The organism is Chryseobacterium cucumeris (assembly GCF_001593385.1).
GTDB lineage: Bacteria > Bacteroidota > Bacteroidia > Flavobacteriales > Weeksellaceae > Chryseobacterium > Chryseobacterium cucumeris.
In genome coordinates this window covers 1-57050 of sequence record NZ_LUVZ01000023.1, presented here as the reverse complement: position 1 = coordinate 57050, position 57050 = coordinate 1, and the positions used below count along the sequence as shown (strand labels likewise).

Genomic DNA, 57050 nt, shown 5'->3' with positions numbered 1-57050 from the left:
TCTTTGATCATAGGAATTACCACTTCTTTTCCATCCAGATTGGTAATGAAATACACCTGTGCTGTCTGATCGTTTACTGATCTGATCACTCCACAGTTGTTGTCATTCTGGTCAAAAATTTCAAATCCGATAATTTCGTGGTAGTAAAATTGTTTTCCTGAAAGTTTAGGCAGTGAAGCAAGTGGAAGGTAAACACTTTTACCCAACACCTGATCTACCATCGCTTCAGAAGAGTTTTTGAATGCAAGATTCAGAGCGTCCAGTTTGCTCCATGATGATTTTTCAATAAAAAATGGAACCAATAATCCGTTGATTTCAACGAATATTGATTCCAATTTATTGTAAAGCTCGGGTTGATCGGTATCCAATTTAAGGATCACGTTACCCGCAAGTCCATGTCTGCGTGTGATTTTTCCTAAAAAATAGCAATCTTCTTTACGCATAACAGGTTTTGTTCTTAAGCTTCAGTGTTTTCTTCAGTTTCAGCAGCAGGAGCTTCTCCTTCTGTAGCTTCAGCAACAACTTCTTCAGCAGGTGCATTAGCAGCTTCTTCAGCAGCTTTAGCATCAGCTTCAGCTTGTGCAGCAGCAGCAACTCTAGCTTCGTTTACTTTTACTTCAGCTTCTAAAGCAGCTTTCTTAGCATCAGCTTTAGCAGTAGCTAAACCTTCTACTTTACCTTGTACTTTAGCATCTTTAGCTTCTACCCAAGCATTGAATCTTTTTTCAGCTTCAGCTTCGTCAAAAGCACCTTTAGCTACACCACCTTGTAAGTGTTTTTTGTAAAGAGCACCTTTGTAAGATAGAATAGCTCTAGCAGTATCAGTAGGCTGAGCACCGTTGTTTAACCACTTTACAGCAGAATCAACGTTCAATTCGATAGTTGCCGGGTTAGTAATTGGGTTGTAAGTACCTAGTTTTTCGATGAATCTACCATCTCTTCTAGCTCTAGAATCTGCAACCACGATGTGGAAAAAAGGTTTTCCTTTTTTACCGTGTCTTTGTAATCTGATTTTTACTGACATAATGTTTGAATTTTACGGGAACTCGTCCCAGTTAAATATTTAAGAGTGCAAAGATAGTAAAAAAGTTTGAAGTAAAAAGCTCCAAATGAAAAGTTTTATAAAATTCATTTTTTCAGAAGCCGGGAACCTGCTCTCGCTACTCGCTTTTTTCTTCTGCAAAGAAAAAGAGCTCAAACAAACCGCTCCATCAGGGCTATTTATTCCAAATTTCCCATATAGAAAAGTCCAAGGCACTTCTGGTTTTCCTCAATGGTCAGAGAGTCTTTCAGCTCGTCCACGATTTTAGGAGAACTCCAGTAACACCCGATATTATTTGCTGTACAGCTAAGATACATATTCTGAACCGCCATTGAAGTCGCTGCTATTTCTTCCCATTCAGGAACCATTCCGCTGAAGTTGACAACAATAGAAACCACAACATTGGCTTTATTGATTTTAAAACCGATATCGTTGTATTTTTTTTCTAAAAAAAGTTGTTCTGGAGTAACGGTCTTATAGATAGCCTGCATTTCTGCTGCCAGCTGTGCTTTTTCTTCTCCTTTGAATATTTTGAAACGCCAAGGCTTAGTACGTTTGTGATTGGGAGCAAACGTGGCAGAATTTACAATCTCTTCCAAAACTTCCTGAGATATTTCTGTGTCTGTATAATCTTTCGGGAAAATACTTCTTCTCTCCTCTATAATTTCTTTTAAAATGGTTGCTTTACTCATACCTGCAAATTTACAACATGAAATTCAATCTTCATTTTAAAATGTTAAGGATGTATAGCCAGTTTACGATTTTTATACGCCTGATAATTGCTTATGATAAATGTTGCGGCAATGATTAAAGCAATCAGAATACCCAGCCATTTTTCATAGACTTCCCCTTTTGCCGGGTTTAGCATAAATAACACAATAAAACTTATGGAATATACTACCCCGGCAATGATCCATCTGTTTTCGGGATCAGGATATTCCTTCACGGTACTTGCTTTGTTATAATTAAAAACAGGAAGCAGTTTATGTTGATCCCAAATGACCAATATCAGTACGGCAACCATCATTAAGGAGGTGATTATCCAGGTCCCCGAAAAGGAAAGGCTGAGGGTAATAACCCAGATATTACTCATGATAGCCAGAAACATCAATGCACCCAATGTTGCAAAGCGCTGTGTCATCAGTAAAATTCCGGCTGCCACCTGTGCCAGTCCTAAAAAATTCCAATAAAATCCGGATTGATATAAAGCTTCAAAAAAGTATCCGATTGGGTTATCAGCTGAAATTCTGGTAAACCTCTCTCCCATAAGCTTTATTAAACCTGATGGAAAAAAAGCAGAGCCTACGAGATAACGAAGGTGAATAATGATCCACTGATTAATTCTGCCTGTTCTTAATTGTTCAAATTTCATAGTATAGTATTTTGCATAGCAAGGTACTAAATAAAAATAAAACTTCAAATATAAATCTGAAGTTAATCTTATTAAGATGAATAACTATATGATACTGCAGAATCTTATTTACAATACCTCTACAATCTTCTGATGGATTTTATTCAGGGTAAACTCGTCTCCGGGTCTCATTCCCATCATTTTTCTGGCCATGGGGCTTTCCGAAGAAATAGCGTAGAATCTGTCGCCCTCAAAAAAGAACTCTCCCAGCGATACAGAAATATAGAACCTGGCTTTATTGGTAATCACCAGTGAACCGAGCTGTACCCTTTCTGTAGCTGTATTCAGAACCTTGGCCATATTCCTCTTAAGATCATTCAATGCGCCGAGTTGCCGCTGCATCTGATAAATTTCCTCCTGCATTTCTTCTCTCATGCTGTCATATTTCGGAGTTTTTTTGATGTCACGGCTGGCTTCCATGGTAAATTCGATAAAGTTTTTAAGCTTCTCAATTTTCTCTGCGATGGTGGTCTTCACAAAGTCTCTGATATCACTTTTTTCAAATACAATCTTCTCCATACAATCTATTCTTTATATAAAGATAATATTTTTAGAATAATATTTCTTTGACTTTATACAAAAACGATAACAAAATAAAGAGAAATATGATTTATTCAAATAATAGGTTCTCATAGAAAAAGCCCTGCAAAATTTACAAGGCTTTCTTATTATTTTTCGGCTAATTTCTTAAGATTATCCAGACCCTGGCCAAACATTTTATCCATGTTATTATCCATCATAGGCTTCATAATCTTCATCATACTATTCAGTTCATTATCTATCATCCAGGTTACTCTGGTTCCATTCCCTTCACGAGTCAGCACAATATTAGCTTTTGCATCTCCTTCAAAAGGTTCTATAAAGTGAAGTTTTGTCGCCATTTTCTGATTAGGGATCAGTTCGGTAATAGATTGTTCACCTTCCCCTACATTTTTATCACCCTTCCAGTGATAAGAATCTCCTAATTTATCTCCTTCTCCTGAATAGGTAATCACAATATTTTTATCGGCTTTGGAGAAAGGATCCCATTGGTTATATCCTTTTAAGTTCCCCGTATAAGTCCATACTTTTTCCTGAGGTGCGTTGATGACAACAGATTTTTCATAGTGATAGTCTTTACTGAAAGCCAGCACAGCAATGACAGCATAGATAAGAATCAGTACGATGATGATACCGATAATTTTTAAGAGTGTTTTCATAGTCTATATATTTAAGGTTATTTATTTTAATGATGATTTTTAAATCTGTTCTCAAAATTAAATATTCCTACATCACTCCTTCTTTCCATATGACAAGATTAATTAAAGATAAGGTATTTTTGTCATAACTTGCCAGTAAGGCATTATTTTTGAGCATTTCAGCTGTGATTCCTGATGAATCATTACATTTACCTTATATAAAAAGATCAAAAAATGAATATTTTAACCGAAAAATTTAACACACCATATCATTCAGCACCGTTTAACCTTATTAAAAATGAAGATTATCTTCCTGCATTTAAAGAGTTAATTCAAAAATCTGAAGCAGAAATTGAGGCTATTGTCAACAATCCTGAAACTCCTACTTTCGAAAATGTCATTGAAGCATTGGCATATTCCGGAGAGCAGCTGGATGTGGTTTCCAATATTTTTTTCAACTTAAATTCTGCAGAAACCAGCGACGAAATCCAACAGATTGCACAGGAGGTTTCACCAATTTTAACGGAATATTCTTCAAAAATTTCTCAAAACGAAGCCCTTTTCAACAAAATCAAAAAAGTATATGATGAAAAGGAAAAATATAATCTGAATGAAGAGCAGGAAATGCTTTTGAATGAAACCTACAAAGGTTTTGTAAGAAGCGGAGCCTTATTGAATGAGGAAGACAAAGAAAAATTAAAGAAAATCAGCATGGATCTTTCTTTAAAATCTTTACAGTTCGGACAGAATGTACTGGCTTCTACGAATGCTTATTTTAAACATATCATTAATACAGAAGATCTTGCAGGAATTCCTGAGGCGATCATTGATCAATATGTGGAAGAAGCGAAAGAAAGGAATCTTGAAGGCTGGGTAGTCACTTTACAGTATCCAAGCTATATTCCATTCATGACCTATGCTGAAAACCGTGAACTGAGAAAAGAACTGGCTTTAGCCAATGGTAAAAAGTCTTTCGATGGTGGAGAATTTGACAATCAGAATTTGATTAAAGAACTTCTGAATTTAAAACAACAAAAAGCTGAACTTTTAGGATATAAAAACTACGCTGATTTCGTTCTTGAAGAAAGAATGGCCAAGTCTCCGGTGAAAGTTTTCGATTTTTTAAATGAACTTCTTACCAAAGCAAAACCTTATGCTGATAAGGAAATTGGAGAATTAAAATCGTTAGCAAAAGCTGACGGAATTGAGGAAATGCAAGGTTACGACCATGCATTTTATGCTGAAAAACTTCGTAAAGCGAAATTTGATCTTAATGATGAAGAATTAAAACCTTATTTTCCATTACATCAGGTTCAGGATGCTGTATTCGGGCTGGCTGGAGAACTTTTCGGACTGACATTTGAGGAAAGAAACGACATTCCGAAATATCATGAAGATGTAAAGGTATATGAAGTAAAAGAGAACGGAAATTACAAATCATTATTATATGTTGATTATTTTCCAAGAAAAGGAAAAAGAGCCGGTGCATGGATGACCAGCTACAAAAACCAGTATAAGCGAAACGGCGAAAATTCCCGTCCGCATATTTCAATTGTCTGCAACTTCAGCAAACCGACAAAAGATACCCCTAGCTTATTGACCTTCCAGGAAGTGACGACTCTTTTCCATGAGTTTGGGCACGCTCTTCACGGAATGATGGCGGATACTCAATATCCTACTCTTTCCGGAACTTCTGTGAAATGGGACTTTGTAGAACTTCCGTCACAGTTTCTGGAAAACTTCTGCTATGAGCCTGAGTTCCTAAAAACTTTTGCAAAACACTATAAAACAGGAGAAGTTCTTCCTGACGAAAAAATCGAAAAAATTGAGCAGTCCAAAAATTTCATGGAAGGTTACCAGACTTTAAGACAACTTGGTTTCGGACTTCTGGATATGAATTATCACACTAAAGTGGCAGAACTGGAACATGAAAGTGTAAAAGAGTTTGAAGATAAATATACGAAAGCAACCACTCTCTACCCTTCCAACGCTGAAACGGCAATGAGTCCAAGTTTCTCCCACATTTTCCAGGGAGGATATTCCGCAGGATATTATTCTTACAAATGGGCGGAAGTTCTTGATGCCGATGCATTCCAGTATTTCAAAGAAAACGGAATCTTCAATCCTGAGATTGCAGCCAAGTATAAAGTACTGCTTTCTTCAGGTGGAACAAAGGATCCGATGGAGCTTTACAAAAGCTTCAGAGGCAGCGAACCAAAAGTGGAAAGCTTATTGAAAAGAGCGTTTGGATAGAATACAGACTGAGATGACGACAGAAAAAATTAATATGCTGGAAGCTATTTTTAATCAATCTTTAAAAACAGCTCTTGACAATACTACTCCAGAAAAGATTGATGAAATTCTTGACAACCGAGATTCTGCAGAGTTTTCTGATGAATGGATGAAAGCGTATCAGGTGATTGAAGAAAAAGCTTTTGATGAAGAAACAGAAGACCAGATAAGTGATATCCGAAAGGAGATTTTTGTTTCCACGTTCAGAAGTACCGGTTCTTCAGATCTTCCGGCTTATATTTCGGATGATTTTGGTTTGATTTGCTCTTACTACATTCACCAGGTTGAAAATAGCTGGGTCACCAATTTGCTTTTCACCTATCTTCATCATCAGATTCCACAAGGTGAACTGATGAAAACAGAGAAAACAATAAAAGAATTGATCCCATAGATCAGAAAATACAATATAAAGAACAGCGATTGCTGTTCTTTTTGTTTTAAATTAGTCGCTCGATAATTTCAAAATCAATTCCTGATCTATGACCATTCAAGAACAAATCCAGGGCTACATCAACAGTCAGCCGGAACTGAAACGCAATGATATGCAGGAACTCCACAATATTATTGTGGAGCTCATCCCGGAATGCCAGCTGTGGTTTCTGGATGGTAAAAACAGTGAAAATAAAACCGTTTCCAATCCCAATATCGGATATGGATCATATACCATGCAGTATGCAGATGGAAAAACCAGAGATTTTTATCAGATTGGAATGAGTGCCAATACCACAGGAATTTCTATCTACATTATGAATATCGGTGATAAGGCCTATTTAGCCAAAACATATGGAGATAAAATAGGGAAAGCCAGTGTAACAGGATATTGTATTAAATTCAAAGCGTTGAAAGATATCAACATTGAAATCCTGAAAGCTGCCATACTGAATAGACTTAAAGAGTAAAAAGCTAAATTTGCACCTTATAGTAAACATCCATTCTGTAATTTTAAATAATGAGTACGATAACAACAAGATTAGAAAACGTAAAAAAACTTCAGGCTAAAAGATGGGAAAATGAAGACCATTGGGATACTTTAAATGATCTGTTGGTTAAAGAATTAGATGAAATTTTATTGATTGAGCCTGAAAACACTTCGGCTTTAATCAATATTGGGGCTATTTACTCGGATATGGGAGAAAATGAAAAGGCATTGGAGTATTTAAAAACGGCATTAGATTTGGGTTCAAAAGACAAAAATCTTTTTGTAAATCTCGCTATTGTGCTTGTTTATATGGAGAAACATCAGGAAGAGTATTTGGAATATCTAGAAGAAGCAGAGAATAAAACGGAAGATCCTCTCACTTTTAAAGCGTATTTTGATCCTCAGTCCCGGTAAAATCAAATTAATTAAAAACTTAAAATCATGTTATTAGCCATCTTACTTCCCTTCTTATCTTTCATGGTCCGTGGAAAAGTTTTCACCGGAATTATCTGCCTTATTTTACAGATCACTCTGATCGGATGGCTTCCTGCGGCAATCTGGGCTGTACTTTCTTTAAATAATGAAAGAGCAGACAAAAGAAATGACCGATTGATCAAAGCCATGCGGGAAAATAAAAGATAAAACTTACCCAAGCCTACTACAAACACCTGATTTAAAATCAATTAATAAACATTATCTATTGTTTTTCAGTTTCTGATTTATAAATTTCATCAAAAAAAATTGCGAAACCGAAAAGTTGCACATATATTTGCAACCATATAGTTTCATTTAAAAATTATCACCTATGAGAAGAGATATTTTTCAGGCTATAGCAGATCCTACACGAAGAGCTATTATTGCACTGATCGCAGTACAGGCGATGACGCCCAATGCCATAGCAGAGCATTTTGATACGACCAGACAGGCCGTTTCAAAACATCTGAAAATTCTGACAGAGTGTGAATTGGTGACTCAAAACCATCAGGGAAGAGAAATTTATTACTTTCTAGAAATTGATAAAATGAAAGAAATAGACCATTGGCTGGAACAGTTCAGAAAGATATGGGAAAGCCGTTTCGAACAGCTTGACACGTTACTGGCAACTTTGAAAAGCCAGCAGAAATAAAGTTTAATACGACAACCAAACTATAAAAATATTAATATGAAACATCTTCTTCAGTTCGATTTCCTTGCAGATAAGGAAAAGAACACCTTAACCATCAGACGTGAGTTTATGGCGAACAGACAATTGGTATGGGATTGCTACACGAAAAGTGACCTTCTTGATCGTTGGTTCGCTCCCAAACCATTTACTACCAAAACAAAATCTATGGAATTCCGTGAAGGTGGACACTGGCATTATGCAATGGTAGAACCTGACGGAAAAGAATACTGGAGCTGGGTTGGCTATCACAAGATCAATCCAATTGATTCTTATACTTCAAGTGATGCGTTTTGCAATGAAAAGGGAGAAATCAATATAGATCTTCCTCAAGCAGAATGGGTAGTATCTTTCACGGATAAAAATGAGAATACCCTTGTAGAAACTATTGTGACCTATCAATCCTTAGCAGATCTGGAAACCATTATCGAAATGGGAATGGAACAGGGAATGATGGCTACTCTTGAAAAGCTTGACGAATTATTATTAACATTAAACCCATAAAAATGAGCCACAAAATCACAGTTTCTGCCATCATCAGTGCAGATGCAGAAAAAGTATGGAATTATTACACCCATCCTGAACACATCACTCAATGGAACTTTGCTGATCCTTCATGGCAATGCCCATCTGCTTCCAATGATATGAAAGTAGGTGGAAAATATGCAGCGAGAATGGAAGCCAAAGACGGAAGTTTCGGTTTCGACTTTGAAGCCATTTACAATGAAATAAAAGATGGTGAAAACTTTACTTATACCATGCCGGACGGAAGACAGGTACATGTTGACTTTAAAGAAAACAATGGCCAAACCCATGTACATGTAGCTTTTGATCCTGAAAGCCAGAATCCTGAAGAAATGCAGAAAGGAGGCTGGCAGGCAATTCTTGATAATTTCAAAAAGTATGCGGAAGCCAATTAAAAATATTTCAATCAAAAATTGATAAAAGCTGGATGTTTTACATTCAGCTTTTATTTTTCTGGGATCAGAAATCTCTGAAATCTGATATTGTTGTAAATTTACATTTCAAACTCTGAAGGATTGATAGTAAAAAACTACAAACTTCTTTAATCCTTGTGATAAGTCAAGGGTTAGAACCTTGACAAGGATAGAGGATCATTCAGAAAAAATCAAAATGATTTTAATTAAAGAACCACATTTTTTGGAAAGCTATGAAAGAAAATAAATACGACCATCCATCATTTTTTGACCAGTATGAAAAAATGCTCCGTTCTCAGATTGGATTGGAAGGAGCTGGAGAATGGCATACTCTCAAAAATATGCTGCCGGATTTTCATGGAAAAAACATTCTGGATTTAGGATGTGGTTTCGGATGGCATTGTCGTTTCGCTATAGAAAACGGAGCCAAAACGGTTACCGGAATTGATCTTTCAGAAAGAATGCTGGCAAAAGCTGTGGAAATCAATAGTCTGCCTGGAATTCAATATGAAAGAATAGCTCTGGAAGAAGTGGATTATCCTGCTGAAAAATTTGATATCATACTCAGTTCTCTCACCTTACATTATGTAGAATCCTTCGATAGTATTGCTCAAAATATTTATAAATGGCTCACACCCGGCGGATCTTTTGTATTTTCAGTAGAACATCCTGTATTCACTGCAGAAGGTGGTCAGGACTGGATATATGATAAAAATGGTGAAAAAATCTGCTGGCCGGTAGACCGTTATTTTATAGAAGGAAAAAGGAATACAACTTTTCTGGGTGAAAATGTCATTAAATACCACCGCACTTTAACTTCTTATTTAAATACATTATTAAAACACGGCTTCACCCTCAAAGAAGTTATCGAGCCGGAGCCAGGTCAGGAAATGTTGAAAGAAATTCCGGAGATGAAAGAAGAACTCCGCAGACCTATGATGTTTCTCATCTCCGTATTGAAATAATTTTCAGAAAATCAACTTTATTGTTTTTAAAAATACAATATACTTTGCTATATTGTATAACATAGTAATTAAAATAATATATATCTTTGTATAACAAAATACAGAGATATGATTATTAAAAAACTCATAACCCCACTTATTCTACTTCCATTTTTAAGCAATACAACCGATGCTCAGACACTATCAAAAAGATATGAAAAGAAGATTGACAGCATTATCCAGACTGAATTCGGGAATAAAAATGAGCCTGGTGGCGTTTTCCTCATTAGTCAGAACGGAAAAAATCTGTATAGGAAAGCATTTGGGAAAGCCAATCTTGAACTTAACGTCAATATGACCCCTGAGAATGTTTTCCAAATTGGTTCAATGACCAAACAGTTTACAGCCGTAGCTATTCTGCTGCTTGAGCAACAGAGAAAACTGAATGTCAACGATCCCATTTCCCAATACATCAAAGATTATCCTAACGGAGATAAGATCACTATTCATCAACTTCTGACGCATACTTCAGGAATTAAAGATTTTACCAAAATGAAGTCTATTTCTTCCATTGCCCAAAAAGAAATGAAACCTGAAGAAATGGTGAATTTTTTCAAAAATGAACCTGTCGATTTCGCACCTGGAGAAAAATTTGATTACAACAATTCCGGCTATGTGGTTTTGGGATATATCATTGAGCTTGTCTCCGGAACTTCTTATGAAGATTTTATTAAGAAAAATATCTTCGATAAAGCAGGAATGAACCACTCTTATTATGCTTCTGACAGAAAAGTTATTCCTCAAAGAGCTTACGGATATCACAAAAAAGAGCAGGGATTTGTAAATAAGACAGTCATCAGTTTCAGCGTTCCATTCTCTTCCGGATCACTAATGTCTACAGCAGATGATATGCTGAAATGGCAGCAGGCCCTAAACCAAAATTTAATATTGGATTTAAAAGAAACTCAAAAGGCTTTTCAGAAATATAAACTGAATAATGGTGAAGAATTTACTTATGGCTACGGCTGGCATTTGAAAGACATCAATGGAATTCCTGACCGTGAGCATGGAGGAAGTGTCTTCGGATTTAAAAGTATGGGAGTTTACATTCCTGCTGAAGATGTTTATGTGATTGGGCTCAGCAACTGCGACTGCCACTCTCCTACCGAAGTGACCAAAAATATGGCAAAAGCAGCTTTACATGAAATGAAAACCTCATCAAAACAACCTTAAAAACAAGATCTGTTTTATTGGCTGCTCCTCATCTCAGGAAGAACATGATCCGGAACTATATATATACAGATCATTACAAAGATCAGACATAAAATATTAATCCGCAAAGCAACAGAGAAGGCATTGTAATAATATTTTACATCAGGCTTTTCTCCAAGAAAATAGTAGAAGAGACTTCCTACAGCAACAATTCCCACAATAGCTGCAATCTGCTGAATGGTATTATAAACACCTGACGCATTCCCGATCAGCTTTTCAGATATTCCCGACATCGCTATGTTTGCCAGGGAAGGAATGATAGATCCTATTCCCAAGCCATGTAAAAACAACAGCAGACAAAAAACCGGAAAACTGATCTGTGTCCTGAACAAAAACAATTGGAGCACAAGGATAATAATAATAAAGCCAAGTCCTGCCATCAGGGCTTTTTTTCCATATCTTAAAATCAGTTTTACTGAAAAAACGGAAGCCAGAATAAAACCCAATCCCTGAAAAACAATAATCTCACCTGCTTTTAATGGACTGATCTTTAGACCATCCTGAAAAAACAAGGATAGAATATAGAAATAGGAGTCCAGCATGATAAAAAAGAAGGAAACCGCTATAATTCCGAGATTGAAATTTTTATAACGGAACAACTCAAAATCAATCAGATAAGCTTGTGCATTCTGGATTCTTTTCTTTTGATTTTTAATAAATGTGAATAAAATTCCGACAGAAATAATCATTAATGAAATATTTTTAAAATCAAACCCTTCGTGTTCAGAGAGGGTTAAAGCATAAGTAGCACAGAACAATCCTGCAGAAAGAATTAAAACTCCGCTCCAATCAAAAGACTGTTCCACATCCATTCTTGATTCGTCTAATAATCTTAAGCTAAAGAAAATAGCTGGTAAACATATGGGAATATTCATCAGAAAAATGAGTCTCCAGGGTTCTTCTATGATCATCAGAGACGAAAAATAGCCTCCGAGAAACTGACCCAGGACAGTTCCTATTCCGATGGTAATTCCATACCAACCCATCGCTTGGGTACGTTCCTTATGATCAGGAAACAGAATTTGTATCATCGAAAGTACCTGAGGAGCCATTATAGCTGCACTTATTCCCTGTACAAATCTTGCGATGACCAACTGGTAAGCTCCTGCAGAAAACCCACATGCAACAGAGCTTATCATAAAAGCTGATAACCCAATCACGTACATCTTTTTTCTTCCATACAAATCACCCAATCGTCCACCTGTAATGAGTAAAGAGGCAAAACCAATAAGATAGGCAGCAATCATAAACTGCATTTCCCCGTTAGAGGCATAAAAATCACGCTGTATAGAAGGCATGGACACATTAATGATAAAAATATCCATAATTGTCAACAACTGACCAAACAATATCACCAATAATTTCAAATACTTACTCTTCATTTTTATATAGATATATCTATTTTTAAATAATCAAAAAAAATCAAGATAATAAACCCTGTGTCATTTTTTTTACCTTAGCAAAAGAATCATTTTGTCTGTTGATGGTAGAGGTGACAACCGCTCCTTCTATTAAAAGGAAAATACTTTCGGCTATTAAATCAGGATCAGCTATTTGACCTTTTGCTGCACATTCATTGACAAGGGTTTTGATCAAATCTTTTTGCTTTTCTTTATGCTGTTTGGCAAAAGCTGAAACGGAAGGATTGCCTTCTCCTATTTCAGAAACAATTTTAATGAAATGACATCCTGCAAATTTTGAAGTCTGCTGTAGCTTTTTTCTGTAATCAATAAGTGCAAGAATCTTTTCTTTCGGGTCTGAAATTTTGGATGTGCTGTTTTCAAATCCTTCGAACCAATCCAATTCTTCTTTGATAAGATAAGCCTGAAGAAGATCATTTTTAGATGAAAAATGATTGTACAAAGAGCCAATCGCAATATCAGCCTCAGCAATAATCTGATTGATTCCCGTAGAATTATACCCCTGTTTATAAAATAAATCCGAAGCAACCCTGATAATTCTTTCGCGTACTTTTTCCTTTTTCATCATGAAAATTTTTACAAATGTAGACAAAAAATAGAGAAGTCTATCTATTTTTAAAATTAAGATAAAAAACTTTATTTTAGATCCAGTAAATCATCCGCTCTGTTTAAACTATGAAATCATGAAACTGCTGTCCTTTTTTTGACCTTTTTATTGCTAATAGGCGTATCTTGCAGTCAGCCGCAGAAAACCAATCCTGTAAAAAATATGAAACCTACCAATCCTGTTGTCTACTTTGAAATTCCTGTGAATGATCTTGAACGTGCTGAAAAGTTTTATTCTGAAGTTTTCAACTTTAGTTTTGAAAAAGAAATTATAGACAGCTATGAAATGGCTTTCTTTCCTTTTGAAGAAAAAAACGGTGGTATTACGGGAGCTTTAGCCAAAGGAGATGTCTACAAACCTTCTAAAAACGGAGTCATTATCTATTTTAAAACAGAAAATATTGACAGAACATTGGAACAAGCCGTTCACCATGGTGGTTCAGTTCTTTATCCTAAAAGAATTGACGAAAAATATGGGTTTGCTGTAGCAGAGTTTGAAGACCCGGAAGGAAACAGAATCGCACTGCATGAAACCGTAAAATAGCCATACCATTTATTGCATATTATTTTTTTAACAGAATTACTGCATATTTTGTATATTTAAACAACCATTTGAAATCCAACTGGGTAAAGAACTATGGCGGAAGAACTTTATTTCATCAAGACCAATCCAACTATTGCCAAAATTAATTTGTACAATAAGTTGAGCCGTGAAGAAGAAAATATTCTGAAATTTCTTCAGCCTGAAGCGAAAAACACCCTTGAAACCATTAAAGAAAAAATCAAGGATTCTGTAGAAGAACTTACACAGGAAGAACTTCTGCTTATTTTTCAATGGTTTCATAAAGTCTATTCTTCAGATCATGAGGAGACCAAAACACAGCTTTTCATCAATGGTATAGATCTTTTTTATGAAATTCCAACAAATGTTCATGCTGAGAATTTTCTTCAGATTCTTTCGGACTATGAAAAACTGCTGAAACAGGACATGAATTATATTGTGGATTCTAAAAATTTCAATCAGTTTCTGATCTACGGAATTTTTCTGACAGAAATGATCAACAGAAAACAGCATCCTGATAATATCCTTTGTGAATATCTGAAACCGGATAACCAGTCTTTATACCTTCTGGCAGAAGACCAATGCGGGGTGAAAGATTTTGATCCCAACATCATTCCGGATCTTCAGCACTATTTTAATGATCTCTATGATCTGACCAAGTTTTACAAAGGTTCTATTATTAAACTGGAAAATCAATAAAAAAAGAGGCTTTTCACGCCTCTATCAACATTTCAGGGTTTTTCATAAGGTAATCTAATGCTTCCCTCACAGCCTGTTCAGGGCTTTTGGGATTGAATCCCAGTTCATTTCTGGCTTTGGAAATATCAAAATCCTGCTGTAGTCCTGAAAACATTGCAATATCTTTTCGGGTAAGTACCGGTGGCTTTCTGCTCAGCTTTGCGGTCAATTCCATGATACCAGCAATCGTAAACAGGATCCCTTTGGGAACGGCACGTGGAATACTCAGTTTCAGCTCCGGATAAAGGGTATTGGCAAGAATGGTGGTATCCGTGATTGTCATGCATTTTTCATTGGCAAGAATATAACGTTCACCGGAGCGTCCTTTTTCAGCTGCCAGATAGCATCCTTCCGCAACATCTTTTACATCAATCCAGTTCAGGGTAATTTTAGTATCTACCGGAATTTTTCTATTCAAAATTAATTTGAGAACTCCGTAGGAAACATTTAATGGTAAAAATGCCTTACTTCCAATCATCGCAGAAGGCATCACTGAAACCAGTTCTATTCCCAGTTTTGAAGCCAGCTCAAAAGCCAACTTCTCCCCGTCATTCTTAGAATTATAGTACATATCTCTACGATCTGGATTATAACCTTTACTTTCTTTTGTAGGCAAGTGGGTATAATTAAGTGCTGCAATAGAACTTACGTACACTATTTTTTTTACACCTGCTTCTGCCGCTGCTTCGATGGTATTTCGGGTACCTTTGATATTCACGTCATAGATTTCTTTTTTAGGATCTTTAGCCCATAATTTAAAAGAAGCCCCTACCGCGTAAAATGTTTCTACTCCCTGAAGTGCTTTTAAAAAAGAGGTCTTATCAGTAATATCGGCTTGCACCAGCTCACAATCCAATCCTTCAAAAGGTTTTCTGTTCTCTGTATTTCTTACAGCTGCCCGTACCGGAAGCCCTTGTTTTAGTAAGAATCTGACTAAATTATTTCCCAGATGTCCATTGGCTCCTGAAACAAGGCTTAGATTATTTTTTGTCATTGCATAAATTTTAATCTTGCAAAGTTCATTTTCCAGAAACCGGAACCACTTGACTTTTGTTAGTTAATTATTTTTCTCCGGATTCTGCTTAGACTTTCCGGTTTCATTCCTAAAAATGAGGCGATATACTGAATAGGAACATTCTGAATAATTTCGGGATAATCATTCATCAGTTTCAAATATCGTTGTTCAGCATTCAAAACAGATAATTCTCTGGAACGTTTTTCGTTATAGGTAATCGACTGCTGAAAAACCGAAATACTGAAATCTTTCATAGCCTGGCTTTGGCTGATCAGCTGGTCCAGGTTTTCTTTGGAAATTCTTAAAAGCTCAGAATTAGTGATGGATTCTATAGTATTTTCAGAAAGGGTCTGGTTGGTAAAATCTGAATAAGATGTAAAAAATCCCGGTGGACAATTGATATGCGTAGTCACTTCATTTCCATTCTCATCCATATAAAAAAGCCTAATATAACCTTCAATGATATAGTAAAGATATTCGGGGATTTTCCCGGCCTCTTCTATTATTGTATTTTTTGAAAATGTTACAGGCTCAAAATATTTCCTGACTGCTTCGGTTTCTTCCAGGGTAAAATCATGACCAGAACACATATATTGTAAAAGCTTGTCGTGCATTGAAGTGAATATTTTTAATCCTATACAAAAATACCAAAAGAAAATTTCAATAATTACAAGTTTAAAAAATAGTCACCTATCCATGTAACATCTTGCATTCAATAATTGTCTTTTATACATAACCGAAAGAAAACTGCTACTCCAAATGCAGTAAAAATAATTATTGAACCAGGATAAAAACTATAACACAGCCGGCAGTCTCCTTTTACGATGCAGAACTGCTGGTTTTTTTATGTATCTGCTTTACTGCAAAAAGATAGTACCCTACTCCTCCTGCAACATAAGCCAGCACATCAAAAAAATCTCCGGTAAAATGAGTTGATAGTTTGGGACAGATCACTTCAAACAAAAAAGAGAGATACAGCACTGAGGTCAATACAAACTTCAAATCAGGTTTCCATTGATAACCGAGAATTCCATTCATGATATGTTCTATCAGATAACAATACATGGGAATTGTAATACAATCTGTAAAATGGTCATTGATAACGGGAATAACAATTCTGTTTGTTCTCAGCAGAATAATAATTCCCCATGTTGCCAGTCCCAGTAGGAACCAAAAGGAAATTCGTTTATTCATCACATATGCAAAACAGCCATTATTACTCCAAGAATAACCTGCAGTATTTTTGATATAACTTCCCCGGGATCTGTTTGGGTTTCTTGATCAGTACTTTCTGCCAACTCATCATTGAATTTTGATTTACCTTCCATTGTCATAAGATTTGATACTGCAAAGATATCAAATTAGAACAATTGTTCTAATTTTAAAAATATGATTTATATCCACTCTGATATTCTTATCTTTGGGTTATGAAGACCAAGGATAAAATTCTGTCTAAAGCACTGGAATTATTTAATGAGAAAGGGTACAACAATATTACCACAAGGCATATTGCTGCCGAACTTCACATCAGTGCAGGAAATCTGCACTACCATTTCAAACATTCTGAAGACATCATTACAATCCTATTCTCAGAGCTTACCCTGGAAATGGATGAGCTACTGAACCAGATGAAAAAAAAGGAAAATAAAAGTCTGGAAGATCTTTATCAGTTTACCTATTCTACCTGTGAAATTTTTTATTCTTACCGCTTTATATTTATCAATTTTATAGATATTCTGAATCGTAATCCTGACATCAAAGCCAATTATGAAGGGATTAATTTCAGCAGAAAAGAGGAATTTCAACTGATCTTTTCAGATCTTCAGAAGAACAATATATTTTTGAAAGATGTACCTCATTTTATTATAGATGGTCTTGTTGAGCAGATTTTCATCATTGCCGACAACTGGCTTACCCATAACAGACTTATTTTGAAACTTAATCCGAATGAGGCTATTCAGCATTATACCCTTCTGCAGATGAATCTTTTCTACCCACTTCTCAATAAAGAACAGCAAAAACTTTATGAACAGCAATACATCAGATAATCACATCATCCTTAGAAAAGGAGTTTACGATGATCTCCCGGCAATGTTGCAGCTGTTTACGGCAACAATAGATGAGGTGTGCAAAAAAGACTATAATCTACAACAGCTCGAAGCCTGGAAATCCGGTGCCGAGAATGAAGAAAGATGGATGAAGGTAATCAAAGATCAATACGTTGTTGTAGCTGTTACAGAGACTAAAATAGCAGGTTTCTGTACGCTCGACCAGGGAAATTATATTGATCTGCTCTTTGTACACAAAGATTGTCAGCATAGAGGAATTGCAACCCTGCTTTATCGTCACATTGAAAAGGAAGCTTTGCTGAATAATGAAAAAAAAATTACAGCTGATGTCAGTAAAACGGCCAGACCTTTTTTTAAAAAAAGAGGTTTTCATGTGGTTCAGGAACAGACTGTTCATGTAAAAGGAATTGCTATGACCAACTATAAAATGGTAAAAAATCTCATCTCTTAACTTTCAGGATTATGGAATTACGTTCAGAATATAACGAGTATAGAATTTCAGTTCCAAAGGAATTTGAAAAAATATTTACTCATTTTTACTTTGCTGCAAATACTTCTGAATCCTCCATTACCAAAACGCTTTTACCCACTTATCAGACGATTTTGTTATTTTGTTTTGGAGAAAATGCCACGATGTCCACCCGGAAAAAGACCATCATAAGTGTTGATAAATGTATGGTTTTCGGGCCTGTAAGACAAGCCTTTGAATATACACTTCCCGCTGGCTGCTCTATTTTGGTTGTTAATTTTAAAGATGATGCTTTTTTCAGATTCTTCGGAAAAATATCCATTGAACAATCGGTAAGACATCCTGATGAATTGCTGGAAGAAAACTGCTTTACAGACCTTTGGCATCAGCTTACCAGATTAGATTCAGTCACCCAACAGGTGAATCATATTCTTGAATTCTGTAAGCCTTATCTCCAGGATCGGGATATCACCAGCCAGCTTTTGAGCAGTTTTGAAAACGATCTTTTAAATCCCATAAAAGTCATTGCAGAGCAAACCCATCAGACGGAAAGAAATATCCAACGGAAACAAAAAGAACAGTTTGGCTATTCTTTAAAAGAGCTTGCCCGCTACAACCGTTTTTTAAAAGCAATACAACTCATCGAAAAAGAGACTGAAAAACAAAATCAGGTCAAATCGTTTACCATTATTGATGAATGCGGTTACTATGATCAAAGCCAGCTCATCCATGATTTCAAGCATTTTATCAACATTTCTCCGGCTCAGTATTTAAAATTCCAACAGGAAATCTGTAATCCAAAATCTAAATAGTCCGTTTCGTTTTCTTACAATTTTTAAAAAGAGCACTCCGCTAATTTTGTCTCATTAATCTTAACAATCAAAACAATGAGACATTTAATCATTTACGCGCATCCTAATGAAAACAGCTTAAATCATCATCTTCTAAACACTGTTATTGAAACCCTTCAATATCACAACGAGGAAATTATTGTGAGAGATCTTTACGACATCGGTTTCAATCCTGTTCTTTCTTTGAATGATATACAGGGACAAAGGATAGGAAAACTATCAGATGATGTAAAAACCGAACAGGATCATATTTCGTGGGCAGAACAAATTACTTTTATTTATCCTATCTGGTGGACCGGTCTTCCCGCAATGATGAAAGGATATATAGACCGTGTGTTCAGTTATGGTTTTGCTTACCGATATGACCAGGGCATACAGAAAGGTCTTCTGAAAGGCAAAAAAACCGTTATCATCAATACCCATGGAAAATCTCATGAAGAATATGAAAAAACAGGCATGGATAATGCCCTTACTTTAACATCTGACAATGGTATTTTTATCTATTCCGGGCTTGAAATTATCAGACATTTCTTTTTTGATAAAGCAGATAAAGCTTCTCCTGAAAATCTGGAAATCTGGAAAGGTCAGATTAAAAATTTATACTATAAAAATGTTCTTAACTATTAATTTTTTTCATGAAAACAACGATAGAAAAACAGAGAATAAGCCCTATTTTACAGACTTCTTATCAGGTAACAAAGAAAATAATAAAATACAGTTTTTACATCTTTATCTTGTATTTTATTTTTAAGGGATTTATGGCATGAAATTAGCTTCAAAAATCGCAAGTAAAATTGTTTTGAACCATTATTTTAAGCCATTAAGATTGATGGATGGTTAAGTTTTTCTTTTAAAACAAATCTTGTTATAACCCTACAATGCGTCTTAATGGTTTAAATATTGGATCTTCAGGAAATTCCTGTATATTTACCTTATAATGAAACATCTGAACAGTATATTACGTCTTCCATTCTTCAGTGAATATTATACACCGGGCTATCGTTCGGGAAGACTTTCTATATCTGTAATCCAATAAAATAATCTAACGTTTATATAGAAGCCCGGACAGTGCCTGTCCGGGCTTTTTTCATTTTAAAACTATTCAAACATGATTCATCCATTACAAGAAAATGTGGCTATCATCCTGCCTGAAAACGGTTTGGAAGAAAAACTGGCTCAAGCCGAAAAGGAAAACAGAAAACTTTCCATCAAACTGGGATTTGATCCCACCGCTCCGGATCTGCATCTGGGACATGCTGTAGTCTTAAAAAAACTGAAACAGTTTCAGGATCTGGGCCATCATATCATTATTGTCGTTGGAAGCTTTACGGCAAGAATTGGCGATCCCACCGGAAAAAATAAAGCCAGAAAACCTTTAAGTGCTGAAGATGTGCAGCATAATGCCCAGACTTATATCAATCAGCTTTCCAAGGTCATTGATGTACAGAAGACAAAGATTGTTTTCAATTCTGACTGGCTGGATGCTCTTGATTTTTCTGAAGTCATCCAACTGCTTTCAAAAGTGACCGTGGCTCAATTGATGCACCGCAATGATTTCAATAAAAGATTCACAGAAAATACACCTATTGCCATGCATGAACTGGTTTACCCGATTCTTCAGGGTTTTGATTCTGTAAAAATAGAGTGTGATATTGAAATGGGTGGCACGGATCAGCTCTTCAACTGTACCATGGGAAGGCAGCTCCAGGAAGTACATCAAATGACTGCTCAGATTGTCATGTGTATGCCATTGCTGAGAGGGCTTGACGGAAAGGAAAAAATGAGCAAATCCCTGAACAATATTATCGGATTGACGGACGAACCTAATGAAATGTTTGGAAAAACCATGTCTATTCCGGATGCTTTGATTGAAGAATTTATCAACCTGACTACAGATTTTTCTATGGAAGAAAAAACGATGGTTCTTTCCAGCATACAAGAAGGGGAAAATCCAATGAATATCAAGAAGCTGATTGCTAAAAATATTATCAGTCAATACCACGATCCTGCTTCAGCAGAAAATGCAGAACAGTTTTTTATCAACCAATTTCAGAATAAAAATTTTGAAGAGAAAGTGTATGAACCTGTGGCTATTGATTCACTGAAAAGTACGGGGAACAGAATCTCTCTCGTTGAACTGTGTCATCAACTTAAAAATGACCTCAGCAAATCGGCAATCAGGAGATTAATAGAGAATGGAGGAGTTCAGATCAATACCCTTAGAATAAAGGACGCAAATGAAGAAATGGAACTGATCCCTCAGACGAAAATAAAAATCGGAAAAAGGGGCTTTTTTGAGCTATTGTAAGGATGGAGGATGTGAGCTGGAGGCTGAAAGTTTTGTTAGGCCATGAACTTCTGAGTTTTTTAATTGAGATATTCTTGAAAATATGAATTAAAAGAGAAAAGAGTTCTTTATAAACAAAAATAACTTCCAGCTTCCTTTCCTTCCGCTTCCATCTTCCATCTCTCAGCTTATTTCAATATCTTCGTCCAGTTAAAAACTATTTCCAATGAGCTACATTATGGTTGACATAGAGTCGGACGGTCCGATTCCCGGAGATTTTTCAATGGTCTGTTTCGGAGCGGTACTCGTAAATGAAGAACTGGACACTACTTTTTATGGAAAATTAAAGCCTGTTTCTGAGAAGTTCAACCCAGATGCTTTAGCAGTTTCCGGATTCAGCAGGGAAGAAACAATGAATTTTGATGATCCTGAGAAAGTAATGCTGGCCTTTGAAGACTGGATTACCACTCATTCCAAAGGCAGACCTATTTTCATAAGTGACAATAATGGTTTCGACTGGATGTTTATCTGCTGGTATTTTCATCATTTTATCGGAAGAAATCCTTTTGGCTTTTCTTCCAGAAGACTTTCTGATCTGTACTGCGGGCTGGAAAAAGATACTTTTGCCCAATGGAAACATCTTCGCAAAACGGAACACACGCACAATCCGGTAGACGACGCCAGAGGAAATGCCGAAGTTTTGCTGTACATGAAAGAAGAAATGGGACTAAAAATTGCATTAAAGTAAGAACTCTAATTTTTGACTATGAATCCTGACCTGCATTATAAACAAGCTGATGAAACTGACATTGATTTTCTTCTCAATCTCAGAATGAAAACCATGAATCCGCACTATGAAACTTCAGGACTTTCTACTGACAGAGAAACAACCCTGCAAAGAGTTTTGTATCAGTTTGAAAAAGCTAATATTATTTTTTTACATGATCAGCCCATTGGACTATTAAAAGTAGACAGAACGTTTACCAATATCGAGGTTTTACAGCTTCAGATTGATCCAAGCCAACAGGGCAAAGGACTTGGAAAAAAGATCTTGTCAGATATTTTAGAAGAAGCTTCATTAGCTGGAAAAACGGTTTCATTAAGTGTTTTAAAAACCAATAAAGCACAGTATCTTTATCAAAGTCTTGGATTTAGAATTGTGGACGAGGATCAGTATTCTTATTTTATGGAAACGGAAAGACAGTAAATGTTTTTTTTAAAGTTTTGCTATAGCCGTTGAATGTTTCCTTTGATTTAAATGATTTAAACACAAATCTCACAAATAAATGAGCACAAATGGCCACAATCATCTGTGAGATTCTTCATTACATTTCATTCCATTCAGAATGACACTCCGGAAACAAGCCTTGATTATCCGTTAGTCTTTACTGGTTTGCCATCGTTACATAGATCAATCTTCCGCCTTCTTCTGAGGAAAGCAGTATTTTTTTACCATCAATGAGTTCTACCATAGAGCCTGGTGGAATTTCTTTCTGTTCTGTGACATCCTTCATTCCTGATAAGCTTTGGTTGACCAATACCCATCTTCCCTGGTGGAACGTAAAATATCCTACCGGCATTTTATCCTGCATCGTCAGATTTTCGTTACGTATCACTTTCCTGGAAACATGCCATTTGAAAAGATACTGATTATGATAAACCATGAGCCTGTGATTTTCCGGTTTCCATACCTCATCATCAAATTTAAAATATAAGTCTAAAACGGGTAATGTTCCCTGATGAGGTGTTCCGCAGAACGGACATTTTGGATTGCTGCTATTATCAAAGACATACCATTTTTCTGTACAGCCGGAATTCTGGCAAGGCTGGATCAAATCTACGGTTTTCAATAATGCGGCTTCCCATTCATTGGCCGTGGGACGTCTGATAGGATCATGCAAACCGTCAATGAATGTTTTTCTGAACAATTCTGAAATATATGGACCTGTAACGGTGTACGGAATCTTTTGAGGATCTCCCCAGAATGCATCCCACTTTCTGAGATGATCGGACTTCACATGGTTGGAATTATTTTCCGGATGTTCTATAAACATGGCTTTTTCTCCCATGGATAAAATTTCGTCCTTTTCGGAATCCAGATCCCAGATTTTTCCTCCACGCAGCGGATGTCTTCTCAAAAGATACATATAAATCAGAACGGCAAGTGCATGCAGATCTGTTTTTTGATTGGGTAAATGCCTATTCGGATCCTGAAGTTTTAAATGTTGGGTTTTCAGAACTTCGGGTGCAATAAAATCGGCGGTTCCTATGACTTCCGGTGGAAAGAGTTTGGGAACCACAAGACCGTCAATATCGATAATACAGGCAGATTTTGTAACGGGATCTACCAGAATATTGTTATAAGACAAATCAGAGTGTGCCAGTCCCATCTGATGCAGCTTTTTCACTCCTCGGCTGATATTGACAGCAATCTGGAAATAGCCCAGCCAATCTCCCAATTCTGACTGATCAAGTCTCAACGGATACTGCTGATTCCTGAACATGGGAGCGGTAAACCACTTCCCCACTTTATCCTGTCCCTGGATATTATCTGAGCCAATATAGCCTTTGGCAAAATAAAATTTATCGTGATAAACAGGAACTACAATTCCCGTTAGTCTATTTCTTTCAACAATATCATAAGGCCATCTGAATATTTCATTCAGAAAGTAGTCTGAAGCATTTCCATTCTGTATACTTTGCAGATAGGTAGAAACAATCCTCATGATTCTTTCTTTCTGTCCTTCATCCAGCGGATTTCGGTAGAAAGCGACTACATAGTCTTTATCAGGCGAAAAATAAACATCTTTCACTCCGCCCCGGATAGGGTTTTCATCTACGTATTCATAGGATTTGGCCGTATCCAGAACAGAGACAACCTTAATAGTTTTTTTCATGGTATTAATAGATTATGGCCAATGTACGGTCATCATGATTTCCTCTGCTCCAGAAATCGCTCCAGATTAAAAGCTCTTCATCAATTTTTTCATCGTTAATAAAATCTGCTTTCGTCCGGTCATCATTATTTCCGGCAAGGTCTTCAAAAAGTGCTTTCCAGCTTTCTACATCTTCCAGTTTATTTTCTGTGGTAAATTTAGGATCATAAATACCATCTGTCATCAGCACGAGATAGGAAAAATCTTCTACACAGGTAATTTGGAAACGGGAAGCCATTTTATCATTAAAAATTTCTTTCATGGTGATAAAACGAGTGCCACCACCAAACTCTCCCACATCCATCTGGTTTAACAATTTTACTTCAGAAAAGTCTGTATTAATCAGATTGATCGGACAGTCACCCACTCCAAAGCTCAGAATCACATATCCGAAACTGAATTTCTTAAGCAAAGTAAAAATAAGTGTAGTGTGCAGATCATTCACAGAAAGGGCATTTTCTGCCGCTTTTTTTTCTAATGTGTGATAAACATGCAAGACACTTTCCGATAAGATATTGATGGTATCCTTCTTGGCTTTCAATTGTTCTTTATCAGGGAACTGATTGATATATAAAACATTGATGTTATTTTCAATCTGGTTTAAAATCTCCTGTGAGTTAAAAAAATGGTTGATCGTTGTAGTTGCCAGCCTTGAACCTTCTCTGGCAGCTGAGGCAGAGCCCGCTCCATCTGAAACAGAAATAATATTCCAGCCGTTGGGAAGCGTATTTACGGCAAAATCGTCTTCACGAAATTTACCTTCATGAGCGTGAGAACGTCCTCTTTTGGAGACTACAACAATTTTTTTGTCTGAAAAAGAACCTTTGTATGAGTCTTCTTCCGATTTATAAAAAGCAGCATTGGTATCGCTTGGAATATTTCTCCACAAATCTTTAGGATCTGCGTTGACAAACAGTTGGATTTTTTTTATTTCAATTTGATTCTGATCATAAGTGTGATAAAACCGAACATCCAGATGGTACATATTATTCTTTAATGGAATTCCTGAAATAGTATCATTTTCAAAACTAAGTCCTGTTTCTTCCAGGTTTCCGATATTCTGAATCTTGATGTTGGGAAACTCTTCCATCTCGAGACTGAACTCATAGAACTGTTTGGCACTGGCATTTTTCAATACCCAATGAACGTCTTTGAATTCTTCCTTTTCTTTATAAATAAGAGCCTGTTCCATACTTTTTGGTTTGGATTCATCAGCTGATTTCCTGAAAAATTTCCCCATCATTAGCCCAACGTTCTGTTAATGTCAAATCCTCCTCCGGAAAATCCATAATAATCCGAAGTTCCACACCACGGACATTTACTGTATCCTTCTCCCCTCAGACAATGAATTCCTCCACATGAGCAGGTAGCCAGCGCAATGGGATTGGCACAGTGAGGGCATGAAGTTCCTCCGTCCAGTTCTTCGATATTGATTTTAAGATGCGTTTTCTGACTGGAAGAAAGTCTGTAGTAGGCTCTTTCATCAATTTTATATGCTCCGTCCAGTCTGTAATATCTTGTAGCCATTCCCGGTATGCTTGATTCTGCGAATGCTTTTTTAAACTTCATCAGATAAAGCTTTTCAGTTTCCTGGCATTTCCCATTCAGTACGACAAAGTTATTATCAGGAAATCTCTGTTCCATTTCAGGATCTACTTTCTCCAGAATAAGGGAATCAATTTTAGACAAATTAATTCCTTCTTTTTTTGCTTCTGTGACACTCTGGCTAGTTGTTTTAATAGAATCCGTTACCCATTTGAAAAACTCTTTGTAAGAATTTTCATCAGAATTATTGAACAGTAAAACATGGTCTGCCAGAGAACCGAGAAGTTTATAATTGGTATTTTCTCCAATAGAAACGGCAATAGTGTTAGATTTTCCATTGTATTTGGTATTCCATCTTTCAATGGCTTTGGTGGCATCATCAGTAGGCACTCCGTCTGTAAACAAGAAGACGATAGGTTTCCAGTCGCCTTTTCTTTCATACGTTGTTTTCACAATATCCTTGTCGATACAATCCATTACTTTGATTAATCCCTGGGAAAGCGACGTTCCACTTCCGATTGGGATTTTTGGCGGATAAAAACTGATAATATCCTGCATGGGAGTAATCACTTCCGCTTCTCCTGCAAAACCTATCACAGAAATGTAAACCGTTTCCAGTGAATACGGATCTTTTTTTAATTCCCTGATGATATTGGCGATACCTTCCTGTACCTGCTCTATAGGCTCTCCTACCATAGATTCGGAGATATCTACTAAAAAATAAATAGGCAGTCTTCTCATGGTGTAAAGACAATATTTTAAATAATAATAGTAAGCTCCGATGGTGGCGGAGGTAATGTCATATTTTCTCCCGTATTCTGAGATTGTCCTCCCTGTGTAATGGAAGAGCTCACCCATTTGAAAAAGGAAGAAAGAGTAATCGCGTCTGTAGTATCCAGTTTTACTACATGATCGGTCAGTTCTTTCAAAAACTGCTCATCTGCTTTCGGGCCTGCTGCACATCCTACGATAGCCCCAAATTCCATCCCTCTGATCACAGGGATCATCTGCCTGTACTTCTGAATATCCGAAGGTTTTCCATCCGTAAATATAAACAGTAACGGCTGCCAGTCTCCTTTTGCATCGGCCGATTCTTTTACAATTTCTCTCTGAACCAGTTCAGAAACCATTTCCAAAGCAGCTCCTGTATGCGTAGGGCCACTATCCGGACAAGTAATCTCCATTGGATAAAAACTTGCCAGATCTGTTAAGGGTATAATATTCTTAACCTCTCTATCAAAGGTAATGACACTTAAATGCAGGCTGTCCATCGCCTGCGGATCCGCGCGAAGCATACTGATAAGACCATTGAAACCATTGTTCAGTGCCTGAATAGGTTCTCCGTTCATAGACCCTGAAGTATCCAATAAAAAATAAGCTAATAATCTCCTGCTCATTATAGACAAGTATTAATTCTGAAGCCGGCGGAGGGAGTCGGAGACTTCCAAGCCGGCTTTTATATGAGTTGAAAAAAATTGAAAATCTAGTTCGAATAAGCGTATTGCTGTCTCAGAATATCGATAAAATTATCTGTATTATGAGGCTCTCCTACAGCGCGGAATTTCCAGTCGCCATTGTGACGGTAGGCTTCTGCAAAAACCATTGCACATTTACCATTCATGCTTGAATCGCCGGAAAGGCTGTATTTTGTAATTTCTTTTCCTGAAGCATCTACCGCACGGATAAATGCATTTTCGATCATTCCGAAGTGCTGGTTATTGGTTCTTCCCTGATAAATGGTAACAATGAACACAATTTTCTGGTAGCTTTGATCCAGCTGATCCAGTCTTACAATGATCTGCTCATCATCGCCATCTCCAGCTCCGGTTCTGTTATCTCCGGTAAGCCATACATTTCCGCTTGGGTGCTGCATAGAATTGAAGAAAACCACATCTCCCTGATAAAGCCCCATCTGTCTTCCGTCATTGGTCTGCACCGTTCTTCCAAGATTAGCTACTTTTCCGTTGCCATCCAAAAGAAAGGCTACAGCATCAAGATCATATTCTGCTTCCTTGCTGAACAGTTTACCGAAGAATCCACTGCTTTGTTTTCTTACATCCCATCCTAGACCGATGGTTACTTTTGAAAGATCATAAACGCTTTCTCCGCGGTCATTCTTTCTTAAATCTATCGTTTGTCCTTTCTGTAAATTAATTGCCATAGTTATAGTTTTTGTGTATTTGATGATTTATTTGATGATTTGCCCTTTGTAGTATTTTTCAAGGAAGAAGCCTAAATCTGCTCTGTATCCTATCCCTGAAGCTTCAAATTTCCAGCTTCCGTTTCTTTTGTACAGTCTTCCGAACTCTACTCCTGTTTCGATAGAGAAATCCTCATCCAGTTCGTATTTTGCAATTTCCTGGTTGGAATGGTTATCTACTACTCTGATATAGGAGTTTCTTACCTGTCCGAAATTCTGTCTTCTTCTTTCAAAATCTTCTATGGTGACCACAAAAAGGATCTCTTCTACTCTTGAATCTACTTTATCAAGGTCTATAATGATCGCTTCATCATCGTCACCATCACTGTTTTTACCACTCGGATCATCTCCTGTATGGGTAAGTGCTCCATCCGGAGAATTCAGGTTATTGTAAAAAACGAAGTATTCTTCGCTTACTAATTTTCTGTCAGAATCAATCATGATTGCAGAAGCATCCAGGTCAAAATCGTAGCCGGTTCCTTCATTCGGATCCCAGCCTAATCCAATCGTCATTTTCGTCAATCCTATCTCGATCTTTTGTCCTTTCTGTAGATTAATTGCCATAGTGTTTTATATTATGATTATTTTTTGCATTAAGATAGAAGTGATTTACGAATTGACCAAATTTATTGATGAAAAAATGTTCCATACCGCTTAATTTTAAACTCTTTAAATCACAAAAATGCTCATAAAAAAAGGTCCAATTAAAAAATTGAACCTTGCATTATATAAAAAATGTATTGAATTAATTTTCAAATTCTTTATCTGAAACAGCAGCATTTCTTGCTTTGGCCAGCATAGGAATGGAAATTAATCCCATCACCAGCATAATCACAATCTGCAACGGTAAAGAAATAAAGGAATAGGTAAGTCCCATTTCACCTCCAAAATCTGCACTTTTTCCTACTGAAATGAAAAGAGCCATAAAACCATACTTCATGGCAAGGTTATACGCTCCGATTCCTCCGCTGGCAGGAATAATCATTCCCAGTGTTCCCACTACAATAATGAAAAATCCATCTGCAAAGGTAAATGCTGAAGTTTCAGGAAGGGCAAAGCATACCAGATAAGCTGCTAAATAATAGCAAATCCAGATTCCTAATGTATAAAGAATGAATTTCCCTTTTTCTTTTAATTTAAAGATGGAAGTTATCCCCTGAAAAATCCCGTCAATAAAGCTAACCACTTTTCCTAAAAACGGAACTTCTGCCAGTTTCTTTCTAAATACAAAAAATAAGACTGTTCCTATTACCAGAATGGAAAGGATGAATATTATTTTAGTAGGATTGATATTGACTCCTGAGTTTTTATAGAATGACAGAATTGCATCATATTTGAACAATAATGTCAGTCCTAAGAAACCAAGCATACAGATCAGGTCTACTACTCTTTCCAGAATAATAGTTCCAAAAGATTTATCTACAGGTACTTTTTCCACCCCATATAAAGCGGTTGCCCTTGCTACTTCGCCACTTCTGGGAATCGTAAGGTTCATCAGATAACCAAATGAGATAGACCAAAGCGCATTGGAATTGGAAATTCTGTGTCCCATCGGCTCCAGCATCAGATTCCAGCGGATTGCCCTGAACCAGTAAGCCAGAAGACCAAATACAGAAGCAAACAATACCCAGATATAATTAGCTTTTGCCAGTGATTTTTGAATGACTTTAAAATCCAGCCCTCTTAAGGCAAGCCATAAAAAAAAGCCTGCAAAAGCAAGCGATATTACTATTGTAAGTATTGATTTTACCGGACTTTTTGATGTTTTCTCCATGTACTACGTAAGAAGATTTGTTTTTTCATCCGGGAAAACGATCTTTGGCTGGAAATCTTTTGCTTCCTCCGGAGTCATCTGAGCATAAGCAATAATGATGATAATATCATCTTTCTGTACTTTTCTTGCTGCAGGACCATTCAGACATACTTCCCCTGATTTTCTTTTCCCTTTGATCACGTAAGTATCAAAGCGTTCTCCGTTGTTCACATTAACGATATAGACTCTTTCTCCCACTACCAGACCGGCAGCTTCTATAAGATCTTCATCGATCGTTATACTCCCTATGTAATTAAGGTCAGAGGCAGTTACTCTCACCCTATGAATCTTAGACTTGAAAACTTCTATTAACATGCTGCAAATTTATTAATAAAAATTAATAAAACAGGTCTTTATTATCATTTTAAAACTCCCACAAACACAGGGGTTTAATTTCACAAAACATAAGAAATTTAAAAATTACTTATAGATTTAACAATCATATGGTCAAAAAAATTAATTGTTTATACACAATTTAGGATTTAATAAATACGAAAAATAATATTAACTTTTTGCTAAAGTCAATACACATAAGCATTTGGCATGATTTTAGTAACCTGTAACGTAGATTTTCTGTGAAAAGTGGAATTATCATATTTTAACTGATTTCAGTGAAAAGCAAAAAAATTTTACAAGTTTTAATAAAAAAATTGCACAATTAGAAAATAGTACTATATTTGCTATAATTACGAACTAACTTTAATATTAAAAATTATGAACAAGTCTGAATTAATCGACGCAATCGCAAAAGATGCAGGTATCACTAAAGTTGCAGCAAAAGCTGCTTTAGAATCTTTCATTGGTAACGTTACAACTACTTTAAAGAAAAAAGACGGAAAAGTTTCTTTAGTAGGTTTCGGTACTTTCTCAGTAGCTGAGAGAGCGGCTAGACAAGGTATTAACCCTGCAACTAAAAAACCAATCAAAATTGCTGCTAAAAAAGTTGCTAAATTCAAAGCTGGAGCTGATTTATCAAATGCAGTTTCAGGTGCTAAGAAAAAATAATCATTCAGATTACAAAAATTCAAGGCTGTTTCTTAGAAACAGCTTTTTTTATGTCAAATTGTGATAGGAAATCCAACCGTTAAGAAGATTTAACTGGTTTATAATTATTAAGTTTTGGCTAAAGCCGGTATTATCACACCCAATAAAATAAGCGGGCTAAAGCCCGCTTCTATTGATAAACCGATCATGACATGCATTAAAATATAACGCATCATCTAGTTTTTAACCTCTTATTTTTCCATTACGGAGCCAATCTTGAAATTTTCCAGTCAAGGTCTTTAAGCTCATAAATAATCCTGTCATGAAGACGATTGGGTCTTCCCTGCCAGAATTCAATTTCATAGGGTCTGGCAAGATATCCGCCCCAATTGGCAGGTCTTGGCACTTCCGTATGTTCAAACTCCTTTTCCAGCTCTTTTAATTTATCTTCCAGAAATTCTCTATTAGGAATCTCCTGGCTTTGCGGAGAGACCACAGCGCCAAGCTGACTTCCTTTTGGCCTGGAATGGAAATAACCATCGCTAAGATTTTCTGCTACCTTTTCAAGATCAGCCTTGATAATGATCTGCCTTTCAAGATTAGGCCAGAAAAAATGCAGGCAGGCTTTATGATTGCTTTCTATTGCTTTTCCTTTTCTGCTGTTATAATTGGTATAAAAAATAAACCCCTCATGGGTATATGCTTTAAGAAGCACCATTCTTGTTCTTGGACACCCATCTTCTTCTACAGTAGAAACCGCCATAGCATTAGCTTCTGAGATCATCGGACTCTCATTGGCTTCCAAAAACCAGTCTCTGAACTGCTCAATTGGATTTTGTTTTATCTCACTTTCAATAAGTTGGGATTTCTCGTACACTTTTCTTTTGTCGTGCAGGTTTTCCATAAATATTTTTTATTAAATTTGATTATGAATCACTCATACAAAGGTAAAATATTAATCTCGACCCCTGACATTTCCGGCGATATTTTTTCAAGATCGGTAGTATTGGTTATTGAACATAATGAAAGTGGTGCATTTGGTTTGATATTGAATAAAAAGAATAGCCAGATGAGTAGCAAATTCAAAGATTTTTTTGACTTTAAAATTGAGGTTTATGATGGAGGGCCTGTAGAAAACGACAAAGTATTCTTCATTGTAAAAGGTAAAAGAGTTACTGAGATCTATACAGACATCACTGATGAATACTATCTTACAGAAGATATTGAACGTATTATTAATGCGGTTTTAAGCAGTGAACTGGATATTAATCATATCAAAATATTTTCAGGATATTCCGGGTGGTCTCCTAATCAGCTGGATAGTGAAGTTCAGAGGAAAATGTGGACTGTAGTGGATGTTTATAATCTTGATTATACACTTCCCAACGATCAGACACTCTGGAAATCTATCATGCAGAATCTTGGAGGAGAATTTCTTCTCTGGGCCAATTCGCCAGAAGATATTTCACTGAACTAAAAGTATATTTTTCGCATTACTCTGATAATTAACAAACTTTAAGATTCTTTTAACCAATTTTAAAGAAAGTTTTTCCGTTCTTTGAAAAACTAAAATCACTGATATGAAAGGTATTACATTACTTGCTTTATCAATATTTTCTACAGCTTTTTTATCATTTACTCCTATCAACAAAAAATATATTGTCATCGATGCCGGACATGGCGGAAATGATTTTGGAGCAACTTATGGTGAAATTCTGGAAAAAAATATTGCATTAAGCGTTGCTAAGGAAATCCGGAAGATCAATGAAAGCCAGAATCAATATGAAGTTATTTTAACAAGGGATTCAGACAGTTATCCTACTCTTGCAGAAAGAACAGATCTGATCAACAAGCTAAACCCTGAAATGGTTATTTCCCTTCACGTGAACAGCTCTCCTGAAAAAGAAAGATCTGACAACGGATTTGAAGTGTACGTTCAAAATTCTGATGTTTCAAAGGAATTAGCTGGAAAAATCTATAAGAAATTCAATGCCCGAAAAATATCGGAGAGCAATCTTCATATGCTGAGAGAAACCAAAGCACCTGCTGTATTGGTAGAACTTGGCTTCATCAATAATTCTGACAACAGGAATTATATTACCAGTGAAAAAGGGCAGAAAGAAATCGCACAAAAATTTGTTGAGATTATCAACGAATATTAAATAAAAAAACAATTTCTGATTTACTCAGAATAAAACCCGGTAAAGGACTTCTGGAACTTTGTTGTTTACCGGGTTTGTCAATTTTTATTAATTAAAACTTTTCTTCCAGCTTTCTACCAGTTCAGAGAAACGGGAAGTTTCAAAAGTCTTGTTTCTTATCTTACCTACAGAAAATATACCTTTCTCGTCTGAAATCATTAAAATTTCTTCAGCTTTCTGAGATTCAAATGCGATAATCTCGTGTTCCTGAATATCAGCAAGATTATTTTTATGTAAAAAAGTAACAAAGTTTTCCATCAAAGGAGAAATGTAAGCTCCTTCTGTCTGTTTGGGTACTTTGATCACGTCACCTTCCAAAAAGAGAAGATTTCCTGCAGTGGTGCGCGCTATTCTTTTGTTTGGATTCAGAAGAATCACGTCATCAAGGTCATTTTCCTGGGCATAGATCACTCCGTAAATGTTTTCCGGACAGTGAACCCTGATATTGCTCAAAAGATTGTTATTAACGTTAATTTCTTTAATCAAATCCAATTCCAAAGGTCTTTGATGAACTGCAAGCACATCCGCCATTTCCGTTACTTCGTAAAAATAGGAAACTGAAGATTTTGCCAAGGTCACTCCATCATTATTTCTGAACACCTGGAAATTGATAATTCCGTTCTTGACTCCTTTACCTTCAATGATTTCTTTTTGAAAAAGGTTCTGGAAAAACTCCAGGGTGTAAGTTAAAGGAATATTCAGTCTCATCTTTCTCATGGAAGCCATCAGGAAAAAATAGCATTCTTCGTCCATGATCAATCCACCATTTCTTACAAAGAAAGATACTTTTACTGAGTCTCCCCAAAGAAAAGCTCTGTTCTTTACACTTAACTCGTCTGATGTAAAATATTGATTTTCCAATTTTTGATATGATTTATTTACAAAAAAATAATGAACGATAAATCGTTCATCAGTTTTATCATTTCATATAGCCCGGTATTATGCCGCACCTAGTTTTATTCTCAGGTTTTCGATAAGATTTTCCCAATACATTGCATTTTCCTCTTCATCACCTTCTTCACAGAAATCTGTAATATTTAAAGCAAGATCTTCTGTAATATCATCGATAGTGATAGTCATTTCAAAGAAATTTTTTGTTCCTTCATCTTCTTCCCATCTGAAACGCACGAAACCTTCAGGCTTATATCTGATCAAAGTGGCCTTCTCAGCAGGTCCTCCACCCCAGCTAAAAAAGAAATCATCGCCTTTCTCTGTTACCTCATCCGCAAACCATTCAGACAATCCCTCTGCAGTCGCCAGATATTCATATAAAATCTCTGATAAACAGTGCATTGGAAATTCGTAATGGACTTTATGTTTCGCCATATAATCTTTGTTTTATCGTCCCGCAATATATAAATTAATTTTTTTATTACGCAAAAAAACAATTACTTTTTTATAGAATCTGTATGATATTTATCACTGGATTTAAATCTCTGTGATGTCAGGTTTTAAAGCTAAAAATTACCATGCAAAACATAAAAAAATCTCTCATTTACAGAGAGATTTTATCTTTAATTTTCATTCAGTATATCAAGAATAATCTGGCATCCTTCCCGGATTTCGTCCAGAGATAATGTAAGCGGCGGAGAGATTCTCAGGTATTCATTTCTGTACAGCTGCCAGAAAACAATCAGCCCTTTTTCCATACATTTTTTAGCTACTTCCAGCGTATATTCAGGAGTTCCTAAGTTCACGGCAAGCATCAACCCTTTACCGTTGATATTTTTAATTTTAGGATGAACCAAAAGTTCTCTGAACAACTTTTCTTTTTCCTCAACTTCATTCATTAAACCACTATCCAACACTTCTTTTAATGTGGCATAACTTGATGCTGCAATTAATGGATTTCCTCCAAAAGTAGTAATATGCCCAAGTTTTGGTGAGTGAGAAAGGGTTTCCATAATTTCTCTGGAACTCATAAAAGCTCCTACAGGAACTCCACCACCCATTCCTTTACCCATCACCAGAATATCCGGAACAATTCCAAAATGTTCAAAAGAGAATAACTTCCCTGTTCTTCCAAATCCGGGCTGTATTTCGTCCAGAATTAAAAGCGCTCCTACTTCTTCACATCTTCTTTTTAATTTGATCAGATAGTCGTTATTTGGAACCAGAAAGCCTGCTGCTCCCTGAATGGTCTCAAGAATAACACAAGCAGTCTTCTCCGTAATTTTATCAAAGTCATCTTCATTGTTAAACTCAATGAAAGACACCATTGGTAGTAAAGGACGGAATTCTCTCTTGTGAGTTTCATTTCCGGAAACACTTAAAGCTCCATGAGTATTTCCATGGTAAGAATTTTTAAAGGAAACTATTTCTTCTCTTCCTGTATATCTTTTAGCCAGCTTTAAGCTTCCATCGATAGCTTCTGCACCGCTATTCACAAGGTAAGTAACCTCCAGAGGATCCGGAGTGGCTTCTGCAAGCAGTCTGCATAATGCGATTGGTTTTTCCTGTGCATATTCTCCGTAAACCATTACGTGAAGATATTTATCGGCCTGCTCTTTAATGGCATCCACTATTTTAGGGTGCGAGTGTCCCAAAGTATTAGCAGAAACTCCTGCTACAAAGTCAAGATATCTTTTTCCGTCTGTACCATAAATGTAGCTTCCTACTGCTTTTTCAACTTCAAAACCGGCAGCAAATTTGGTGGTTTGAGCCTGATATATAAAAAAATCTTTATGCATTTCCATAAATATGTTATGAAAGTCTAAATCAGTTCTCTTCTTTAGAATCTTTTTTTATTTTTATTTTAGATGTATTGTTGTAATCAAAATCAGAAAGTTCATCAAGTTCATTCTGAATTTTCTGTTTCCAATCCTGCAGCTTTTGAGTATTAAGGCCATAATTGGTTTCATTGTCTATCAGGGCCTGAGCTTTTGTATATTCAGCTGTCAGATTATTAAACATTTCATTGGCATAAGTAAAACCTTTCCACAGCGTATTTTTATGAATAAGAAGGTCTTTACGCATTTTTCGGGCATATACTTCGGCTAAATCAAAATTGACCTGCTGATATTCTATCATAGCCGGAATATTGCGAGAATCAGGATTTATTGATGAAGCACTGCTGGAAAATTTATTGATAATCTTTTTATTAAAATTATTACTTAGTGCATTAAATCCCCTTAACTGATAAGAAAAGTTGATTGCTGATCTGATTGAAATACGATCATCATGGGTAATCAATTTATAATCCTCTTTCTGTAATTTTCGTTCTTTACTCCATACAAATTCACCTGGTTGTAAATCTTGGGAAAAAAACATCAATGGAAAAAATAATAACAGTAACAGAATTTTTTTCATACCTACTTGTTTTCTATTTTCTTACTCTCTTTGGTTTTTTAGCTTCTTCTTTAGCTTTTTCGTCGTCAATTGCTTTCTGCGCTTTATCGAATAGCTCACTATCAGCTGTATATTGTATTTCTTCGTTATTTGGAGTATCTACAAGGATATCCTGCCATTTCCTGATTCTGTCTTTGGTATTCCAGTTAAAATCCGGGAATTTTCTTTTCGAAGGTTCTATCATACTCATAGGATAAGTATCGGAAGCAGCTCCAATACTGCATGAAATAATCTGCAGTGCTCTTTCTTCAAACAATGCTCCGATAATTCCGCAGGTTGATAATGTAATCCCTATTCTTTCCGGTTTTTTGGTTTCCTGATCAGTATCATCAACATACACGATAGACTGGGCATTTCCAACGACTCTTGCTTCTTTAATCGCATTTTTCTCATAGTATACCGTCATGAATTTTCCTTTCACCTGATTGAACTCATCTTTCAGGGTAAGTGAGTCAACTTTACTGATGGCAAAGGCATTTCCGATTACTTTCAGAGAGTCAATATCTTCTGTTTTGGTATTGAAATATGCTTCCACTTTATCTCCGGTAACCTGCTTTTCACCACTCCAAAGAATCGGATTGGTATACATATGCATGATTCCGTCTGTTTCATTGAAAGCAATGGAATCTGCTCTTCCCTGTGCATTGGATTTATAGATACGGGCTTTTTTAAAAGCTCTCAGATAGCTTTTCTTCACTTTGATATCTACTGTATCCGGTCTTTGATAGGAGATAATTTTTTCTGCAGCGAAATAAATGGAGTCTTTTTCCATCACTTTTACAGCATACGGACTTTTAGTCATCATGGCAGAGTCTTTTTTCTCAAAAATTTCTCCATAACCTCCTTTTATATATCTTTTTTCTATAGGATCATCAAGAGTTACATTTCCTGTTGCCTTACCGAATCCTGAGATTTGATTATAGTACATATCATCACCGGTAAGAATTTTCTCATTATAATAGATTCTGGAGTTTTTGGTTAGAAAAGCCTCCTTGGAATCCATTTTATAGGTTCCTTTTTCCGTGTAGATTCTGTTTCTTGGATTGGTTTTGCTGGTAATGGTTGTAGGACCTAGAAAATCAGCAATTTTTGTGTTCTGATTCTGTTTGATGTTGGGTCCTTCTATAGTATACTGCGGGGTTTCAATTTTTACATTCCCAGTAAGATCTACCACTCTTGTATTGAGAAAATAGGTTCCTACTTTGGCGTAGGTTACATTCTGCCCGTCAGAAATTGTCCCTCCTGTGTTAAAATAAGCCTGATTAGCCAGCCTGTCATAATACAGAATATCTGTTTTAATGGTTTGCTTCGGATCTGTTAAAACCACATTTTTTCTGGCAACACCTTTCTGGGTATTGGCATCATATTCCATTTCTCCTGCTGTGATCACAGAACCGTCGGTATTTTGAAGCCTTGTATTACCTATTGCTTTTACAAAGTTCTCTTCATTATACAGAACAACTTCATCTGCTGTAAGAATGGAGCCTTGGTGTTCTATCTGAACATTTCCGGTAAAGTATTGATTCCCGTCGTATTTTTCAGGACTTTTCTTGATCTCGTCCGCATGGATGATCTTTACTTTATCTTCAGGTCTCACCTGTTTGGGCTGAGCCGGTGAAGGAGCCTGCAAATAAGGATCTCTCTTCACAGGGGTTTTATCCTGCGCAAAGTTGAGCGTAGAAATAAAGAGTAACAGAAAAAGGGCTATTCTCATTAATTAGTCATTCTTAGTGCCATAGAAATATAGCGAATGAGAATCAATTTTTACGCCAAATGCTTCTTCGATGGCTTCTTTGATTCCTTGAATTCTTGGGTCGCAGAATTCAATAATTTCTTCAATTTCTTTATCAGAGTCTTTTTTGTAGATCACCAGGTGGTCATGCTGTTTGTCAAAATAAGACTTTTCATAAGACGAAGAAGTTAATGTCTTTTCTCCGAACTGATGCTTACGGATTAAACCTGCATCAAGGAAAATTTCAATCGTGTTGTAAATGGTTGCTTTGGAAACATGATATTTTTTCTGCATCATGAGAAGATACAGATCATCAACATTAAAGTGATGATCCATATTATAAATCTCTTCCAATATTGTATATCTTTCAGGTGTGTTTCTGAACCCCTTTTCTAATAAGTAGTTTCTCAAAACATCCTTGATCAAAGCTATATTTTTTTCTTTTTGTATTGTATCCATTAAAAAAATTATCTACAAATTTATTGAATTTTATTTAAATAGATAGTATGGTTAAATACGAGTAGCTACGAGTTGTGACGGAAATACCCGGACTGCTCGATCTTATTATCATAAACTGTTAATTCTGTGATCGGTGCAGATTCTACTTCAACGTTATGCGAAGAGACTCCCCAAGCCTTAAAGTCGTCACTTCCGATATACTTCACAAAATTGTAAATGTTAAGAGTAATCTTCTGTTTAACAGTTAAAAGGATATCGTTGATATAGGTATTATCTATGATCACATATTTAAGATCCGGTGGTATATCATGAGCTCTTAAAGATGGGTGGCTGCTTCTTGAAGGAATGGTTCCGTCTGCCATTAGATCTTTAAGGACCATATTGAAATAATCGTTGATTCTTCGGTCTACTTTAAATCCTAAAAGGAAATTGATTTTATATACGGTTCCCGGAAGGATCTCGTCTACAGTATATCTGAAAGTATATGGATCTTCCTGGTTTACAATGCTCAGGATGAAGTAATGATCTGCTCTTTTCGGTTGTTTTTTGATGATGGAATAAATAATTTTAGATTCCACTTCATCATTTCTTTTAGCTCTGCTCAGATAAGCCAGATTGGTAGCATATTTCGGAATAGTTTCGTCCAGTTTCATGTCTTTAAGAATAGACACATATTTTTCTATTTTCACAAACTGGATAAATCTTGTTTTGATCAGTCTTCCGTTATACCATGCATACATAGAAATTCCGATAGAACCAGCCAAAACAACGGTGATCCATCCACCTTCCATGAATTTGATAATGTTGGCACTGAAGAAACCTAATTCGATTGCCATATAAACCATTGCGAAAACCAGAATCAAGACTTTGCTTACTCTGTGTTTCAGGAGCCAGAAGACCAACAGAACGGTTGTCATCAGCATGGTCACCGTAATGGAAAGTCCGTAAGCGGCTTCCATTTTTCCTGATTCTCTGAAGTGAAGCACAACAATGATACACAGGATAAGAAGTCCCCAGTTGATTCTTGGGATATACATCTGTCCTTTTACTCCGGAAGGATAATCAATTTTCTGATTAGGCCAAAGGTTAAGAGACATTGCTTCTGAAAATATGGTGAAAGAACCGGTAATTAACGCCTGACTGGCAATAATTGCTGCTGCTGTTGCTAAAATTACTCCTGGGATGATCATCCATTCTTCCATGATTCCAAAGAAAGGATTCACTACAGAAAATCCAGGTTTGTTATAATTGGTTAAAAGCCATGCTCCTTGTCCAAGATAATTCAGAATAAGCATAATCTTAACGAATGCCCAGCTTATTCTGATGTTTTTTGCGCCACAGTGCCCTAAATCAGAATACAATGCTTCTGCTCCGGTTGTACAAAGGAAAACAGCTCCTAAAATAACAATAGCACTTGGAGAGTTGGCAATAAGTTTATAAGCGTAATAAGGGTTGAAAGATCTTAAAATCTCAAAATTTTCACTCAAATGCATTACTCCCAGTCCTCCTAATACCAGGAACCAAACCACCATTACAGGACCAAAAAATTTCCCGATAAAACTGGTTCCAAACTGCTGCACCACAAAAATGGCAATCAGTATTCCAATGGTGATAGGGACCACAGGAGTATGTGGGTTATAAATTTCAAGACCTTCAATAGCTGACATTACCGTCAGTGATGGTGTAATAACCCCGTCTGCAATAAGGGCTGCAGCACCAATGATTGCAATGAGGTACAACCATCCTTTTTTAAGGTTTCTTACCAGTGAAAACAAAGCAAGGATACCCCCTTCACCTTTGTTATCCGCTCTCAAAGCAATGATCACATATTTTATCGTGGTCTGCAGGGTAAGGGTCCAGATAATACAGGAAAGAGCACCTTCTATGTATTCATTGAAAGGCATATTGCTCCCTTGGGATCTTGCATTCACAATTGCTTTCATTACGTAAAGCGGAGAGGTACCAATATCTCCAAAAACAATTCCTAGAGACACTAAAACTCCTATGAAGGAAAGTTTCTTTATGTCGAAGTGGTAGCCATCTTCTGTAACTTCTGCCATATCAGCTTAATTTATTTTAAAGGCGCAAATTTATACTAATTTTATGACGTCAAGAATTTTTCTTCATGAATATAATAAATGAAAAAACTTCCTTTCGGAAGTTTTTCTCTATAACTATTTTACGTACATCGCTTTTTTGATTTCCTCTTTTACTTTTTCAAGTTTAGGGAACCATTCTGCAAATAATGCAGCAGAGTAAGGTGCAGGAGCATCAGGAGTCGTAATTCTCTTGATAGGAGCATCTAAATAATCAAATGCTTTTTGCTGTACCATATAAGTGATTTCAGAAGAAATAGAAGCAAATGGCCAAGCTTCTTCTAAAATAACCAATCTGTTTGTTTTCTTAACGGAAGCTAAAACAGTATCAAAATCTAGAGGACGAACTGTTCTAAGATCGATAACTTCTACAGAGATTCCTTCTTTCGCCATATCTTCAGCAGCCTGTAAAGCCAGTTTCATGATCTTACCAAAAGAAACTAAAGTAACATCTGTACCTTCTCTCTTGATATCTGCTTTTCCTAACGGTAAGTAGTATTCTTCTTCAGGAATTTCCATTTTATCTCCATACATCTGCTCAGATTCCATGAAAATAACCGGATCATTATCCTGAATTGCAGTTTTCAACAACCCTTTCGCATCGTAAGGATTTGAAGGAACTACTACTTTAAGACCAGGAATGTTTGCAAACCAGTTTTCAAAAGCCTGAGAGTGAGTAGCACCTAATTGACCTGCAGAAGCTGTAGGACCACGGAAAACGATTGGACAATTCCATTGTCCACCACTCATCTGACGGATTTTTGCAGCATTATTGATAATCTGATCAATTCCTACCAATGAGAAATTGAATGTCATATACTCTACGATGGGTCTGTTACCATTCATCGCAGCACCCACAGCAATTCCTGTAAAACCAAGTTCTGCAATTGGGGTATCGATTACTCTTTTAGGACCAAACTCATCCAACATTCCTTTGGAAGCTTTATATGCACCATTGTATTCTGCTACTTCCTCCCCCATTAAAAAGATGGATTCGTCTTTACGCATTTCCTCGCTCATTGCCTGTGCAATTACCTCACGAAAAGTATATTCTGCCATATTTATTCGAAAAATTTAGACTACAAAAATAGTGTTTTTTTATTATACACATCATAAAAACGGTCTTCATTTCCATGAGAAGTCATAATATTAACTGTATTTAAAATTAATTTTCCTTCTTAAATGCGTCCTTCTTGTACCTTTTTTATGTTCCGAAGAATTTTCACAGAATTTTTATCCACAAAAAATGACATCCCATTTCTGAGATGTCATCTAAAATTCTATTTAAACTTATATTAATTAGCTTTCTCCCAAACCTGGGTTCTTCCTAGTAAAGATAATCCTAAGTACCCTCTTACGTTCAGTTTATCACCGCTTCTTGTAATGGTACATTTGTATGTTTTTCCTGTTTTAGGGTCTGTAATAGTTCCTCCGGTGAACTCATCACCGTCTTTTTTCAGTCCTCTGATAATCTCCAATCCTAAAATTGGTTTTCCTTTTCTGTCATCTTTACAAACTGTACAGTTTGGATCAGCAGGTTTTATCAACAACTGAGAAACTTTTCCATAGTATTTTCCGTCTGATTTTTTGAATACTTCAACAATAGATTTTGCCTGTTTTGTCTCATCATCTATCGTTTTCCACTTACCTTCTATCTGTGCAAATGTAAGTACACCACATAAAGAAAGTGCGAACGTTAACAATATTTTTTTCATATTTCTTATAGTTTTAATTTTATACAATATTCTTATCTACGTATTGATAAAAATATAAATTAATTTTCAACGAACAAAAATTTTTATTATACAAAGCATAAAGAGGTGAAGAAAAGTAAAATCAATAATTACTAAAACAATTAATTTGCCAATCAGTTTATTGACTATTTCGCCATTCTATTTTTTGTCTTCTGCCTAATACAGCTTCCTGTTAATCACCCTATCCATATAATCCTGATACCAGGCCTTTGCCGTTTTCTTTCCTTGTTCTATTTCAGGATTTTTAACTTCATTCATGATATTTTTTTCAAGGCTCAGATCAGATTTATCATAGACTCCGATGATTTCTTTTCCATCAAAGCGGTAAATATAATTTCCGATCATGAACTGATCTGTACTTCCATCCGAGTTGACTACGATGAAAGGATATTTTTTATCACTTACCAAACTTCTCCCCCAGCTTCGGATAGGTTTGTTATACCCGATAAGATCTGCCAGTGTAGGATAAATATCTGCTTGTTGTGCGATTTCCTGGCTAACACCTTTTAGCTGATACGCAGGATTCGGAGAATAGAATACCAACGGAACGGCATAACGGTTCATTGCTCTTTCATATTCCGGATAATAGACCTGATTGGTATGGTCTCCCGTGAAAACAAAAATGGTATTGTTGTACCAAGGTTGCTTTTTAGCCGTCTCAAAATATTGTTTGATCGCATAATCCGTATACTGCATCGGCTCATGGATTTCTATTTTTCCTTTTTTAAATTTCCCGTTATATTTTTCAGGGATTTTAAAAGGGTGATGGGATGATGCGGTAAATACAGTAGTCATAAAAGGTTGTTTCTTCCCTACATTCTTAGCGAAATACTGAAGGAAAGGCTCATCCCAGATGGCCCACATTCCGTCAAAATCTTCATCATGATTATATTCTGTTTTTCCGAAATAATGTTTAAATCCTAAGATATTTCCGAATCCAAGAAATCCCATAGAACCATTTGGGGCACCATGATAAAAAGAAGTATCATACCCAAGATCATTACATACGGAAACAATAGATTGAATTTTCTGATTGGAATAAGGAGATCCTGTAAAAGCATCGGTAAGACTCGGAATTCCGGCCAATACACTGCTCATCCCATGAATAGACTGTCTTCCGTTTGCAAAAGTATTCGGGAAAATAAGGCTTTGGGTAGCCAGACTATCCATAAAAGGAGTATAAGAAACGTAATCTTTGATATTTTTATCTTTATTGAAAGCTCCTGAATATTCTCTCCCGAAAGATTCTACAATAAAAATAACAATATTGGGACGATTCTCCACTTTTCTGTCATATACTTTATAAGGCTGTACATAGTCTTCAATATATTTTTCATCTACAAAATGAACTTCCTTAAAATTATTGGTATTTAAAGTCCTGAAAAAGGAGAATGTACTATTGAGTACAATGTTTCCCTGAAGCGGATTTGTTACAAAACGAGTAGCATCCACCATATTAATAGGTCTCGTGCTATGCTTAAAATCTCCTCTGATTCCTCCCACAACCAGCACCGCTGTTATACACAAAGTAAGAATAGATGTAATAAAGTAAGGAAGCAGTTTCGCAGGTTTTGTATCTTCTACTTTCACCTTTTTGTATAGAAAAACCCATAAGATCATCAACACGACGTACCAAATCAATACAAAAGGATGTTCTCCCACAGAGATCATCAGTGTTTTAGATACATTGGATTCATGTTCAGCCACCTGAAATACAGCCGAAGTAAGCCTTGCCTGAGCGAATTTATAATAAATAAAATCCCCAAAATTCATGGCATAAGCAATACCGTTGGTGATGAAATACAGCCAGAATAGGACTTTCTGAAAGATTTTCTTGGTATTAATAACCAGCGGCAACAAACTCAGGAGTATAAATAATGCGTTGACATACAAAATAGCTGTGGTATCGAAAGCCGTACCATGGAAAGCCAGCTTTATGTAATCAGAAACCGAGTCAACTTTAATCAGATCTTTATTAAAATACCAGAATAAAAGTCTGGCAATCTGATAAAAAACATAGGCTAAAAAAATCCTGTAAACCAATGCCAGAACTTCCTGTTTTCTAAATCCTTCTAAAAATTTCATGGAGCAAATTTACATCAAAATCACTTTAATGCATTTTTTAGTTCATATTATTTTGAGTTAGAATTTTTAAAAACTGTAATTTTGTGCTTATGGATTTTATAAAGAATAATCTGGCCAATGCCTTAACTCTGGCTAACTTATTTGCAGGCTGTGTAGGTGCAATACATTTAATTTTAGGAGATTATCAGACAACAGCAATCTGTCTTATTCTCTCTTCTATCTTCGATTTTTTCGATGGCTTTGTGGCCAGAGCTTTAAAATCAAACTCTAATCTTGGTCTTCAGTTGGATTCTCTTGCTGATATGGTAAGCTTTGGTGTAATCCCGGGACTGACGATGTACAAAGCCCTTGAGCCTTTTGGAGCTGAGCTTCTTGGAATTCATTTTCCATTTGAGATCAAATATCTGGGATTAATTGTCACTGTATTTTCCTGCCTGAGACTTGCCATCTTTAACCTTGATGAAGAACAACGCTATTATTTCAAAGGATTGAATACGCCTACCAACACCGTTTTACTGTTTGGTCTTTATTATGCCTTTAAAGAAACCGGAACTTTCAGCTTTTTGTTTGATAATGAATTGTTATTGGTTCTGCTCACTCTTCTCACTTCATGGCTTCTGATCAGCCCGATCAAAATGATGGCGATGAAATTCAAATCAAAACAATTAAAAGATAATTACCCTAAAGTTGTATTACTGGTGGGAGGAATTGCTATTCTTGCGATATTCCAGGTTATTGGAATTCCAATGCTTGTTATTTATTATATATTGGTGTCTCTTATTTTTCAGGCACAATTAAAATAAACTCATTTAAATAAAACACGTTTCAATTTATTAATAGTCAACATGAATTTAAAACTCCATAAACCACTTTGTATTTTTGACCTGGAAACCACAGGAACCAACATAGGAAAAGACAGAATTGTTGAAATCTGTATTTTAAAAGTAAATCCGGACGCCTCCAGAGAAAGCAAAACATGGCGTGTAAACCCGGAAATGCTTATTCCTAAAGAAAGCAGTGAGATCCACGGTATTTATGATGAAGATGTAAAAGACGCGCCTACTTTCAGAGACATTGCATCTAAAGTAATGGAAATGATTACCGGCAGTGATTTGGGAGGATTTAATTCTAACAGATTTGATGTTCCCCTTTTGGCTGAAGAACTTTTAAGAGTAGGAATGGATTTTGATCTGAGTAAATTCAGACTGGTAGATGCACAGACTATTTTCCACAAAAAAGAGCCTAGAAACTTAAGTGCTGCTTACCAGTTCTACTGTGGAAAAACATTGGAAAATGCACACTCTGCAGAAGCTGATGTATGGGCAACATTTGAAGTTCTGGATGCCCAGGTTGGAAAATATGATGATATCCCGAATGAAATAGCACCACTAAGTGAATTCACATTCCATAATAAGAATGCAGATCTTGCAGGATTTATCGGATATAATGAAAAAATGGAAGAGGTTTTCAACTTTGGAAAATATAAAGGACAGGGCGTGAAAGCGGTATTCCAAAAAGACTTAGGATATTTCGGATGGCTTCAGAATGCTGACTTTCCATTATATACTAAGAAGGTTTTTACAAAAATTCAATTATCAAGTAGATTTTAAACATGTCTGACCTGGTTCGTTTTAAATTTTATGAAACTGCCCTTGAAGCTAACAGGGACAAGCAGATACTGGCTGAAAACGGCATCAACAGTTTCATTGCGAATGAGCAGCTGATCCAGTCGGATTGGCTTCTGTCACAGGCGGTAGGAGGAATACAGCTTCAGGTGTTTGAAGAAGATATGGAAAAAGCACAGCAGATCCTGCAAGACTATAAAGACAACGAGCAATATTCGCTGGAAGTAGAACATACCATTGAAGATCCTGAGTTTGATTTTGTATGCCCGAAATGTGGTTCCAACCACATCTACAGGGATGACAGTGCTACCAGTTTCTTTGGTATTTCTTTCCTGACGAGTCACAAATTCAAATGTTATTATTGCGGGAATGAGTTTACGCATTAAGGTTTAATATGGTCAAAAAATTTGGAAAGATTTTTCTCGTTGTTATTCTTGGCTTTCTTGTTTTCATAATAGGAAAATTCATATTGGTATGGAACAGCGTAGAAGTTGATCATAGTTTAAGCCAGAAACCTCTTTTTAAATCTTTTGATCAGCAAAAGCAAACAAGTATTTGGGGTTCAGAGAGTGAAGATATTAAAACCAATGATTTTAAGACAAAGTCAGACAGTATAAGTCCAGCATATTATAGCTGTTCTATTACTGAAAATCCAATGCTAAATGTTACATTTTCTGTTGGAGATGGTTTCAGCGGTGGTGGTTTTCAGATAGATATTTTTCAAAGCAGATATAAAATCTCTCCCTATTCATATACTGACAATGTAAAACTCTTTGATTTTTTGGACACAGGAGAATATTATAAAGTTTTGGACAGTAAACTTATTCTGGATAAAGAATCTTATCAAAAAGGAGATAGCATCTTCGGATATACTGAACTCAAAGTTCAAAGAAGATATGGTCCTGAAAAATATATAGAAGAAGGTAAAGGATATTTTAAAGGTAAAGTAAATTAATTAAGTTATGAAAATAATCTGCATAGGAAGAAATTACAGTGAGCATGCAAAAGAATTAGGAAATGAAATTCCTGAGAATCCTGTTATCTTCATGAAACCGGATACAGCCGTTTTAAAGGGAAATGATTTTTACATTCCTGAATTCTCCAATGATATTCACTACGAACTTGAAGTGGTACTAAAAATTTCAAAAGGAGGAAAATATATTCAGAAAGAAACAGCGCATAAGCATTATGAAGAAATTGGCCTGGGAATAGATTTTACGGCAAGAGATCTTCAGAGTGAACTGAAATCAAAAGGTCTTCCGTGGGAGCTTGCCAAAGGTTTTGACGGTTCGGCTGTGGTAAGCAGTTTTTTCAAAAAAGAGAGCTTCAGCCTTGAGAACCTTCAGTTTTCGTTATTAAAGAATAAAGAGAAGGTACAGGATGGCAATACAAAAGATATGATGTTCAACTTTGATGATATTATAGCTTTTGCATCTCAGTATTTTACATTAAGAGTAGGTGACCTTATTTTCACAGGAACTCCAAAAGGGGTTGGAAAAGTAGATGAAAATGATATTCTGGAAGCTTACCTTGAAGAGAAAAAAATCCTTGATATCCGAATATTATAAGTATTTAACATCAAAGTCTGACAAATTTTTCCTATCTTTAGGTAACAAAATTAGAGGTTATGATAAATATTGTATTACCCGTAGATTTTGGGGACAAGACAGACCAATTGGTAGACGGTGCCATAAAATTTGCAAAACAGCTTAACGGCAGAATTTACCTGATCCACGTAGCGCCATCAGATATCGGCTTTGCCATTGGTGATATGGGATTTCAATATTTTCCTGAAGTGGAAGCCAATGAAATCAGAGAAGAGCTGGTGCAGCTTAATAAAATTGAGCAAAGAATCATCAGTCATGATATCGATTGTGAGCACCTTTTAAAACAGGGACTTGCCAAAGATATTATTCTGGAACATGCAAAGGCAAAAAATGCAGATTATATTGTGATGGGATCACATGGCAGAAGCGGAATCTATGATGTATTCGTGGGAAGCTTAACAAAAGGGATTACAAAAAGTTCAAGTATTCCTGTGCTGGTACTTCCTATTCACGACTAAGCAAAAGAAATTTTAATCGTTAGTAATAAAAAAACCGATCAAATCATAATGTTTGATCGGTTTTTTACTATATAACCAATTAATTAACCTTCTTTTTTGTAGATATTCGGATCGTAGTAAGGGTGCTTACCTTCCGTTGGAGAATAATAGTCTTTATCTTTATCGCCACCTAGTGTAACCACCAGTACATAGCACCAATAAGTGAATAGTACACAGCAAACTATAAATAGAATCCAGTTTAAAACATTACCGAAAGCATCAAAGAAACCGAAAGACCATTTGAAAACTTTGCTTAAGAATAGAAAGAAAGACGTCATTATTTTCCTTTTTTAAATTAACTTTGTACAAATTTATAAAAAATGTTTAAATTACTTTCAAAAGAAAGCAATATTTTTTCAATTCCTGTTTATATTGGTTTTCTTCTTTTAGTAGTCATAATATTTAACATACTGAATTTCAATACTTACGAAGCCATAGTTGCCGGAATAACTTTTCTGGGAATTGCTTTGGGATATTTTTGTTTTCACAGTGTTGCCCTTAATTATCAGACCCATCTGCCCTTATTTTTATACACCTTTTTTATTTTCGGGCTGTATCCCGGAAATCTGGATATAGGAATTGCGGTTTCTCTGCTTACCAATTCCTTTCTTATCCTGCTACTGACCAGTGCAGATGAAGATATCAGGAAGAAGTCTTATGTATTGGTGGGATCTATTGTAGCCCTGAACTTTATTTTTCTCCCTACAACATGGCCGATGGCTGTTTTTGTTATCATCCACGTGATTGCAACTTCTGCCAAAATCACCCTGAACCTTTTCAGGTTTCTATTGGGAATTGTTTTGATTACATTCAGCTATTTTTCTGTCATGTATTTTGTTCAGTTCACATCATGGAATATTGATTATTTTCCGTTTGGAAGAATGAAACCGGTAACAGATTACACAGAACTTCTGCCACTGATACCTGTGGTTCTGATGCTTATTTATGCGGTATATGACCATTTTAAAAATTATAACAAGAAAAGTCCGATAAGCAGGTATAAATACACTTTCCTATTGGTTTTTTCTGTGGCACAGCTTGTTTCCATCATTTTATACATGAATAAAAGCTATGAATATCTGCTTCTTCTGGCATTTCCCTCAAGTATTATTCTGAGCAGAATGATGAGATTTTTACCTAAATACTGGATGCGTGAAGCCAGTGTATGGGTTATTATTATTAGTTTACTGACCTTTAAAGCAGGTACAGTTTTTGATTTATTTTAGAAAATTATGATTCAGATAGACGATAAATTGATTTCAGAGGAAATTTTTTCCGAAGAATTTGTTTGCAACCTTACAAAATGTAAAGGTGCATGTTGTGTGGAAGGAGATGTGGGAGCTCCGTTGGATAAAAACGAGCTTGAGATATTGGACAGTATTTTTGACAAAATAAAACCTTATCTTACTCAGGAAGGAATTAAAGCCCTTGAAGAACAGGGAACATGGACTACTGATCCGCACGACGGAATGTATGTTACTCCAATGGTGGAGAACCGCGAATGTGCTTATGTAACGTTCGATGAAAAAGGAATTACGAAATGTGGTATTGAAAAAGCGTACGAAGATGGTGCCGTGGACTGGCAGAAACCTATATCCTGCCACCTTTACCCAATCCGTGTTACGGAATATTCGGCATTTACCGCATTGAATTATCACGAGTGGAATGTATGCAGTGATGCCTGTACCCTTGGAAAAGAGCTTCAGGTGCCTGTTTATAAGTTTTTAAAAACTCCACTGACGAGAAAGTATGGTGAAGAATTTTACACCGTTCTGAGCGAAGCTGCTGAAGAATGGAAAAAAGAATATGGTTCTTAACCGATATGTATTTGAATGAAATAATAAAAACCGCAGAGAGACCTGCGGTTTTCTTATTTATTAAAGCTTATAAAAAATAGGTTAATTGGAGGTTTCTGCTTTTTTAACTTCCCCTTTTCTAGCCTTTTCCCAACCATCTTCCGGCATTAACGTTGCTATATTTTTTTCTTTCGTAAGGTATTTTCTGGCAACATCCTGAAGATCTTTTACTGTAAGTGCTTTTACTTTATCCTGATAATTTAAGATATCATATTTGTCACTTCCGTCTAATTGATTCTGGGCGATACCCTGCAGCCAGAATCCATTGTCTTTAAGACTTGTTTTATATTCGTTGTATTCTCCTTCTTTGTATTTATCAAGATCCTTTTGCTCTGGTCCTTTATCTATCAATTTTTGTAATTCTGCCATGGCACTTTTGGTAAGCTTTTCTACATTTTCAGGGCCACAGGGGAAATTAACACTAAAATCATACGCACTGTATGGTATTTTACTGAAGCTTCCACTTGCACCTCCTCCATAAATACCACTTTCATCTTCTCTTAGTTTTTCAAGAACTTTAATGGTAGCTACTTCTCCAAGAGCCGAAAGTGCCATCGCTTCTTTCTCATTGTAAGGAGCTTCTCCACTGTAAGAAATTGTTACAAGGCTCTTCGGTTCTTTTCCTTTTTTATAAACCTTAGTATATTCTCCTTTCACCGGTCTGTAGCCTGTATCTTTAAATGTAGATGATTTTCCACTTGCAGGAAGTGAAGCAATATATTGCAGGACTTCATTTTTAAGCTGTACTTCATCTATATTTCCTACAAAATAGAAATGGAAATTACCTGCATTAGCAAATTTTTGTTTGTAGATATCGTAAGCTTTCTTATAATCTGTATTTGCCCAATCTTTTTCCGTAGGTTCGAGGCCGGTGAACCTTGGGTTTTTCTGATTGATAAATTTGGAATATTCATTAGAAAAATAATATCCCGGATCCGAATCTACATTCGCCAGCATTGCAGATTTTTTTGTTTTGTAGGCGTTGAATGATTCGGAGTTATAGTTTAAATCTGTAAAACAAGCATAGATTAACTCCATCGCGGCCTTCAGATCCTTTTTCGAGCTTGTTCCGGAAACACCTTCTGTAAGGCCACCCACATAAGCGCTTGCACTCACCTGTTTCCCTGCGAGATAGTGTGCAAGATCTGTTTTGGAAAGCCCGGCTAGTCCAGCTTCAAGCAAAGCATCAAATGCGTATTTTGTTTTATTGTAATCAGTATCGGGAATGACAGACACTCCACCCAGGCCTATTGCTGCAAAAACAATTTCATCATCTTTAAAGTCTGTTTTCTTGAAAGTGACCTTAGCACCGTTGCTCAAAGTCCATGTGGTAGTTCCTAATTTAGCATCTGCTTCTGTTTTAGTAATTTTTCCTTCAGATTTAAAAGGCTTTATTAAACTTCCGGTTTTCGTTTTTTCTTCATAAGGTTTAAGATCAGCCATTTTTACGGCATCAAATGTTTTCAGAACCATCCCTTCTGTTGGCATTGTAATATTATCCTTTTTTGGACCAGTGATAACTATAACCCTGCTATCATCTTTTACCAGCTTTTTGATAATTCTATTGGTCTGTTCCAGTGCTATGGTCGGAAGGACTTCTTTAATATGTTCATATCCCCAGGTAATTCCAGGTATTGGCTCCTGTCTCAGGAAATTGTTCACATAACCATCGATAAGCTCACCACTTTGGTTTTTATCTTTGTTGTTGTAAGCCCATTCATAAGAAGAAAGCATCTGATCTTTTGCTCTGTCCAGCTCAGATTGGGTAAATCCAAATCTTTTGGCTCTTTCCACTTCTTCCAAAAGAACTTTTAGCCCATTCAGCTGATCACCGTCTTTTGTAGCAGCTGATCCCTGAAATGCTTCTTTACTTCTTGCAAAAGTTCCTCCGTGATAAACAGAACCATAAGTAAAAGGTGGATTTACAGAGTTAACCAGCTCTGCCAATCTGCTGTTGAGCATCATATTCACAAGGCTTTCTGTAACACTTTGATCATACTGCTGAACTGTTATATCCGGTTGGTACACTTCGGAATCTTTGATAATGAATTGCACTCCTGAACCTGTTGCATCAGGATCTGTTTCAATAGCTACCAGTGCTTCTTGATGGTTCGGAAGATCAAAAGATTTTCTTTCTCTTGGTTTTGAAGGATTTTTATATTGACTGAAGTTATTCTTAATCTTTTTCTCTATTTCATCTACATTGATATCTCCAACAACAATAATTGCCATCAGATTCGGTCTGTACCAGTCCTGGTGGAATTTTCGGATAAGATCGGGTTTGAAGTTTTCCAGTACTTCTTTTTTACCGATTGGTAGTCTTTCTGCATACTGAGATTTATATAAAAGCTTAGGAAGATATTTATCCATCATTCTCTTATCAGGTCCAAGACCTAACCTTAGTTCTTCCAATACGACTCCTCTTTCTTTATTGATCTGCTCATCAGAAAGTGTTGTATTAAATGCCCAGTCTTCCATTACTTTCAGTCCGGCATCCAGATTTCCCGGTTTATCTAATGGGACTGGAAGCATATAAACTGTTTCGTCAAAACCGGTATAAGCATTAAGGTGCTGTCCGAATTTTACTCCGATAGATTGTAAAAAGTCGACTAATTTATTATCCGGAAAATTTTTAGTTCCGTTGAAGTTCATGTGCTCCATAAAGTGAGCCAGTCCTCTTTGATTTTCGTCTTCAAGAATAGATCCTGCATTGATTGCCAGACGGAATTCTACTTTTTTCTCAGGTAAAACATTTTTTTTGATGTAATACTTCATCCCGTTGGAAAGAGTACCGATTCTTAAGGACGGATCCACAGGGATGTTTTGTCCACAGACATTTAGAGACATCAGGAAGATGGCTGAAAACGAAGATAATATTTTTTTCATCTACATTATTTTTGACCCTCAAAAATATCGATTCTCTATGCAATCAGCCTTTTACCACAGGGTTAAATTGAAGTTAAAAAAATTAAATATTACAAAATGAAAATAAATTGTTTCTTTTATATTGCTTAAAATGATTTTTAATTAAAAACATTCATAAATTAATTAAAATAGACTAATTAAAAATAATATCATTTTCTTCATCTACTCATAAATCATGGTTAATCTACTATTATATTGTCCTTTTTCAAACAAAAAAACCGTTGTAATGTACAACGGTTCTCTTATTTTAATTAAAAATATTAATTAGCAGCGCCTGCTTTTACAGTTACAGTTTCTGCTTTTTTAGGTTCTTCTTTTTTGGCTTTTTCCCAACCATCTTCCGGCATTAGCGTTGCTACAATTCTTCCTTTTGTAAGATATTTTTTAGCTACATTCTGAAGATCTTTTACCGTAAGTGCTTTTACTTTATCCTGATAATTTAAGATATCATACTTGTCACTTCCGTCTAGCTGGTTCTTAGCAATGGCATTCATCCAGAACATATTATCTTTCAGTTCTGTTTTGTTGTCATTATATTCACCTTCTTTGTATTTATCAAGGTCTTTTTGTTCAGGGCCATTATCTATAAGCTTCTGAAGCTCTGCAATAGCACTTTTAGTCAGCTTCTCTGCATTTTCAGGACCACAAGGGAAATTAATACCGAAACTATACGTTCCGTACGGTATTTTATTCATTCCTCCTCGGGCGCCACCTCCATAGATACCACTTTCATCTTCTCTTAGCTTTTCGATAACTTTAATAGTAGCCACTTCTCCAAGCGCTGATAATGCTAAAGCTTCTTTTTCATTGTAAGGAGCCTCTCCGCTGTAAGAGATAGACACCATACTCTTAGGGTCTTTTCCTTTTTTATACACTTTGTTGTAATCACCGGTCATCGTTCTGTACCCTGTATCTTTATACATTGTTGTTTTTCCTGACGATGGCAGACTTGCAATATATTGCAGAACTTCATCTTTAAATTTGGCTTCGTCTATGTTTCCTACAAAATAGAACTGGAAGTTTCCGGCATTGGCAAATTTATCTTTATAAATATCGTAAGCTTTTTTATAGTCTGTATTGGCCCAGTCTTTCTCCATTGGGAATACCCCGATAAATCTAGGGTTCTTCTGGTTCATGAATTTTGCATGCTCATTAGAGAAATAAGCCTGAGGATTAGACAACAGGTTATTCAACATTGCGGATTGCTTTTCTTTATAAGCATTAAAGGAAGCAGGATTATAATTTAAGCTTGTAAAATAAGCATACATAAGCTCCATAGCAGTTCCTAAATCCTTTTGTGTGGTTCTTCCGGAAACGCCTTCAAAAAGAGAAGTTACCATAGGATTTACGTTCACCTGTTTACCGGCAAGATAATTGGTAAGGTCTGCTTTAGAGAATCCTCCTACCCCAGCTTCTGTTAATGCTGCGAAGGCAAACTGGGTTTTATTGTAATCAGCATCTGGGATAAGAGAACTTCCTCCTAAGCTTCTTGCTGTAAATACGATTTCATCGTCTTTAAAATCTGTTTTTTTGAAAGTAACTTTCGCTCCGTTGCTTAAAGTCCACGTTGTTGTTCCCAACTTGGCATCTGTTTCCGTTTTAGCAATTTTTCCTTCAGATTTGAAAGGCTTCACCAGGTTCTTGATGGTTGCTTTTTCTTCATAAGGCTTAAGATCTGCCATTTTCACAGCATCAAATGTATTCAGTACCATTGCTTCTGTAGGCATGGTTACATTATCTTTTTTAGGTCCTGTAACAATAATTACCCTGCTGTCATCTTTCACCATTTTCTTGATGATTTCATTGGTTTGTGCAAGCGTAACGGATGGTAAGAAAGCTTTCGTATCTTCATATTCCCAAGCAATTCCAGGAATTGGTTCCTGCTCCAGGAAGTTTCTTACATACTCGTCTATCAGAATCTCACTTTCTGTTTTGTCTTTGTTGTTATAAGATCTTTCAATATTGGAAAGCACCTGAGATTTTGCTCTGTCCAGCTCAGATTGTGTAAATCCAAATCTTTTTGCTCTTTCAACCTCTTCCAATAAAACTTTCAACGCATTCAGCTGATTTCCCTCTTTCACCATAGCAAATCCCTGGAACGCTTCTTTGCTTCTTGCATAAGTTCCTCCGTGGTATACTGATCCGAAAGTGAAAGGTGGGTTTGTAGAGTTAATCAGCTCTCTCAATCTGTTATTTAACATTGTCGTTGAAAGATTTTCTACAAGACTTTGGTTGTACTGTTCTACCGTTACATCAGGTTTATAGGCATCAGCATCTTTCATGATAAACTGTACCATAGAATTGGTAGCATCAGGATCTGTTTCAATAGCTACCAGAGTTTCTTTATGATTCGGAAGATCAAAAGATTTTCTTTCTCTTGGTTTTGAAGGGTTTTTATATTTGCTGAAGTTATCCTTGATCTTCTTTTCAATTTCGTCCACATTGATGTCTCCTACCACAATGATTGCCATCAGATCCGGTCTGTACCAGTCCTGGTGGAATTTTCGGATAACATCTGGTTTGAAGTTTTCCAAAACTTCTTTTTTACCAATTGGCAGTCTGTCTGCATACTGAGATTTATATAAAAGTTTTGGAAGGTATTTATCCATCATCCTTTTATCAGCTCCAAGACCCAGTCTCAGCTCTTCCAACACCACTCCTCTTTCTTTATTGATCTGCTCATCGGAAAGTGTTGCATTAAATGCCCAGTCTTCCATTACTTTCAGTCCGGCATCCAGATTTCCTGGTTTATCTAATGGCACAGGAAGCATGTAAACCGTTTCGTCAAAACTTGTATAGGCATTAAGGTGCTGCCCGAATTTCACTCCGATCGACTGTAGAAAGTCTACTAATTTATTATCCGGAAAATTTTTGGTACCATTGAAGTTCATGTGCTCCATAAAGTGAGCCAACCCTCTTTGATTCTCATCTTCAAGGATAGATCCGGCATTGATTGCCAGACGGAAGTCTACTTTTTTCTCAGGTAATGTGTTTTTTTTGATATAGTACTTCATTCCGTTGGAAAGAGTACCAATTCGTACAGATGGATCCACTGGAATATTCTGTCCAAAGGCATTCGCAGACATCAGGAAAATGACTGCAAATGAAGATAATACTTTTTTCATGGTTATTTGATTTTATTTACGGCTTAAAACTAATATTTATTCAGAAGGTGAAGAAATCATTAAATCAATTTTATAGTTAAATTTGAGTTAAAATTATTTATATATTAAAAAACCGGGGAATTCCCGGTTTTTGTGTCTTAAAAAAGTATCTTATTATTTAAAATCAGCATCCGAAACTCCGGAGTTAATAACCACTTTTGTGGTTTTAATTGTCATTTTCTGACCTCCACCTTCAGCTTCTACTTCAGCAGGGAACTGTATTCCGTCTACCGCCATATAGCTTTTAATGGTTGCTTTACCTTCTCCGGCATCTGTTTTATATAAAAGTCCTGTTCCGGCATCGAAATAGAATTTACCTTTGTCTGAAGACAATACATTATAATCTTTTCCGTCAAGTTTTTCTGTAGATACAGCCTGGAAATTAGAAGCATCAAATGCTAAAGCATCCATTGGCTTTCCTTTTTTAAGTTCAGCAATTTTGTCAGCAGGAATATCTGTTTTGGTTCCCATCTGATCAAAATATCCTTTTTCACCATCAAAAAGCTGTACCATTTCTTTCCCCATGAAAGATTGTACAGATTTGAATTTATTTCCTAATTTCTTAGTTGTCATTTGGATTTCCATTCCCTGTACAGCCACTGTGTTATCAGTAATGGTAGATTTTACAGCGTCCAGTTTATCTTTTCCACCTAACGCTTTGAAATAATTATCAATAACCTCTTTAGGTGTAAGTTTTGATTGTACGGCTTCTGTTTTAGCAGATGCAGCCCCTTTTTTCTGAGCTGCTGCAGGCACTGAGAAAAGTACAGCGCAGAAAAACGGAATGATGATCTTTTTCATATTTATAATAAAGTTTAAAGAGTAAATATAGGAATATTGGCGGACATACAAATAAATAATGAGCAATTAGTAATGATTGATAATTGATTAATGATTAATGATTTTCAGGTGGGATATATTGACTAGTCCTGAAAAAGGTTGACTAGTTTAATATTTCAAATATACTTAAATCAGAGTAGGAATTTTCCTATTCTGATTTTGTTTTTTGTATGTTTTTAATTTTACGTTATTTTTCATATGCACTTG

At 36.1% G+C, this 57050-nt stretch carries 65 protein-coding genes (1 of these 65 running past the window's edge); 30 read left to right on the top strand and 35 right to left on the bottom strand.

All coding sequences use genetic code 11. The annotated features are described in order from the left end of the window. The 6 genes from rimM to A1704_RS12680 form a co-directional block, all read right to left on the bottom strand. Window positions 1-443 carry the 5' portion of a ribosome maturation factor RimM gene (rimM, locus tag A1704_RS12705; protein WP_062673923.1) on the bottom strand. The gene continues 100 nt to the left of window position 1, outside the view, so 443 of the gene's 543 nt are visible here — the first part of the coding sequence; its start codon is at window positions 441-443; the stop codon falls past the left edge of the window. A gap of 14 nt (window positions 444-457) precedes the next feature. Beyond that, window positions 458-1024 carry a 30S ribosomal protein S16 gene (locus tag A1704_RS12700; protein ID WP_062673921.1) on the bottom strand — a complete coding sequence of 189 codons (567 nt, stop codon included), beginning with the start codon at window positions 1022-1024 and terminating at the stop codon, window positions 458-460. Window positions 1025-1221: 197 nt separating this feature from the next. Next, window positions 1222-1734 carry a nitroreductase family protein gene (locus tag A1704_RS12695; protein ID WP_062673919.1) on the bottom strand — a complete coding sequence of 171 codons (513 nt, stop codon included), beginning with the start codon at window positions 1732-1734 and terminating at the stop codon, window positions 1222-1224. A 44-nt stretch (window positions 1735-1778) separates the two neighbouring features. After that, the gene (locus A1704_RS12690; protein WP_062673917.1) at window positions 1779-2414 is read right to left on the bottom strand and encodes a DoxX family membrane protein; all 636 of its coding nucleotides are present in this window, start codon (window positions 2412-2414) and stop codon (window positions 1779-1781) included. 108 nt (window positions 2415-2522) lie between these two features. Next, on the bottom strand, window positions 2523-2972 hold the full coding sequence (locus tag A1704_RS12685; RefSeq protein WP_062673915.1) for a hypothetical protein: 450 nt from the start codon (window positions 2970-2972) through the stop codon (window positions 2523-2525). A 149-nt stretch (window positions 2973-3121) separates the two neighbouring features. Beyond that, window positions 3122-3652 (bottom strand): SRPBCC family protein, encoded by a 531-nt coding sequence (locus A1704_RS12680; protein WP_062673913.1) that lies wholly within the window; start codon window positions 3650-3652, stop codon window positions 3122-3124. A 213-nt stretch (window positions 3653-3865) separates the two neighbouring features. Between A1704_RS12680 and A1704_RS12675 the strand changes: the two genes are divergently transcribed. The 10 genes from A1704_RS12675 (at window position 3866) to A1704_RS12630 (ending at window position 11119) form a co-directional block, all read left to right on the top strand. Continuing rightward, complete coding sequence (locus A1704_RS12675) at window positions 3866-5884, top strand: M3 family metallopeptidase (RefSeq protein ID WP_062673911.1); 2019 nt, start codon at window positions 3866-3868, stop codon at window positions 5882-5884. Between the two features lie 13 nt (window positions 5885-5897). Continuing rightward, a complete protein-coding gene (locus tag A1704_RS12670) occupies window positions 5898-6314 on the top strand; it encodes a hypothetical protein (protein ID WP_062673908.1) in 417 nt (138 codons plus the stop codon). An 88-nt stretch (window positions 6315-6402) separates the two neighbouring features. Beyond that, entirely contained in the window at window positions 6403-6822 is a 420-nt protein-coding gene (locus A1704_RS12665) for a DUF1801 domain-containing protein (protein WP_062673906.1), read from the top strand. Between the two features lie 50 nt (window positions 6823-6872). Then, window positions 6873-7256 (top strand): tetratricopeptide repeat protein, encoded by a 384-nt coding sequence (locus tag A1704_RS12660; RefSeq protein ID WP_062673904.1) that lies wholly within the window; start codon window positions 6873-6875, stop codon window positions 7254-7256. 27 nt (window positions 7257-7283) lie between these two features. After that, window positions 7284-7484, top strand: a complete 201-nt coding sequence (locus A1704_RS12655) for a YqaE/Pmp3 family membrane protein (RefSeq protein ID WP_202967943.1) — start codon at window positions 7284-7286, stop codon at window positions 7482-7484. A gap of 163 nt (window positions 7485-7647) precedes the next feature. Continuing rightward, window positions 7648-7968: an ArsR/SmtB family transcription factor gene (locus A1704_RS12650; RefSeq protein WP_047378845.1), complete on the top strand. Its 321-nt coding sequence runs from the start codon at window positions 7648-7650 to the stop codon at window positions 7966-7968. A 36-nt stretch (window positions 7969-8004) separates the two neighbouring features. After that, window positions 8005-8508 (top strand): SRPBCC family protein, encoded by a 504-nt coding sequence (locus A1704_RS12645; RefSeq protein WP_062673900.1) that lies wholly within the window; start codon window positions 8005-8007, stop codon window positions 8506-8508. A gap of 2 nt (window positions 8509-8510) precedes the next feature. Continuing rightward, on the top strand, window positions 8511-8924 hold the full coding sequence (locus tag A1704_RS12640; RefSeq protein ID WP_062673898.1) for an SRPBCC family protein: 414 nt from the start codon (window positions 8511-8513) through the stop codon (window positions 8922-8924). A gap of 251 nt (window positions 8925-9175) precedes the next feature. Further along, window positions 9176-9907, top strand: coding sequence for a class I SAM-dependent methyltransferase (locus tag A1704_RS12635; RefSeq protein WP_062673896.1), 732 nt, complete (start codon window positions 9176-9178; stop codon window positions 9905-9907). 108 nt (window positions 9908-10015) lie between these two features. Next, a complete protein-coding gene (locus A1704_RS12630) occupies window positions 10016-11119 on the top strand; it encodes a serine hydrolase domain-containing protein (protein ID WP_062673894.1) in 1104 nt (367 codons plus the stop codon). Window positions 11120-11133: 14 nt separating this feature from the next. Here A1704_RS12630 and A1704_RS12625 read toward each other — a convergent pair whose 3' ends face one another. Together A1704_RS12625 and A1704_RS12620 are read right to left on the bottom strand one after the other, a co-directional pair. Beyond that, entirely contained in the window at window positions 11134-12540 is a 1407-nt protein-coding gene (locus tag A1704_RS12625; protein WP_062673892.1) for an MFS transporter, read from the bottom strand. Between the two features lie 40 nt (window positions 12541-12580). Then, window positions 12581-13147 (bottom strand): TetR/AcrR family transcriptional regulator, encoded by a 567-nt coding sequence (locus A1704_RS12620; protein WP_238590613.1) that lies wholly within the window; start codon window positions 13145-13147, stop codon window positions 12581-12583. A 201-nt stretch (window positions 13148-13348) separates the two neighbouring features. On the opposite strand from A1704_RS12620, the gene A1704_RS12615 reads away from it, so the two are divergent. Together A1704_RS12615 and A1704_RS12610 are read left to right on the top strand one after the other, a co-directional pair. Beyond that, window positions 13349-13729, top strand: coding sequence for a VOC family protein (locus tag A1704_RS12615; RefSeq protein ID WP_062674776.1), 381 nt, complete (start codon window positions 13349-13351; stop codon window positions 13727-13729). Window positions 13730-13822: 93 nt separating this feature from the next. Next, the gene (locus A1704_RS12610) at window positions 13823-14446 is read left to right on the top strand and encodes a hypothetical protein (RefSeq protein ID WP_062673888.1); all 624 of its coding nucleotides are present in this window, start codon (window positions 13823-13825) and stop codon (window positions 14444-14446) included. A gap of 13 nt (window positions 14447-14459) precedes the next feature. Here A1704_RS12610 and A1704_RS12605 read toward each other — a convergent pair whose 3' ends face one another. The 4 genes from A1704_RS12605 to A1704_RS25005 all read right to left on the bottom strand — a co-directional run bounded on the left by A1704_RS12605 (window position 14460) and on the right by A1704_RS25005 (window position 16828). Continuing rightward, complete coding sequence (locus A1704_RS12605) at window positions 14460-15479, bottom strand: NAD-dependent epimerase/dehydratase family protein (protein WP_062673886.1); 1020 nt, start codon at window positions 15477-15479, stop codon at window positions 14460-14462. 59 nt (window positions 15480-15538) lie between these two features. Next, a complete protein-coding gene (locus A1704_RS12600) occupies window positions 15539-16114 on the bottom strand; it encodes a Crp/Fnr family transcriptional regulator (RefSeq protein WP_062673885.1) in 576 nt (191 codons plus the stop codon). A 205-nt stretch (window positions 16115-16319) separates the two neighbouring features. Further along, window positions 16320-16694 (bottom strand): hypothetical protein, encoded by a 375-nt coding sequence (locus A1704_RS12595; protein ID WP_062673884.1) that lies wholly within the window; start codon window positions 16692-16694, stop codon window positions 16320-16322. Continuing rightward, on the bottom strand, window positions 16694-16828 hold the full coding sequence (locus A1704_RS25005; protein ID WP_262486814.1) for a hypothetical protein: 135 nt from the start codon (window positions 16826-16828) through the stop codon (window positions 16694-16696). The genes A1704_RS12595 and A1704_RS25005 overlap by 1 nt, the downstream gene beginning before the upstream one ends. Before the next feature lie 99 nt (window positions 16829-16927). On the opposite strand from A1704_RS25005, the gene A1704_RS12590 reads away from it, so the two are divergent. From A1704_RS12590 to A1704_RS12560, 7 genes are all read left to right on the top strand, one after another. Next, window positions 16928-17548, top strand: coding sequence for a TetR/AcrR family transcriptional regulator (locus tag A1704_RS12590; RefSeq protein ID WP_062673882.1), 621 nt, complete (start codon window positions 16928-16930; stop codon window positions 17546-17548). After that, complete coding sequence (locus tag A1704_RS12585; RefSeq protein WP_062673880.1) at window positions 17526-18020, top strand: GNAT family N-acetyltransferase; 495 nt, start codon at window positions 17526-17528, stop codon at window positions 18018-18020. The genes A1704_RS12590 and A1704_RS12585 overlap by 23 nt, the downstream gene beginning before the upstream one ends. An 11-nt stretch (window positions 18021-18031) precedes the next feature. Continuing rightward, entirely contained in the window at window positions 18032-18850 is an 819-nt protein-coding gene (locus tag A1704_RS12580; protein ID WP_062673878.1) for an AraC family transcriptional regulator, read from the top strand. A gap of 75 nt (window positions 18851-18925) precedes the next feature. After that, window positions 18926-19516 carry an NAD(P)H-dependent oxidoreductase gene (locus A1704_RS12575; protein ID WP_062673876.1) on the top strand — a complete coding sequence of 197 codons (591 nt, stop codon included), beginning with the start codon at window positions 18926-18928 and terminating at the stop codon, window positions 19514-19516. Window positions 19517-19997: 481 nt separating this feature from the next. Beyond that, window positions 19998-21197 carry a tyrosine--tRNA ligase gene (gene tyrS, locus A1704_RS12570; RefSeq protein WP_062673874.1) on the top strand — a complete coding sequence of 400 codons (1200 nt, stop codon included), beginning with the start codon at window positions 19998-20000 and terminating at the stop codon, window positions 21195-21197. A 205-nt stretch (window positions 21198-21402) separates the two neighbouring features. Beyond that, window positions 21403-21924 carry a 3'-5' exonuclease gene (locus A1704_RS12565; protein ID WP_062673872.1) on the top strand — a complete coding sequence of 174 codons (522 nt, stop codon included), beginning with the start codon at window positions 21403-21405 and terminating at the stop codon, window positions 21922-21924. Window positions 21925-21942: 18 nt separating this feature from the next. After that, on the top strand, window positions 21943-22383 hold the full coding sequence (locus tag A1704_RS12560) for a GNAT family N-acetyltransferase (protein ID WP_062673870.1): 441 nt from the start codon (window positions 21943-21945) through the stop codon (window positions 22381-22383). 178 nt (window positions 22384-22561) lie between these two features. On the opposite strand, the gene A1704_RS12555 is transcribed toward A1704_RS12560, so the two are convergent. From A1704_RS12555 to panD, 8 genes are all read right to left on the bottom strand, one after another. After that, the gene (locus tag A1704_RS12555; protein WP_062673868.1) at window positions 22562-24073 is read right to left on the bottom strand and encodes a helix-hairpin-helix domain-containing protein; all 1512 of its coding nucleotides are present in this window, start codon (window positions 24071-24073) and stop codon (window positions 22562-22564) included. Window positions 24074-24077: 4 nt separating this feature from the next. Then, the gene (locus tag A1704_RS12550) at window positions 24078-25355 is read right to left on the bottom strand and encodes a PP2C family serine/threonine-protein phosphatase (protein WP_062673866.1); all 1278 of its coding nucleotides are present in this window, start codon (window positions 25353-25355) and stop codon (window positions 24078-24080) included. Continuing rightward, window positions 25355-26398, bottom strand: coding sequence for a TerY-C metal binding domain-containing protein (locus A1704_RS12545; protein ID WP_062673864.1), 1044 nt, complete (start codon window positions 26396-26398; stop codon window positions 25355-25357). Before A1704_RS12545 ends, A1704_RS12550 begins: the two co-directional genes overlap by 1 nt. A 17-nt stretch (window positions 26399-26415) precedes the next feature. After that, entirely contained in the window at window positions 26416-27054 is a 639-nt protein-coding gene (locus A1704_RS12540; protein WP_062673861.1) for a vWA domain-containing protein, read from the bottom strand. A gap of 86 nt (window positions 27055-27140) precedes the next feature. After that, window positions 27141-27818 carry a TerD family protein gene (locus A1704_RS12535; RefSeq protein WP_034698935.1) on the bottom strand — a complete coding sequence of 226 codons (678 nt, stop codon included), beginning with the start codon at window positions 27816-27818 and terminating at the stop codon, window positions 27141-27143. A gap of 27 nt (window positions 27819-27845) precedes the next feature. Next, window positions 27846-28421 (bottom strand): TerD family protein, encoded by a 576-nt coding sequence (locus tag A1704_RS12530; protein ID WP_034698933.1) that lies wholly within the window; start codon window positions 28419-28421, stop codon window positions 27846-27848. Between the two features lie 181 nt (window positions 28422-28602). Beyond that, window positions 28603-29631, bottom strand: coding sequence for a lysylphosphatidylglycerol synthase transmembrane domain-containing protein (locus A1704_RS12525; RefSeq protein ID WP_062673859.1), 1029 nt, complete (start codon window positions 29629-29631; stop codon window positions 28603-28605). Between the two features lie 3 nt (window positions 29632-29634). Continuing rightward, a complete protein-coding gene (panD, locus tag A1704_RS12520) occupies window positions 29635-29985 on the bottom strand; it encodes an aspartate 1-decarboxylase (protein WP_002976902.1) in 351 nt (116 codons plus the stop codon). A 399-nt stretch (window positions 29986-30384) separates the two neighbouring features. Between panD and A1704_RS12515 the strand changes: the two genes are divergently transcribed. Further along, window positions 30385-30675 (top strand): HU family DNA-binding protein, encoded by a 291-nt coding sequence (locus tag A1704_RS12515; protein WP_002976900.1) that lies wholly within the window; start codon window positions 30385-30387, stop codon window positions 30673-30675. 241 nt (window positions 30676-30916) lie between these two features. Here A1704_RS12515 and pdxH read toward each other — a convergent pair whose 3' ends face one another. Beyond that, window positions 30917-31558, bottom strand: coding sequence for a pyridoxamine 5'-phosphate oxidase (gene pdxH, locus A1704_RS12510; RefSeq protein ID WP_062673858.1), 642 nt, complete (start codon window positions 31556-31558; stop codon window positions 30917-30919). 24 nt (window positions 31559-31582) lie between these two features. On the opposite strand from pdxH, the gene A1704_RS12505 reads away from it, so the two are divergent. Both A1704_RS12505 and A1704_RS12500 read left to right on the top strand, forming a co-directional pair. Next, entirely contained in the window at window positions 31583-32131 is a 549-nt protein-coding gene (locus A1704_RS12505) for a YqgE/AlgH family protein (protein WP_062673856.1), read from the top strand. A 103-nt stretch (window positions 32132-32234) separates the two neighbouring features. Further along, window positions 32235-32816: an N-acetylmuramoyl-L-alanine amidase family protein gene (locus A1704_RS12500; RefSeq protein ID WP_062673854.1), complete on the top strand. Its 582-nt coding sequence runs from the start codon at window positions 32235-32237 to the stop codon at window positions 32814-32816. A gap of 87 nt (window positions 32817-32903) precedes the next feature. Here A1704_RS12500 and A1704_RS12495 read toward each other — a convergent pair whose 3' ends face one another. From A1704_RS12495 to A1704_RS12450, 10 genes are all read right to left on the bottom strand, one after another. After that, the gene (locus tag A1704_RS12495) at window positions 32904-33716 is read right to left on the bottom strand and encodes an aminotransferase class IV (RefSeq protein WP_062673852.1); all 813 of its coding nucleotides are present in this window, start codon (window positions 33714-33716) and stop codon (window positions 32904-32906) included. 78 nt (window positions 33717-33794) lie between these two features. After that, the gene (locus A1704_RS12490) at window positions 33795-34181 is read right to left on the bottom strand and encodes an START-like domain-containing protein (protein WP_034696870.1); all 387 of its coding nucleotides are present in this window, start codon (window positions 34179-34181) and stop codon (window positions 33795-33797) included. A 188-nt stretch (window positions 34182-34369) separates the two neighbouring features. After that, on the bottom strand, window positions 34370-35545 hold the full coding sequence (locus A1704_RS12485; protein ID WP_062674773.1) for an aspartate aminotransferase family protein: 1176 nt from the start codon (window positions 35543-35545) through the stop codon (window positions 34370-34372). A 28-nt stretch (window positions 35546-35573) separates the two neighbouring features. Next, window positions 35574-36164: a hypothetical protein gene (locus tag A1704_RS12480; protein ID WP_131797507.1), complete on the bottom strand. Its 591-nt coding sequence runs from the start codon at window positions 36162-36164 to the stop codon at window positions 35574-35576. A gap of 13 nt (window positions 36165-36177) precedes the next feature. Then, window positions 36178-37917: an OstA-like protein gene (locus A1704_RS12475; protein ID WP_062673847.1), complete on the bottom strand. Its 1740-nt coding sequence runs from the start codon at window positions 37915-37917 to the stop codon at window positions 36178-36180. A gap of 3 nt (window positions 37918-37920) precedes the next feature. After that, a complete protein-coding gene (locus A1704_RS12470; protein ID WP_002976876.1) occupies window positions 37921-38394 on the bottom strand; it encodes a Fur family transcriptional regulator in 474 nt (157 codons plus the stop codon). 65 nt (window positions 38395-38459) lie between these two features. Next, window positions 38460-40454 carry a KUP/HAK/KT family potassium transporter gene (locus A1704_RS12465; RefSeq protein ID WP_062673845.1) on the bottom strand — a complete coding sequence of 665 codons (1995 nt, stop codon included), beginning with the start codon at window positions 40452-40454 and terminating at the stop codon, window positions 38460-38462. A 114-nt stretch (window positions 40455-40568) separates the two neighbouring features. Beyond that, window positions 40569-41549, bottom strand: a complete 981-nt coding sequence (locus tag A1704_RS12460; protein WP_034696867.1) for a pyruvate dehydrogenase complex E1 component subunit beta — start codon at window positions 41547-41549, stop codon at window positions 40569-40571. Between the two features lie 236 nt (window positions 41550-41785). Further along, a complete protein-coding gene (locus A1704_RS12455) occupies window positions 41786-42205 on the bottom strand; it encodes a DUF2147 domain-containing protein (protein WP_062673843.1) in 420 nt (139 codons plus the stop codon). 195 nt (window positions 42206-42400) lie between these two features. Beyond that, on the bottom strand, window positions 42401-44329 hold the full coding sequence (locus tag A1704_RS12450; protein ID WP_062673841.1) for an LTA synthase family protein: 1929 nt from the start codon (window positions 44327-44329) through the stop codon (window positions 42401-42403). 89 nt (window positions 44330-44418) lie between these two features. On the opposite strand from A1704_RS12450, the gene A1704_RS12445 reads away from it, so the two are divergent. Genes A1704_RS12445 through A1704_RS12420 form a run of 6 tightly spaced genes read left to right on the top strand, consistent with a single transcriptional unit; the run spans window position 44419 to window position 48019 of the window. Continuing rightward, window positions 44419-45132 carry a CDP-alcohol phosphatidyltransferase family protein gene (locus A1704_RS12445; protein WP_062673840.1) on the top strand — a complete coding sequence of 238 codons (714 nt, stop codon included), beginning with the start codon at window positions 44419-44421 and terminating at the stop codon, window positions 45130-45132. A gap of 42 nt (window positions 45133-45174) precedes the next feature. Beyond that, complete coding sequence (locus tag A1704_RS12440; protein ID WP_062673838.1) at window positions 45175-45939, top strand: 3'-5' exonuclease; 765 nt, start codon at window positions 45175-45177, stop codon at window positions 45937-45939. 2 nt (window positions 45940-45941) lie between these two features. Next, a complete protein-coding gene (locus tag A1704_RS12435; protein WP_062673836.1) occupies window positions 45942-46340 on the top strand; it encodes a putative signal transducing protein in 399 nt (132 codons plus the stop codon). Window positions 46341-46348: 8 nt separating this feature from the next. Next, complete coding sequence (locus A1704_RS12430) at window positions 46349-46909, top strand: hypothetical protein (RefSeq protein ID WP_062673834.1); 561 nt, start codon at window positions 46349-46351, stop codon at window positions 46907-46909. Between the two features lie 7 nt (window positions 46910-46916). Then, window positions 46917-47522 carry a fumarylacetoacetate hydrolase family protein gene (locus A1704_RS12425; protein ID WP_062673832.1) on the top strand — a complete coding sequence of 202 codons (606 nt, stop codon included), beginning with the start codon at window positions 46917-46919 and terminating at the stop codon, window positions 47520-47522. Window positions 47523-47581: 59 nt separating this feature from the next. Continuing rightward, the gene (locus tag A1704_RS12420; RefSeq protein WP_062673831.1) at window positions 47582-48019 is read left to right on the top strand and encodes a universal stress protein; all 438 of its coding nucleotides are present in this window, start codon (window positions 47582-47584) and stop codon (window positions 48017-48019) included. Window positions 48020-48102: 83 nt separating this feature from the next. On the opposite strand, the gene A1704_RS12415 is transcribed toward A1704_RS12420, so the two are convergent. Continuing rightward, window positions 48103-48336: a DUF6341 family protein gene (locus A1704_RS12415; RefSeq protein ID WP_002976854.1), complete on the bottom strand. Its 234-nt coding sequence runs from the start codon at window positions 48334-48336 to the stop codon at window positions 48103-48105. Window positions 48337-48378: 42 nt separating this feature from the next. Here A1704_RS12415 and A1704_RS12410 point away from each other — a divergent pair, with 42 nt between their 5' ends. Continuing rightward, the gene (locus tag A1704_RS12410) at window positions 48379-49284 is read left to right on the top strand and encodes a DUF6427 family protein (RefSeq protein ID WP_062673830.1); all 906 of its coding nucleotides are present in this window, start codon (window positions 48379-48381) and stop codon (window positions 49282-49284) included. 6 nt (window positions 49285-49290) lie between these two features. Continuing rightward, entirely contained in the window at window positions 49291-49875 is a 585-nt protein-coding gene (locus tag A1704_RS12405; RefSeq protein ID WP_034696856.1) for a DUF3109 family protein, read from the top strand. Between the two features lie 81 nt (window positions 49876-49956). Here A1704_RS12405 and A1704_RS12400 read toward each other — a convergent pair whose 3' ends face one another. The 3 genes from A1704_RS12400 to A1704_RS12390 all read right to left on the bottom strand — a co-directional run bounded on the left by A1704_RS12400 (window position 49957) and on the right by A1704_RS12390 (window position 56804). Further along, a complete protein-coding gene (locus A1704_RS12400; RefSeq protein ID WP_062673829.1) occupies window positions 49957-52800 on the bottom strand; it encodes a M16 family metallopeptidase in 2844 nt (947 codons plus the stop codon). A gap of 299 nt (window positions 52801-53099) precedes the next feature. Further along, the gene (locus A1704_RS12395) at window positions 53100-55964 is read right to left on the bottom strand and encodes a M16 family metallopeptidase (RefSeq protein ID WP_062673828.1); all 2865 of its coding nucleotides are present in this window, start codon (window positions 55962-55964) and stop codon (window positions 53100-53102) included. A gap of 153 nt (window positions 55965-56117) precedes the next feature. Continuing rightward, window positions 56118-56804, bottom strand: coding sequence for a hypothetical protein (locus A1704_RS12390; RefSeq protein WP_062673827.1), 687 nt, complete (start codon window positions 56802-56804; stop codon window positions 56118-56120). Between the last annotated feature and the right edge of the window lie 246 nt (window positions 56805-57050).

Coding starts and splice junctions, on each gene's coding strand:
- A1704_RS12435 (WP_062673836.1), top strand. CDS start 45,942: ATGTCTGACCTGGTTCGTTTTAAATTTTATGAAACTGCCCTTGAAGCT.
- A1704_RS12615 (WP_062674776.1), top strand. CDS start 13,349: ATGAAACCTACCAATCCTGTTGTCTACTTTGAAATTCCTGTGAATGAT.
- A1704_RS12465 (WP_062673845.1), bottom strand. CDS start 40,454: ATGGCAGAAGTTACAGAAGATGGCTACCACTTCGACATAAAGAAACTT.
- A1704_RS12535 (WP_034698935.1), bottom strand. CDS start 27,818: ATGGCAATTAATTTACAGAAAGGACAAACGATAGATTTAAGAAAGAAT.
- A1704_RS12500 (WP_062673854.1), top strand. CDS start 32,235: ATGAAAGGTATTACATTACTTGCTTTATCAATATTTTCTACAGCTTTT.
- A1704_RS12640 (WP_062673898.1), top strand. CDS start 8,511: ATGAGCCACAAAATCACAGTTTCTGCCATCATCAGTGCAGATGCAGAA.
- A1704_RS12600 (WP_062673885.1), bottom strand. CDS start 16,114: ATGCACGACAAGCTTTTACAATATATGTGTTCTGGTCATGATTTTACC.
- A1704_RS12580 (WP_062673878.1), top strand. CDS start 18,032: ATGGAATTACGTTCAGAATATAACGAGTATAGAATTTCAGTTCCAAAG.
- A1704_RS12560 (WP_062673870.1), top strand. CDS start 21,943: ATGAATCCTGACCTGCATTATAAACAAGCTGATGAAACTGACATTGAT.
- A1704_RS12660 (WP_062673904.1), top strand. CDS start 6,873: ATGAGTACGATAACAACAAGATTAGAAAACGTAAAAAAACTTCAGGCT.
- A1704_RS12550 (WP_062673866.1), bottom strand. CDS start 25,355: ATGATGGGGAAATTTTTCAGGAAATCAGCTGATGAATCCAAACCAAAA.
- A1704_RS12650 (WP_047378845.1), top strand. CDS start 7,648: ATGAGAAGAGATATTTTTCAGGCTATAGCAGATCCTACACGAAGAGCT.
- A1704_RS12645 (WP_062673900.1), top strand. CDS start 8,005: ATGAAACATCTTCTTCAGTTCGATTTCCTTGCAGATAAGGAAAAGAAC.
- A1704_RS12610 (WP_062673888.1), top strand. CDS start 13,823: ATGGCGGAAGAACTTTATTTCATCAAGACCAATCCAACTATTGCCAAA.
- A1704_RS12455 (WP_062673843.1), bottom strand. CDS start 42,205: ATGAAAAAAATATTGTTAACGTTCGCACTTTCTTTATGTGGTGTACTT.
- A1704_RS12460 (WP_034696867.1), bottom strand. CDS start 41,549: ATGGCAGAATATACTTTTCGTGAGGTAATTGCACAGGCAATGAGCGAG.
- A1704_RS12540 (WP_062673861.1), bottom strand. CDS start 27,054: ATGAGCAGGAGATTATTAGCTTATTTTTTATTGGATACTTCAGGGTCT.
- A1704_RS12480 (WP_131797507.1), bottom strand. CDS start 36,164: ATGAAAAAAATTCTGTTACTGTTATTATTTTTTCCATTGATGTTTTTT.
- A1704_RS12425 (WP_062673832.1), top strand. CDS start 46,917: ATGAAAATAATCTGCATAGGAAGAAATTACAGTGAGCATGCAAAAGAA.
- A1704_RS12445 (WP_062673840.1), top strand. CDS start 44,419: ATGGATTTTATAAAGAATAATCTGGCCAATGCCTTAACTCTGGCTAAC.
- A1704_RS12475 (WP_062673847.1), bottom strand. CDS start 37,917: ATGAGAATAGCCCTTTTTCTGTTACTCTTTATTTCTACGCTCAACTTT.
- A1704_RS25005 (WP_262486814.1), bottom strand. CDS start 16,828: ATGGAAGGTAAATCAAAATTCAATGATGAGTTGGCAGAAAGTACTGAT.
- A1704_RS12620 (WP_238590613.1), bottom strand. CDS start 13,147: ATGATGAAAAAGGAAAAAGTACGCGAAAGAATTATCAGGGTTGCTTCG.
- A1704_RS12515 (WP_002976900.1), top strand. CDS start 30,385: ATGAACAAGTCTGAATTAATCGACGCAATCGCAAAAGATGCAGGTATC.
- A1704_RS12415 (WP_002976854.1), bottom strand. CDS start 48,336: ATGACGTCTTTCTTTCTATTCTTAAGCAAAGTTTTCAAATGGTCTTTC.
- A1704_RS12575 (WP_062673876.1), top strand. CDS start 18,926: ATGAGACATTTAATCATTTACGCGCATCCTAATGAAAACAGCTTAAAT.
- A1704_RS12395 (WP_062673828.1), bottom strand. CDS start 55,964: ATGAAAAAAGTATTATCTTCATTTGCAGTCATTTTCCTGATGTCTGCG.
- panD (WP_002976902.1), bottom strand. CDS start 29,985: ATGTTAATAGAAGTTTTCAAGTCTAAGATTCATAGGGTGAGAGTAACT.
- A1704_RS12665 (WP_062673906.1), top strand. CDS start 6,403: ATGACCATTCAAGAACAAATCCAGGGCTACATCAACAGTCAGCCGGAA.
- A1704_RS12685 (WP_062673915.1), bottom strand. CDS start 2,972: ATGGAGAAGATTGTATTTGAAAAAAGTGATATCAGAGACTTTGTGAAG.
- A1704_RS12400 (WP_062673829.1), bottom strand. CDS start 52,800: ATGAAAAAAATATTATCTTCGTTTTCAGCCATCTTCCTGATGTCTCTA.
- A1704_RS12505 (WP_062673856.1), top strand. CDS start 31,583: ATGAATCACTCATACAAAGGTAAAATATTAATCTCGACCCCTGACATT.
- A1704_RS12420 (WP_062673831.1), top strand. CDS start 47,582: ATGATAAATATTGTATTACCCGTAGATTTTGGGGACAAGACAGACCAA.
- A1704_RS12485 (WP_062674773.1), bottom strand. CDS start 35,545: ATGCATAAAGATTTTTTTATATATCAGGCTCAAACCACCAAATTTGCT.
- A1704_RS12635 (WP_062673896.1), top strand. CDS start 9,176: ATGAAAGAAAATAAATACGACCATCCATCATTTTTTGACCAGTATGAA.
- A1704_RS12595 (WP_062673884.1), bottom strand. CDS start 16,694: ATGAATAAACGAATTTCCTTTTGGTTCCTACTGGGACTGGCAACATGG.
- A1704_RS12630 (WP_062673894.1), top strand. CDS start 10,016: ATGATTATTAAAAAACTCATAACCCCACTTATTCTACTTCCATTTTTA.
- A1704_RS12695 (WP_062673919.1), bottom strand. CDS start 1,734: ATGAGTAAAGCAACCATTTTAAAAGAAATTATAGAGGAGAGAAGAAGT.
- A1704_RS12390 (WP_062673827.1), bottom strand. CDS start 56,804: ATGAAAAAGATCATCATTCCGTTTTTCTGCGCTGTACTTTTCTCAGTG.
- A1704_RS12565 (WP_062673872.1), top strand. CDS start 21,403: ATGAGCTACATTATGGTTGACATAGAGTCGGACGGTCCGATTCCCGGA.
- A1704_RS12490 (WP_034696870.1), bottom strand. CDS start 34,181: ATGGCGAAACATAAAGTCCATTACGAATTTCCAATGCACTGTTTATCA.
- A1704_RS12555 (WP_062673868.1), bottom strand. CDS start 24,073: ATGAAAAAAACTATTAAGGTTGTCTCTGTTCTGGATACGGCCAAATCC.
- A1704_RS12590 (WP_062673882.1), top strand. CDS start 16,928: ATGAAGACCAAGGATAAAATTCTGTCTAAAGCACTGGAATTATTTAAT.
- A1704_RS12670 (WP_062673908.1), top strand. CDS start 5,898: ATGACGACAGAAAAAATTAATATGCTGGAAGCTATTTTTAATCAATCT.
- A1704_RS12530 (WP_034698933.1), bottom strand. CDS start 28,421: ATGGCAATTAATCTACAGAAAGGACAAAAGATCGAGATAGGATTGACG.
- A1704_RS12625 (WP_062673892.1), bottom strand. CDS start 12,540: ATGAAGAGTAAGTATTTGAAATTATTGGTGATATTGTTTGGTCAGTTG.
- A1704_RS12545 (WP_062673864.1), bottom strand. CDS start 26,398: ATGAGAAGACTGCCTATTTATTTTTTAGTAGATATCTCCGAATCTATG.
- A1704_RS12450 (WP_062673841.1), bottom strand. CDS start 44,329: ATGAAATTTTTAGAAGGATTTAGAAAACAGGAAGTTCTGGCATTGGTT.
- A1704_RS12470 (WP_002976876.1), bottom strand. CDS start 38,394: ATGGATACAATACAAAAAGAAAAAAATATAGCTTTGATCAAGGATGTT.
- A1704_RS12680 (WP_062673913.1), bottom strand. CDS start 3,652: ATGAAAACACTCTTAAAAATTATCGGTATCATCATCGTACTGATTCTT.
- A1704_RS12675 (WP_062673911.1), top strand. CDS start 3,866: ATGAATATTTTAACCGAAAAATTTAACACACCATATCATTCAGCACCG.
- A1704_RS12655 (WP_202967943.1), top strand. CDS start 7,284: ATGTTATTAGCCATCTTACTTCCCTTCTTATCTTTCATGGTCCGTGGA.
- A1704_RS12405 (WP_034696856.1), top strand. CDS start 49,291: ATGATTCAGATAGACGATAAATTGATTTCAGAGGAAATTTTTTCCGAA.
- A1704_RS12430 (WP_062673834.1), top strand. CDS start 46,349: ATGGTCAAAAAATTTGGAAAGATTTTTCTCGTTGTTATTCTTGGCTTT.
- A1704_RS12700 (WP_062673921.1), bottom strand. CDS start 1,024: ATGTCAGTAAAAATCAGATTACAAAGACACGGTAAAAAAGGAAAACCT.
- A1704_RS12440 (WP_062673838.1), top strand. CDS start 45,175: ATGAATTTAAAACTCCATAAACCACTTTGTATTTTTGACCTGGAAACC.
- A1704_RS12410 (WP_062673830.1), top strand. CDS start 48,379: ATGTTTAAATTACTTTCAAAAGAAAGCAATATTTTTTCAATTCCTGTT.
- A1704_RS12605 (WP_062673886.1), bottom strand. CDS start 15,479: ATGACAAAAAATAATCTAAGCCTTGTTTCAGGAGCCAATGGACATCTG.
- A1704_RS12525 (WP_062673859.1), bottom strand. CDS start 29,631: ATGGAGAAAACATCAAAAAGTCCGGTAAAATCAATACTTACAATAGTA.
- tyrS (WP_062673874.1), top strand. CDS start 19,998: ATGATTCATCCATTACAAGAAAATGTGGCTATCATCCTGCCTGAAAAC.
- A1704_RS12690 (WP_062673917.1), bottom strand. CDS start 2,414: ATGAAATTTGAACAATTAAGAACAGGCAGAATTAATCAGTGGATCATT.
- A1704_RS12585 (WP_062673880.1), top strand. CDS start 17,526: ATGAACAGCAATACATCAGATAATCACATCATCCTTAGAAAAGGAGTT.
- pdxH (WP_062673858.1), bottom strand. CDS start 31,558: ATGGAAAACCTGCACGACAAAAGAAAAGTGTACGAGAAATCCCAACTT.